Origin of the sequence: Gracilibacillus lacisalsi DSM 19029 (genome assembly GCF_000377765.1) — a bacterium.
GTDB lineage: Bacteria > Bacillota > Bacilli > Bacillales > Amphibacillaceae > Gracilibacillus > Gracilibacillus lacisalsi.
In genome coordinates this window covers 230,686-288,356 of the sequence record NZ_KB898667.1, presented here as the reverse complement: position 1 = coordinate 288,356, position 57,671 = coordinate 230,686, and the positions used below count along the sequence as shown (strand labels likewise).

The following is a 57,671-nucleotide window of genomic DNA, read 5'->3' as shown; positions in this document are numbered from 1 at the left end:
TCGCGCCTACACCGGTCGTGAGAAAGTTATTAAATTTGCTGGGTGCTATCATGGCCATTTTGATACCGTATTAGTACAGGCAGGTTCTGGTCCTTCTACGTTAGGAAACCCTGACTCTGCTGGTGTAACAAAAGCGACTGCAAAAGAAGTGATCACCGTACCTTTTAATGATATAGAAGCATTTAAAGAAGCTCTGAATCACTGGGGAGATCAGATAGCAGCAGTCCTAGTTGAACCTATTGTCGGCAACTTCGGGATTGTCGAGCCTGAAGAAGGATTTCTACAACAAGTAAATGACCTTACACATGATGCTGGTGCTTTAGTTATTTATGATGAAGTAATTACCGCATTCCGTTTTACGTATGGATCAGCCCAAAAACTTGTTGGTGTTGAACCAGATATGACCGCGATGGGTAAAATCATTGGTGGCGGACTGCCAATTGGGGCATATGGTGGTAAAGCAGAAATCATGGAACAGGTCGCACCACTTGGACCAGCATACCAAGCAGGAACAATGGCTGGGAATCCAGCATCGATGTCAGCTGGGATTGCTTGTTTAGAAGTACTTGAAGAAAATGGTATCTACGACAAGCTTGATCGATTAGGCGCAATGTTAGAAAAAGGGATGCTTGAAGCCGCTAAGAAACACGGCATTGATATAACTATCAACCGCTTAAAAGGAGCACTAACTCTGTATTTTGGTTCAGAAAAGATAACCAATTATGCTCAAGCGGAGGCTACAGATGGCGATAAATTTGGGCAATTTTTTAAATTAATGTTGAATCAAGGCATCAATCTCGCCCCCTCTAAATATGAGGCATGGTTCTTAACGATTGCTCATACCGAAGAAGATATTCAAGAAACAATTAAATGTATTGATCACGCATTTGGTGAGATGGCCTAAGCTATTTGATTTTAAATGAAGGACAAAATTTGCGAATTTCGCATCTTTTGTCCTTCGTTTTGTTTATTATGGAGAGAGTTGATAGTAAATCATGAAAGTTGATAATAAAATACCTAGACTAGCTTTTAGCTTCTTACCCTATTCTACATGAAGAAAAACGGAGCAAAACCCGCTCGAATAAGTGGAGCTACAGGTCAAACACAGGAGAGAAAGTGGGTCACCGTTGCTGATTCTATACTTTCTTTCTATATAAGAGAGGTGTAGTGGAAACTACACCTCCTATTTATTTAAGCTGGAGCTTTATCAACATTTCCAGAACGGATTAAGAATCGGTGTAGCAAGTACTCACATACACCTAAAATGATTGATACGACTAGAGCTCCTCCGAATGAAACATAGGCGCCTGCAAATATATTGGAAATAAAATAGAGGATTAAAAACGCTGTGATTAGATCGAGGACAACACTTGTCCACAAAGTTCCACTATTCAACAGTGCATATTCTAAGGCCAAACCACTTCCTATTAATAGTAAAATAATCAAAAACGGTTGCCACATTGCCCCGTAATTAACATGATCCGACATAAACATAGCTAGCAGCAACACAATTGGTACTGTTACTATTTTGACAATTAAGCTTATCACTCTTATCACCTCCTCTATATTGTTTGTTATCTAAATGCTTTTATTCACACGCATAGTTTTATACCAAGTACACAAAATAACTATGTATCAAAATACGAAAGGATGAACAAAACATGCCTCATCAACAACAAGTTCAGCAAGCACTACAACAAATTACACAAATCGCACAGCAACTAGAACAACAAGAACAGCAAAATGCTCAACAACTACAGGGACAAGCTCAACAACAAGCTGGAGCAAACATGGGTGCTGTTCAACAAGGAATGGCCCAAACAGAGCGTAATGCTGCTCAACAGCTGCAACAAATTCAGCAACTTTGTCAGCAATGCCAACAACAGTTAAATCAATAAAGGAGGGAAATCATGGGCATTTTATCAGGTGATCCCAAAAAACAACCATTACATTATGGTGAAATTGCAAGCATTTGGGCATATTTATTAGCTACAAAAAGTAACTATGCCACATACCAAACATTTCAGAATCATTGTGGAGATCAAGATCTAAAGAAACAATTGGATGATGGTATTTCCTTAATCAAACAAGAAAGTGAACGAATTGAGGAAATATTAAAAGTAAATGGTATTGCCTTACCACCTTCTCCACCGGAACGCTCATATGCAACATTAGAAGATATCCCGGTCGGAGCTAGATTTAATGACGCGGAGATCAGTGCAGCAATCTCAGCAAATATCGCCAAATGTCTTGTAGCTTGCAGTACCATTATTGGACAATCTACACGTGAAGATATTGCCATGCTTTTTGGTCAATTCCATATGAATCAGGCTCAAGCTGGAGCGAAAATGCTGCGATTAAATAAAGAAAAAGGCTGGTTAATCACGCCACCATTACACACTAATATCCCTACCAAACAATAAACATAACACCCCCGTTTCAATCAAATGAAACGGGGGTGCTTTATGATTGACTGCTTTCCTCTGCACTTGGTTTAATTGCAAAAAAGGTAATCAAAATCGCAATTGCACTCAGCCCTGCTAAAAAGTAATACATCCAGTCAGGATTTTTTTCAATAAAAATAGCGATTATCGGTGGTCCAGCAGCAACACCTAAAAAACGCATGCTGCTGTATAATGACGTTACCGTTCCTCGAACATCTTTTTTTACACCTTCTGTAATCAAGGCATCTAATGTTGGTAAGGAGATTCCGATCCCTATTCCTGCTATTGACAACATGATCGAAATATACATCATCGTAACATCAGGTTTAATAAATAGCAGGGGAACTCCCCCTATTAGATTTCCAATCAAAATTACCCATTTCATCACGATTTTACTTTTGCCAATTTTCTTTCCTGCTACATAGGATGCAATACATAAGAATAACAATGGTATAGCAAGGATGGAACCTTTGATGATTCCTTCCATCTGATAATCCTTTTCTAACAATGTAGAAAAATGAAATAAAAATCCAAATAGGACAAACATGTTGATACAGCCAATAATAAAAGTACTGATCAGCCATTTTCCATTGTCATGAAATACTTTCTTGATCAATTGTAAAAAGTTCTTAAAGGTTTGTTTCTCCTCTTCGTCACCCTCTTTCGGTGGTTTAACCAACAACATCACCAACAGAACCGAAATCGCTGAAAAGATCGGGATAAATAAAAACGGTAAATACCAAATGAAAATAGCAAGTGCTGCACCAATGATTGGACTTAAGACTTTACCGAATGTATTTGATGTTTCAATGATCCCTAATCCAGCACTTACATCCTTTTCATCGTCAAACATGTCTCCAACAGTGGGAATGACAACTGGAAAGGCACCGGAAGCACCGATACCTTGTAAAAAACGACCTATTAAAATAACCATAAAAGGGTCTGCCATTTTCCATGCTGCAAAAGCAGAAATAAGTCCACCTATGCCGGTAATAATAAGGCTCGGTATCATGACTTTTTTCCGCCCGATTTTATCAGATAAATAACCGGCTAAAGGAATCAGAAGAATGGCCACAATCGAATATACAGTTATAATCAGGCTTGATTGAAAAGATGTAATACCTATTTTCTTTTCGATAATCGGAAGAATTGGGATTAACATAGAATTGCCCAATGTCATCACTAGTGGTATTGATGCTAATGCAATGAGATCTAATTTTTTATCTTTCACGTTTTTCCCTTCCATCCTACGGTTATATTGTACTATGTCTATTGTTCACTTCCACTCATTTTTCATACTTGGATTTTTCCGGTACTTTATGACGTGTTAACCATTAGAGGATGAAGTCTCACTTTATTTCACCGAAAATGGGGAAACTGTTATACTGAAGATGACAAATTTTAGAAGGAGGGTTTTTATGAAGCTTGGTGCTCGGATCCTGAAAACTGGTTTTGCAATCACTGTTGCACTATATATTGCTGATTTAATTGGAATTGAAGCTGCTACATATGCTGGTATTGCTGCCGCTTTTGCGATCCAGCCGAATATATATCGTTCGTTTCAAACCATGCTCGAACAGATTTATGCTAATATTTTTGGTGTCGGTATTGGAGCTATGGTTGTATTCGGACTAGGCAATGACCCTGTTGTAATTGGTTTTGCCATTATTATTGTTATTGCTCTTTGTATGTATTTTAAAATGAATGAAAACACGATTGCCTTAGCCATTATTGCTGTTCTTGCGGTAATGGAAACAACCGAAATGTTGTTATTACACTTTGCCGGTGTTCGTTTTTCTGCATTAACATTAGGAATCCTCTCAGCATTTATGGTGAATATGTTATTTTTACCACCAAAATATGAATTGCGTTTATTCAAGTCGATCGATCAGATCACCTCTGATATTTTACAATGGTTACGGATTTCTACCAGACATTTATCAGATGATCCTGCTTTACGTACCGAGATTGACCGGATTGAAACAGAAATCCGTCATATTGATCATACATACTTATTGTTTAGTGAAGAAAGAATTTATTTCAGAAAAACTAGAATGCCGAAAATGCGCAAATTAATTATTTTTAGGCAAATGATTAATACATCGAAAAAGTCATTAGCTACTTTATACGCTTTCCATCAATACGACGATAAAGTCGAAAATATTCCGAAAGAATTCCAAAATGTTTTAGTGGATGAATTAGATAAAATCATCTACTCCCATGAGCGCTTGTTGCTAAGTGCGATGGGTAAAATCAAAAAGAATCCTACGAAATCAATAGAAGAAATTACCGATCCTGATATTCCACATCTTGTCGAAACACTTATCCATGTGTATGAACAAGATGATAAAGATAGGCTCTCGCTATTACCGCTTGCATCGCGACTGATGGAATATCATAAAGAAATCCTCCATCTCCAGCGAATATTAAATAGTTATCAAACATTTCACGAGCACCTCGACTTCAACTTTAAGAGAAAAAACAGAAAAATCCTTCCTTATCCATAGAAAAAACCATCCGCTAGCTACGGATGGTTCTAGTCATTATCTAATTCTTGCACTTGATATAAATTATAATAATGGCCCTGCTCTTGCATTAACTGCTGGTGTGTTCCTTCTTCAGCGATTTCACCATTTTCAATTAATACGATTCGATCAGCATGGGTAATCGTCGATAATCGATGGGCAACGATAAAAGTAGTTCGGTCTGACGCTAGTTTTTCCAATGCTTCCTGAATTAAGTGCTCACTTTCTAAATCAAGTGCTGACGTTGCTTCATCTAAAATCAATAATGGCGGATTTTTTAAGAATACACGGGCAATAGCAATTCGCTGCTTTTGTCCGCCTGACAGTTTTACCCCTCGTTCCCCGACTAACGTATCATAACCATTCGCTAAGTCGGTAATAAACTGGTGGGCATTGGCAGCTTTAGCAGCCGCTATTACTTCCTCATCAGTTGCATCAGGTTTACCCATTCGAATGTTCATCGCAATCGACTCACTAAACAAAATATTATCCTGTAACACCATACCAATTTTATCTCTTAGTGAGCGTGCTTGCACATAACGAATATCATGACCATCGATAAGAATCCGTCCACCTGTTACATCATAAAAACGTGGAATCAAACTGATAATCGTTGACTTTCCACCGCCACTCATACCAACTAAAGCGACTGTCTCTCCCTGCTTAACATCTAGCGAAATATCCCGTAAGACCATTTCTTCCTCTTCTTCATAGCGGAAAGATACATGGTCAAACTCGACTTTTCCATCGACTCTATTCAATGGTTTTGCATTCGGTTTATCTTTAATATCATACTTTTCATCAATAAATTCAAAAACACGATCCATGGACGCGATCGATTGAACTAGTACGGTTGATGAACTGATTAATCTCCGCAATGGACTATAAACACGATCCATATAACCAACGAATGCCGCGATTGTACCTACTGATAAATCAGATGTAATCGCAAAATATCCGGCAAATCCAATGACTAATAATGGTGCCAAGTCTGTAATAGTATTCATAACTGCAAAAGTTTTCGCATTCCATGCCGTATGATCAATTGCACGGTCTAAGAAATTCTGGTTTTGTTTGTCGAATTCTTTTTCTTCATAGTCTTCCAATGCAAAACTACGTGTGACAGGTATTCCTTGGACACGCTCATGGAGGTGACCTTGTACTTGAGCTAATGCTTGGGACCTTTGTTTCGTCAGACTCCGTAATTTTCCATAAAAAATCTTCACGGATATGGCATAGAGCGGGAATAACGCTATTGCTACAATCGTTAACCATACATCCATGAATAGCATAATTCCGATCGCAATCAAGATCGTAATCATATCAAGCCAAATATTCATTAAACCTGTCATGACAAAATTCTTGGTTTGCTCGACATCGTGTATTACCCTGGAAATAATTTCGCCAGTTTTCGTGCGTGAATAAAACTGCAAGCTTAAACGTTGAATATGATCAAATAATTTTTCTCGGATATCATATAAAATTTTGTTCCCTGTCCATTGTGCTAAATACTGACGATAATATTCAATTGGCGGACGAAGAACGATAAATAAAATTGCAGCGATTCCCATTAACCAAAATAATTGCGATAATTTTTGATCAGGCGTTAACCCGTCAGCACCGATAATATCATCGATTACATACTTCACAATTAAAGGCATTAAAAGAGGGATACCGAATTTCACGATCCCTATCAATACCGTAACTAAGATCTTCCACTTATAGGGGAAGACAAATTGCATATATCTTTTTATACTGTCCAAACCTGTTTCACCTCTTTCGATGTTGCGATTAGCGATAGGTTAAATATAATTCATACCATTGGTCCACAAACTCTGGTGAAAATGGTCCCTTTCGCTGTCTTACCCAGTGTAGGAGATGATCGACATTGTTCCATAATATTTTATCCAAAACTTTTGGATAATTCATTTGACTTTTATGCAACTCATATTCATCCTCATCCAATAGCGTATATGTCATATCTGGAAATACTTTTACGTCTAAATCATAATCTATATATTTCACCGCCTGGTCTTCGAAGACAAATGGCGAGCTAATGTTACAGTAATAATATATGCCATCATCGCGTAACATTCCGATTACATTGAACCAATACTTCGCATGAAAAAAACAAATCGCCGGCTCTCTCGTTATCCACGTGCGACCATCACTTTCCGTAACTAATGTTTTATCATTTGCTCCAATCACGCGATTACTTGTTCCTTTCAATACCGTTGTTGTATCCCAGACACGATGGAGCTGACCATTATGTTTATAGCTCTGTATTTGAATTGATTTTCCTGGTTCTAGGCCATCCATTCGTATCTTCCTTTCTTTTATTTAGTAATACTAATTATAACGATAAATATTTACAATTGAAAATAATACAATTGGAATGGTCTATTTAATAGGGGAGGAAAGGTTATCGGTAGTAGGGCGTTCGCAAAAAGTCTGCTAGTTTTGGGCAGTCGGGCGAGCAAGCCTTTCTCTACTAATGAGAAAGGCTTGGCTTATCTCTTCATGTTTTAGCAGAGGGCACTTCCTTCGTTTTAATTATTCTGGTAAGAGTTTCTCGAAGACACTTTTTTGCTGGTTTCCCCTCTTTTTGTACTCGAGGGCGCTTCTCGAAGACACTTCTTGCTGATTTCCCCTCTTTTTGTCCTCGAGGGCGCTTCTCGAAGACACTTCTTGCTGATTTCCCCTCTTTTTGTCCTCGAGAGCGCTTCTCGAAGACACTTCTTGCTGATTTCCCCTCTTTTTGTCCTCGAGAGCGCTTCTCGAAGACACTTTTTGCAATTTTCCTCTCCTTTTGTCCTCGAGAGTGCTTCTCGAAGACACTTTTTGCTGGTTTCCCCTCTTTTTGTCCTCGAGAAAGCTTCTTGAATCTTCTGTGCTGAGAGGCAGTGGTATATGTATTTCGTAAACAGTTATTTTAGACACAAAAAACTTGACTCTCCACATGGAAGAGCCAAGTTTTTTAAAGACTGTATCATTATTTTTTGTTTTGTTGAGACTTTTGGTTTTGCTGGCGAACCTCTTGTGCATCAGTTTCGCTAGCAAACTCAGTACCGAATTGTCCTTGACCTTGTGCAGCTTGTTGATTTTGGCGTTTTACTTCAGCAGCATTTGTTTTGCTTGGGTTTGCTTGGTTATTGTTACGTTTAGCCATCAATATCACCTCCACGAACATTAATTTACCCATGATGATTTATTTTATCCAAAAAACATCAATTTTTTTGTGGAGGTTAAGAACGACTATTCTATTATGAAGTTTCCTTTACAATCAGCATATTTTGCTATAATTGTTTATAAATATTTTGATGAGATACTGGTAATGGATATTGTTTAATTTCCTCTTTCGTTAAATATTCCATATGTCCAGGTAATGACATTTCACCTTTTACAGTTATATACTTCACATTCAAAAACCATGTTAAATGAGAAAAAACATGCTTCACCGGCTCAAGATCATTCATCTCTACTACTTCTACTTGAAATTTCTCTTGTATATATGCTGATAGATGTTTTTCATCCACTTCATCCGCTTTCACCATTGGAAATTGCCATAATTGAGCCAATAACCCTTGATCTGGTCGTTGTTCCAAAAGATAATTGCCTGTATCATTTTGAATAACTAGTACAAAATAAGTATGTGATGATTGTTTTATTTTATTCTTCTTAATTGGTAATGACTGTTCCACACCTTCACGAAATGCGATACAATGTTCTTGCACCGGGCATAATAAACAACTCGGATTTTTCGGTGTACAAACTAATGCACCCAGTTCCATTAAACCTTGGTTAAAGGCAGACGGGTTTTCTTCTGAAATCAATTCCCGAACCGCTGCTTCAAATGTTTTTCTTGTTTTAGGCTTGGCTATATCTTCTTCAATACGTAAAACACGTGATAGAACTCGCATGACATTACCATCAACTGCTGGTTCTGGCTTATTAAACGCAATACTTAATATCGCACCTTTTGTGTACGGACCAACACCTTTTAAGTCACCTAATTGTTTTGGATTATCCGGTACTTTAGCATCATATTGTGCTACTACTTCTTTCACGGCAGTTTGTAAATTACGAGCACGAGAGTAATAGCCAAGGCCTTCCCATGCTTTTAATACCTTTTGCTCATCGGCTTCCGCTAAAGCTGTTAAAGTCGGAAAATGCTCCATGAAGTTTTGAAAGTATGGGATAACCGTATCAACTTTTGTTTGTTGTAACATAATCTCTGACACCCATACTCGATACGGGTCTTGATTCTCTCTCCATGGTAATTGTCGTTGTTCTTTCTCGAACCATGTGATTAAATCCTCTTGAAATTGGGGTATATTGATAGTAGACGTATATTTCACAGTTATTCATCCTTCGTGATACAATATTTAAATAAGACAAGAAAGGGGCAGCTATGATGGACACTGGTACTCATATTACAATGGGTATAGCCTTAGGGGGCATTGCAACATTAGATCCAGTTGTACAACAAGATACGACCCTTTTTACCGCAGTAATGGTTGGAACGATAATAGGGTCACACGCACCAGACTTTGATACCGTACTAAAACTGCGTGATAATGCCACATATATCCGGCATCACCGGGGTATTACCCACTCCATCCCGGCTGTTATTTTCTGGGGTATCCTTATTTCCGCGATCATTCATTCGTTTGTCCCAGAAGTTAGTTTTATTCATTTATGGCTATGGACATTTCTTGCCGTCTTCCTACATGTTTTTGTTGATATATTCAATGCTTACGGTACACAAGCGTATCGGCCCTTTACAAAAAAATGGGTAGCGCATGGCTTTATCAGCACCTTTGATCCGTACATTTTCAGTCTACACGTCATCGGGATCATTGCATGGTTGCTTGGCGCTAATCCTGGCTACACCTGGTTAATGATTTATTTTATTATTGTATTGTATTACATTAAACGGTATATCGACAAGCGGGAAATTGTAAAGATGATTCACGAAAATTTTGACCATGTCGAACAGATTGCTACTTCTCCGACTATCAAGCAAAATGTCTGGAGAATTGCCTTAACAACTGATCAACACTTTTTTGTTGGAAAAGTGAAAGATGGTCATATCGAAATTGATGATAAATTTTATCGGGTACCACTACCTGATGATCCGATTATGAAATTCGCAATGAAAGATAAAAACATCTCTGCGTTTCTATCTTTTTCACCGATTTACCGTTGGGAAATCAATATGTATGATGACTTTACCGAGGTACGATTCATTGATTTACGTTACCGTTCAGAAGGGCATTATCCCTTTGTTGCGGTCGTTCAAATTGATGACAATATGAGAATTATGAATTCCTATACAGGTTGGGTATTCTCCGAGAAAAAATTACAGGATAAATTAAATTTAGATGGTAATACAGTGTGAGAAATTTCTTCACCGACAAGTACAAAATTTATGAAGATTTTAATTAAATCACTGAAAAGGAAGAAGAATATCTGATATATTTAGTCGTCAGCTTGCTATGAAGGACACTTTTTAGGATTTTTACTTTTTCTGTCCTTCATCGCCTTTATGATGGACACTTTTTTCTGATTTTACTTTTTATTGTCCTTCATCAAGTTGTTAAAGTCCTACTGTACAAGGAAAAGAAGGACTCCTCCAATTAAAGAAAACTTGGCGATTAGCCAAGCTTTCTTTAATGTAAGGTTGTATTTTCACCATTGATTAATTTCTGATATCTTGGGTATCTTGTCGCGAAGTCATCTAATTTATCGCCATATTGTGCGATCCAGTGGCGTACAATCTTCTTTGTTACTTCGACTCCTTCGTATTTCCTGCCTGCTTTCGCTCTTGTCGATTCAAAATCTTCCCAAAGTAATTCCACCCAACTTCTTGCCTCAAGCAAGGTTAAAGATGGATTTTTTTGATGTAATTCCTCTGCTAGTCTTTGAATCTCTTCTTGCATCTCTACTTCCCCCACTTATATTAAGATTGTTTATCCCCTAATATTGATAATGGCACTGCTTCTTCTGTCTCGAATTTTTGACCTAATAAATTGACACGATGTCCCCAAGCAAACACACCATTAATATAGGTAATTTCAAAAGTTTGCCCTGGATCTCCGGCTAGCTCATAGCGCTCACCTTTCTCAAAATCAGCCGGGTTCACGAGATAAGCGGCTGCCATTTGCATTTTTCGTTGGAGGATTTCATATTCACTAATATTTCCCCATTGTTCTGCTTTTTGTAATTTTTCCTTTAATACTGCTACTTCTGCTCGTAACTCCTCAACCGTATATGTGCTATATCTGCGCTCCATTACTACACCACCATGTTAGTTTCTACTTTCATTTTACCATTACTTTGGCTAATGTTAAAATATCGTAAACCGGTGCTATATTATTTCGTACACAGCCTGTTCCCCTGTATAATGAGGGTAATCTAACAAAAAAGGATGGTCCAGCTTGATAAAATTATTTGCGACAGATTTAGATGGAACACTATTAAAACCTGGCAATATCATCAAACAAGAAGATATAGATGCTATTCATCGTTTAAAAGAACACGGCATTGATTTCGCCGTTGCTACTGGAAGAATGGAACGAGATATCGTGAAAATCTGTTCAGAAATAAATCATGATGCACACCGCATCAGTCAAAATGGTGCGTTTGTTGACACGAAAGATAATCAAAAAATTTTTACCAAAACGTTTGATGCTGCAACAAGCCGTGCTCTACATCACGCAGTCAGTGCTTTTCCGAATCCATTCTGCATTACAACGGCAGATGAATCATATATTTCTTTTAAAACACCAGAAATTAAAGCTATGGAAGACATTCTTTATTTCCCACTTGTGGAAGGTGTAGACTTTGCAGATGACTATAATGAAGCATTCTTACCTAGTAAATACATGCTGCTTGGCGACGAAAAGGATATTGTTGGTTTCCAGCAAGAGATAGACGAAGCATTTTCTGAGGTGAGTGAAACGTATTTATCTGATCCACACTGTGTGGATATCGTACCAAAAGGTGTAAGTAAAGCGCGAGGGTTAACAGCATTAGCAGAACACTTAAATATTAATCCAGAAGAAATTGCTGTAATAGGAGATTCATTCAATGATATTCCGATGTTTGAAATGTCGGCTAACAGCTTTGCAATGGTTACAGCACCAGAGGCTGTTAAACAAAAAGCAACACACGTTGTTGATGACGTATTTGAGGCAATTGAATTTATCCAAGGTAAAGTGAGCACAAGTTAATCAGTGCTCACTTAGATATTCATCTATAAAACGGTCAATTAGATCAGCTGTAAATCCTTTGCGATATAAAGCTGCTTTCACCTTTTGTTTCAATCCATATCCACTATCTTTTTTCTGGTATTTAGTCACCAATTTCTCACCTTGAAATACGACAGCTTCGTACTCCTCATCATCGTCTCGCTCCAATTCAATATTATTTAAAACTTCTGTAATAACATCGAATGAAAACCCTTTTTGTAATAGCGACTGTTTGATACTGTCGATTTGTTGCTGGCGAGATTTTTTACTGGAGGCTTGTAATTTCTTTTTTGCCCATTTTTCTACCTTTTGAAATTGTTTCTCAAATGTATAGAGGGATAATGCCTGTTCAATATTAGGAGCTTGTATACCTTTTTCGACTAATTCCTTCTTTATCATTAAAGGTCCTTTAGTGGATGTTTGCATTTTCGTTCTGACTAATGCCTCACTAAAAGCAACATCATCCACCAAACCTTCCTGTTTCAGGCGAGAGATCACTTCGCCGATATAAGTATCGTCAACTTCTTTACGTTGTAAGTAGTCAATTAATTCCTGCTCAGAACGCATTCGATAACTTAAATACTTAACAGAAAGGGTATAGGCTTTATAGGACTCATCTTTTTCTTGAATTTGCTCGATCATTTCAGGAGTAAGGAACAACCCTTTTCGAAGATAATATTCGATCAAAATATCTTCATTAACACTAAAACCATAGTATTCTTGCTCATTTTCTTTTAAAAAAATATTATAACGGTGCTTCGATTTCTTTTGCGTCGTTATTTTAGCTATTTCGGGCAAGATTATCACCTCACTATTATTTTAACACACAAACATTTGTTCTACAAACAAAATGGAGGGGCTTATTATGAACATCGCAATAGCTGGCGGAACTGGGTTTGTCGGAAAACATGTAACAAAAGCATTAACCGAACGCGGTGATTCCGTCTATATTTTGACTCGTTCTCCCAACAAATATAAAAGTAATCAACAAGTATCTTATATTGGATGGCTACATGACGACTTTCATCCTGAACAACATTTACCAAAACTTGACGCCATCATTAATTTGGCAGGGGATTCCCTATTTGGTTATTGGACCAAAGCAAAGAAAGACAAAATCTATCAAAGTAGAATTAATGCGACTTATGCGATTATCGACTTAATTCGCAAACTGTCAGAAAAGCCTGAAGTACTTATTAATGCTTCAGCTATCGGCTACTTTGGCACGTCAGACACAAAAACCTTTACGGAACAATCAGAAGAGCAAGGCAATGACTTTCTTGCTGAAGTGACGGAAGCATGGGAAGAAACAGCATTACAAGCAAGATCATTTGGTGTCCGAACGGTTGTGGCAAGACTTGGTGTCGTCTTGGGAGAAGAAGGTGCCTTACCACTAATGGCAATCCCGTTTCGACTATTCGCCGGAGGGAAAATTGGTTCCGGTAAACAGTGGGTATCATGGATCCATATTAAGGATGTCGTCGGTCTCTTGTTATATGCAATCGATCATAAACATGTTGAACGCACCTTACATCTCACTGCCCCAAGCCCTGTTCAAAATAAAGAATTAGCACAAGCTCTTGCTAAAACCCTAAACAGACCGAGCTGGTTTCCCACACCAAGCTTTCTTTTAAGAACACTTCTAGGTGAAATGAGTATACTAGTTGTGGATGGACAAAAAGTTTTACCCGAAAAAGCAATCGAATCAGGCTATCATTTTCACCACGCTACCATCGAGCAAGCATTAGCCGAAATTTACAATTAATCGCCTTAATAGGTTATTTACGATCGTTTATGACGTTTATATTAATTTAAAGTAAATTTTCTTAATATTCCTTCATTTTACTTAAATTTTTTCGCATTTTTTTGTGATTTCCTATTTACAACTATCTTGTTTATTGTGTAAGATAAGGGTATCGAGCAGTTGATATAAGGGAAGGCAAATGGTGCGCCACCAGCGGAAGTAAACTGGTTCTAGTGGGTTCGATTCCCACCCCGAATTTTTGTTTAAACTTTGATAAAAATTCGAGGGTGGTAAGGACACAGCTACGCCATGTTTCTGTCTTCTTTTCACCCTCCAAAGCCTAAGGAGGGATTTTTTATGCTTAAAAAAAGAGACGTCCAGGATGCGCCTATGTTATTTGATCTCATGTCTGATCCAGAAGTATTTCCATACGTAAGACATAAAGCTTATTCTAGTGACGAATTTTACTTTTTAACGAAACAGACAATGGAAGCCGAAGAACACGGTGAATTGATCTCCCGCACCATTGTCGATGAATATTTTAATCCAATCGGGACGATCAATTTATTTGATATAGAAAATAAGGCTGGATTTTTGGCGACATGGATTGGCAAACCATACTTTGGCAAAGGCTATAATAAATTAGCAAAAGACGCTTTTTTCGAAGAGCTGTTTTACCATCATGACATCGACGCAATTTTTATTAAAATCAGACGTACGAATGTACGCTCTTTAAAAGCTATTTTAAAAATCCCTTTCGTCATGTATGGTAATGAAAGCTATCCTGAAGTTTTTGAAAAAATTAACCCACAGGAAGAACCTGTTTATGATTTATATGTAATTACGAAAGAAAATTATTTCTCACATGTAGAAACTGTTACAGAGGACGAAGAGGCCATGTGATTATCCACAACAGTTATCCACAAATCTGTGCATAATGTGCATAAGGTTTGTGGATCTTGTTTTAATAAGGACAGTTATTCAGTGCCTAGATAGGTTGCTTGAATGGGGATAGCGTGGATAAATAGACTTAAAGCTGCCATAGCTGTTTTTGACTGTTGATAACCTTGTGAATATGTTAATCTATAGCTGGCGGGTGATGAATCACTAATGTAAAGAAATATTATCAAGATTATGGCACCATCTATTGTAAGGAATGCTTGCAAAAAGAACTAGGTGAATAATTTAACTTGCGCACATGTTTCTGTAAGACGTATGATAAAATAAGACTTTTTATCAGTGAGGGATTTATTGCACTGATCATTAGCGAAACGTATCAAGGGGATTACAGACGATTAGCAACGTGATGAGAGTGGAGGTCTTATTGTGAAATATCTAAAAATCATCTTACAGATTAGTGTGCTATTTTTGTTTTATTACATTGGGGAAGCGATCCAGTCTGCCTTTTCTTTATTTATACCGGGTAGCATTATTGGCATGTTGCTCTTTTTTGCGTTGTTAACTTTTAAACTGATCCGGGTTGAATGGGTTGCTGATGGAATCGATTTATTGATCAAAGATATGCCGATATTCTTTGTTCCCGTTACAGTCGGCGTTGTACAATATTTAGAGTTCTTTTATGGAAAAGGGAGTTTAATGATTCCGCTTGTGATACTTAGCACTTTTTTAACGGTTGGTATTAGCAGCTGTATAACCTCATTGTTGTTGAAGAAAGAAGTAGATGCTCATGATTAACGTCTGGATTGGAATTATCTTTTTAATCATGACAATAGCTGTTTACAGGGTAGCAAAAAGGATCTATCGTAAATACCCTAATCCATTTACCTTGCCGATTTTCTTAACCTCTGGATTTTTAATCATATTATTAGGATTCAGCGACCTTTCCTATCGATCGTATATGCTTGGTGGACAATGGATTGATCTGTTTCTTGGGCCAATCGTGGTCGCCTTGGCATTACCGCTCTATCGCCAGCTTGACTTAATCAAAAAATATGCCCAAACTATTTTTCTTGGCATATTTGCTGGTTCTATCATCGGTATCGTTACAGGAATTGCCGGTGCAAAAACGCTCGGATTTGAAGATTGGATTATTAAGTCTGTTGCAGCAAAGTCAGTTACTACACCTGTAGCATTAAGTATTACCGACACAGCGGGCGGCAATTTATCCTTTGCTGCTGTCTTTGTTATGATTGCTGGAATTAGTGGTGCTATGTTCGGGCCGGTCATTGTCCGATTACTTCGAATTCAACATCCTGTTGCCAGAGGTCTTGGAATTGGAACGGCATCACATGCAATCGGCACTTCCAAGGCATTGGAATTAGGTGAACTAGATGGTGCGGTCAGTGCACTATCGATGACAATCAGTGCAGTTGTAGTATCCTTTTTGGTGCCGCTCTTTTTAGCTCTGCTGTAGAGTGCTTGTGCTCTACAGCTTTATTTTTCTACGACATATTTACATGCAGTGCCACCTTTTGCGATGCATTCGACACGCATTACTTTCTCCGTTCCAAGAACAGATTTAAACAAATTCAATTCACAGTCACATGGTTTATCATATTTGTCTGCTATTGCAGCTATCGGACAATTATATTGAGCAAAGGATAGCTGATCCTTATCTTCTTCATGAAATTCTGACATATAGCCATTGTCACTTTGTACCTTCACTAATGCTTTTACCCTTTCTGCAATGGGATCTTCAATAAAAATTCGTCTGCGATATTTTTGACGTAAACGCTCTTCTCTTTTTTCAAATAGCTGATCGATTGCTTCCATACCTATTGTGTCTTCCATGTCCCGTAAAAACTCCATTGTTAGCAGGTCATAACTTTTAGGAAAAACATTTTCTCCAGCTGTCGTCAATGAATAATAGATAACAGGGCGACCCATCGGCTGTCGAACAGTACGGGAGGTTATTAATTTTTCACTTTCCAGTTTTATCAGATGTTTGCGGATCGCCATTTCGGTAATATTTAAGAAGTTGCTAATTCCATTAACAGACAGTGATTGGTTCTTTTTTAATAATTCTAGAATCATAGCCCTGGTAGATTGTACCTTTACCATTTGCTTCACCTCTTCTTTCAAAACTTTTATGTTGACAAAGTAGATATGATAGAGTTAGTTTATAAAATGATTCTCTAAATGTCTGTGATAAAAATCATACAGGCGCAGATGGAAGGTGATTGGATGGGAATCGTCGTAGTAGAAATATGTGACAGTAATTTAATGAACACATTTGATATAGAAAACATCATTGAAACGGAATATCCAGAGGTAGCAGTGCTGATTAACGATTGCTTGAATTTCTGCGGGTTGTGTAGACTAAAGCCGTATGCGTTAGTAAATAATCGTCGAATCCACGGGAAGACTCCAGAGCAAACGTTGGAGAAAATTAAAAAGGCGATTGAAGAAGAATTGGCTTTATTCCATTAAAAAAGTGGCCCCTACTACTATGGGGCCACTTTGTTTCTATTCAAAAATGGAGTCGATATCGATATACCTTTTATCATGTGCCTTTGCAACGGCTTCATGGACGACTTTTCCTTGGTACGTGTTAATACCTTTCGCAAAAGCTTTATCTGATTTAGCATAATCTTTTAAGCCTTTGTTGGCAAGATTTAAAACATATGGTGTCGTTACATTTGTTAGTGCATATGTGGCGGTTTTTGACACCGCACCAGGAATATTAGCTACTGCATAATGAATAACTCCATGTTTAACATAAACCGGATCCTGATGTGTTGTTACCCGGTCAATCGTTTCAATCGAACCACCTTGATCGACGGCTACGTCCACAATGACAGATCCTTGCTCCATTGTTTTTACCATTTCCTCTGTTACCAATTTCGGCGCTTTTGCACCAGGAATCAGGACGGCACCTACTAGTAAATCTGCCTTTTCTACTTGTTCAGCAATATTATATGGATTGGATGCTAAGGTCCGAATTTTGCCTTGGAATAGGTCCTCTAATTGACGTAAACGGTCAATATTGATGTCTAATAGCGTAACATTGGCTCCTAATCCAACCGCCATTTTCGCTGCATTGGTACCTACTATACCGCCGCCAATAATGACAACATTGGCTGGTGAAACCCCCGGTACACCACTAGGAAGAACACCTTTTCCGCCATGTATTTTCTCTAAAAATCGAACACCAGCTTGCACTGACATCCGTCCAGCGATTTCACTCATTGGTGTAAGCAGAGGTAAGGCACCATTTGCTAGTTGAATCGTTTCATAAGCAATACCTGTCGTTTTATTTTCCAATAAGGCTTCTGCTACTTCTTTTTCAGCAGCTAAGTGTAGATAAGTAAACAGCAGTAGATCTTTACGGAAAAAAGAGAATTCTGATGGTTGAGGCTCCTTTACTTTGACGACTAATTCTTGCGCCCAAACTTGGTCTGGTGAAGATACAATATCCGCTCCTACGTTTTTGTATACTTGATCATCAAAACCACTGCCAAGTCCAGCGCCGCTTTCAATTTTCACTTGATGACCTGCTTCTGTCAGCATCATTACCCCCGCAGGTGTGATCGCCACTCGATTTTCATTGCTTTTAATTTCTTTAGGTACACCGATTTTCATCATTTCACCTACCTTCTCTTTGCTAGTATGATATGAAAACTTCTTATTATTCGTTTTCCCTTTTTTAGTAAAAAATAATAATAATCGTGAAAAGTTCATGTGTTTTTTCAGTACAAGTCAGAAATCTTGGTTGCTGCAAGTCTTGCTTTCATGTCGCTTTCTGCTTGGGAAAGAACCTGTTCGATTTTGCCTCCTACTAGTTGTGATTTGTCATCCTTTAAAGTGGAAGGAAGTGAAAATTTGAATAAAGGGCGATCAAGCTCCATTGCACTGAATACATCCAAAACTGTGATCTTTTCCGGCGCCTTTGCCAATCTGATTCCACCTCTTGCCCCCTCTTTCGTTGTTATAAGACCAAATCGATTTAATGATTGGAGAATTTTGACTACTGTTGGGTTTGGTATTTCCATATTTTCTGATAGTTGTCTGGCTGAAACATAATCGGTATATCCTTCTTCGATTTTCACCGCAGTATATACAACAATTGATAACGCTTGAGAAAAAGCGGTTGAATAACTCATTTTTATATCTCCTCTTTCGCTAACTGCAAACTTCTGATTTCATAATTTTACTATATCAGTAGCACCATAATTGTCAAACAACAAATAACAAGTGTTGACATATTTATAAACTGAATATATATTATATATAGTTTATAAATAAGGAGTGATAAAAATGAAAGTGTTTGTTACAGGAGGCACTGGTTTTTTAGGCAATCATTTGGTCAAATGTTTAGTAAGAAATGGTTATGAAGTGAAAACATTAGTACGTTCTGAGAAGAAAGCTGAGAAGCTCTTAGGATCAACTGATGCAACCTTTGTGAAAGGAGATATGAATGATGTCGATACCTTTGCAGAAGAACTGAAAGGATGTGAGGTGCTTTTTCATACTGCTGCATATTTTAGAGAAACATTTTCGTTCGGAAAGCATTGGCCCGAGTTAGAAAGAATAAACATTACCAATACGCTTCGATTGTTTGAATTAGCAAAAGAATACGGTGTCAAATTAATCATACACACAAGCAGCAGTAACACTATTAAAAAGAGGCTTGACAATACTCCTAGTAATGAAGAGGATATTAGAGATTCAGAAGATGCGATGACTTTATATGCAAAAAGTAAGATTATCAGCGATAGGAAAATCGCTGAATTCAGCGCTCGTCATTCGCTTCCAATTATCACTTTTCTACCTGGTTGGATGATGGGACCAGTTGATGCAGCGCCAACAAGCGGTGGTAAATATATATTGGATTATTTGCATAAACGTCTTCCAGGAAACATTAATGTCAGTATTGATATTGTTGACGTTAGGGATGTGGCGGAGGCGATGGTTGCAGCAATTACGAAAGTAAATAAAAGTGAACGTTTTTTAGTTGCTGGACGCCATGTACATTTGAAAGATTTGTCCAAGGAATTGGAAATAGTAACGGGTATCCCTTCTCCCAAGCGAAATATTCCTGTTCCCATTGCATTTACGCTTGGCTGGATAGTCGATCGAGTTTCAGTCATTACGAAAAAAGAAATGGCCATTTCCGTAAATGGTATTTATGAAATATGCGAATGTAAAAGACACTCATCCGATAAGGCAAAGAAAGAATTAGGTATCACTTTTAGACCACTACATGATACGCTTCAAGATGCAACGGATTGGTTTACGGAAAATAGTAATGCACTTCTTACCCAACCAGATTAACGAATAGTATATTAATTGTACACAACTTTACCGAGCGGACATTCGTTCCGTTATATAGCAGAAAAAAGGGGATTTATGACTTGTAACGGACATCTATTCCTTTATTCACCGTAATTATGCTTCTATTAAACGCTTTTTCCAAAAATAACGGAACAGATGTCCACTTCACCTTAAAATCTAGGTGTTTTTATAGAAATAGCGGAATAAATGTCCGCACATAAATGATGGAGCATAGCGGGCTCGAACCGCTGACCCTCGCGCTGCCAGCACGATGCTCTCCCAGCTGAGCTAATGCCCCGTATCTCATGATTCTATTATAATAAAAAAAGAGCCCGAATGCACGAACTCTAATCTGCCATTTCTTTCGTTTTTAAAATAAAATTGGATGCGACCAATAAGATGACCGATAACCCTAATGTAATGCCAGCCGCTCCCCATAATTCATTCGGGATTGCTCCTTCTGCCAGCATAGTGGTGATGTGCTCACTAATACTATTAGGAAACCATGGCATCCGGAAAGAAAAAATCTGATTAATCGCTGACATTGCCATAATCGTTATAATCGACAGTGTTAATACAAGACCAGGTATTTTAACTACCGTATTATAAAGAAAAGTTAATGTTACTACAAAAATCAACCAAATAAAATAGAACAAAAACAGCCCAATAAATTGTGACGCACTTAGATCACCAAATAAAAGACTCACATAGTACCAGCTTGTTAACATACCTATTAAATAAGCTGTAAAAACTAATAGTAATTTCGCTGCCCATTTTGCTGAAATATAAGTGAAATAACTTACTGGTTTAACCAACACTAATTCCGCTACACCACTTTTTCGTTCACCTGCAATTACCGCCATCGAAATCGCCACAATGACGAGTACACCAAGCATACTAATTTCTGTTAAACTGAACATAATCGCCTCTGTTGGTCCCAGCTCTGGACCTTCAATCACAGTTCCTTCTGGCACACCACCAACCGCATCTAATATTTGCGGCAAATAATAAGTTGACAATGGATCCATAATACAAATGATGATGAACACGAGTGGTACCCAAACCCATTTGAAATTGCGCCAGTCTTCTACTAACTCCTTTTTAAAAATTGTGATCCATTGCATTATTTTTTCACCACTTTCATAAATAAATCTTCCAGTGTTGTCTTACTTAGCGCTAACTTCTCAAGCGGCCAATCCTCTTCTAATACTTTCGTTAATATTTCTTTTCTAGCTAACTCAATATCTTCTACGACAACATGAACTTCTCCTTTTTCTTGAAAAACATCTTGTACTGATGAAAGAGCGTGGAGCGTTTCCAAATATGTAGCAGAATCACCTCGCAATGCGATTTCAAACTTAGCGGATTGATGCCTTTGTCGTAATGCATCAATCGATCCTGATTCGAGTATTTCTCCTTGATGCATCAATAATAAATCATCACAAATTTCTTCTGCGTCTCCTAATATATGTGTGGAGAAAAGGACCGTTGTTTGTGTTTTTAATTCTTCCATTAATGTTAATACTTCGCGACGTCCAATCGGATCTAGTGAGGAAACTGGCTCATCCAGCATAAGAAGTTGTGGACTATGAATCATCGCTTGAGCTATCCCTAGTCGTTGCTTCATCCCTCCTGAATATTTACCGATTCGTTGATTACGAGATCCATAGATTGCTACTTTTTTGAGAAGTTGATCTGCTTTTTCTGCTGCTTCTTGTTTCGTTAAGTGTGCGAGTTGACCAACATAAACAAGAAATTCCTTCCCTGTCATCCAAGGGTGGAAAACCGGATATTGTGGAAGATAGCCGATATATTTGCGAATATCTTCTCCTTTTTGTGAGCCAGAAAAGGTAATGATGCCTGAAGTCGGCTTCAACAAGCCAGAGAGCATTCTTAATGTTGTTGTTTTTCCCGCACCGTTCGGACCGAGCAGTGCAACACACCTGCCTTTTTCTAACTGAAAATCAAGTCCTTTCACAATTGGTTTGCCTTTAAACGCCTTTGTCAGTTTTTCGACTTCAATTACTGTCATTTAATATTGTCTCCTTCCAACAATAAAGAATAAAATCGGACCAATAAAACCAATTAGAATAATAATTGCTGCCCACATTGGCTTGGGGCCATTTGTTTGTTCTGTTTTTAAGAGGGCTATAATTGCGACAATCATTAATAAAAATTGAATAATAATTAACGGAGCAAGCATCATGATGACGTCCATATTGGTCACCTCCTTAAAGATACATACGTTTTATATATAGAGAGAGTTTCATAATTTTATTAATTCATTGTAAGTGGAAAATTGTTGGTTAGATACCTAATCTTATCTTGTGAACATAATCCCAAAAGCCCATAAATAAGCGTATCTATAACGGTAACTAACTCTGTTTCCATGGAGATGTCAAAAAACAGATGAACTAACATACAAAAAGATAGTTTGTTTAGCACCATAAATAAACAGTACAAATAGCAAACAAAAACGGTTGGATATTATGATACCCAATCGTTTTTGTTTTTTATATTGTTTTGTTCAACTAAAGCTACCCTTTACTTTAAGTACATTATTCCACAAAATTAGTACGAATAATTGTTGGTTAATACACAGTATCATACATAGGAAGCTTTTAAAATCATACCTTCTTCAGTTAGTGTCTTCTATAATTAATAATTAGAACAATGTGATAAATGATAAATCCTATCGTTAGACCTAGTAATAAAGAAAGTATAGGTAGAATTACTGGACCCAATATGACACCCATTATTTTTAGTTTTGTTGAAAAAATCAACCCAATTGTTATAAAAAAAGCACCAAATACAAAGGGGATATACGAATATGGATTTATTTCTCCTTCTGCATCCCTATATGCATCCCACATGGAAAACATATACAAACAAGGATAAAACATAAGCCATTGAAAATTTGTAACATAAATGGCTTTTTGTATTTCTCCTGTAAATGAATATAAAATGGCTAAGTTGAAGTTACTTTGTACATTTACAAGAAATTCTAAAAGAATTAGTATACTCCCTTTAATTAACCTTCTATTTAAGAACTGACCAAACCCTGGAAATGCTATGCTCCATAGTAAAGCCTCATGTTTTTTAGGTTTCTTATAACCGCTCACCCAATATCACTCAATTCATCTTTTGTTTACGGTCCTCCATTTGAGGTGGCTCTTCCATCCAACCATTTTTAATCATGATTTTCGCACCCTTATGAGCATATTCAAAAATATCTTTCATGAAAATCGTATTTTTTGTTGGCAAATCATTTCGTAAACTAAAAGCAGTTCCGAGTGAATTGCTTCCCATAGAAAAGCTACAAAAAAGACTTGTACAATACATCATTAACTTATCAGAAAATGGTGCTACCGTTGAACGAGTTGGATTCCCTCCTGGAGTTTGAGGAATTGGAAGGTTTGTTTGAAGCATTACTTCACTCAATTCTTTTATAATGCCTTTAGCAAGCTCTGCACCCTCATTAAAGTATTTTTTTACCTCAACATCATTTGCACACTGTCCAAAACCTAAAATCAATTGTAAACCTGTAAGATTTGATTCAATAGCTTTATGAATGTGAGAGACTTCTACCGTGTTCAATGTTCTTTTTTGACTAAAAGGATTGAGAGCTAATCCACCTAAATAACTATTATCTTTAACAAACTCAACTGATTTTGGCATTGAAACGTAAGGTGTTCTAATCAGTAACCCCTTTTCAAGCAAATATTGAGAGCAAATCCTGAAATACTTTTGGGTAAGAGCAGTAAGGTCTTCAAAAAACATATTTATATCTTCTCGAAACGTCATTGTCAGATTTAATGAATGTAATCCTATACTGATCTCTTTTAAAAGGCGGACAAACATAATGTCAAACCCATTATCATATAGCTTTGGGACATCCTTATTTACATCCTGTGCTGTATATGCAACTGGTATAACAGCACCTTCCTCTTCAAATATCTGAACTATTTTACCAACATATATTTCAAGTTCTTCATGCAAATTTGTCATAATATCCTTGGCTTTTTCATCATCTGCTTTTGCTATCAAATACTCTAACACTCGTAAAATCATTGTTTTTTCTTGATATGTAAGCCATAATGTTCCTAATTCTGATGACGTAATTGATGCTTTTTCTGGCATAATTAACCCTCCCTAAAATAATTAATTTTAGGTTGTGTAATTTATAGAGATTCATACTATCCGTTATTAGCTTTTCACTTGTAAAACCACCAAAAATAAAAATTAGAATTATCATGTTAAAACAATGAAAAAAAGGAGTGTGAAAAACCATCGATTTGCACTCCTTTTTGCTTTCTCCCTATAACTAATCCGTTACGACAACGGCATATTTTTAATTATTTTTGTCGTTGTATTGGCAGTGTACAACAGCGGAAAGAACCTCCAGATTTAATGATTTCAGAAAAAGGTACTTCAACTACTTCAAACCCTTTTTCCGTTAACTGCTTATTCACCTGTTTATTTTCGGGCAATGAAATGATTTTACCATCTCCGATAGAAAAAACATTGGTACCAAGCGTAAACTGTTCATCATCGGTGACTTCAATCAAATCATATTCATTGTGAAGCATGTTACATTCCTTCTCATTAAAGGCATCATTATAAATAAGTCCTACCTCATCACTTACAATATTAAAACAACAGTCCAAATGCAAAATATCTTCACGAATCTCTACAGCAACGACTTCTTTATCTGCTAACTGTCTTTGCAAATCTTCAATCGCTTTTGTTGTGGTGCGAAGGCTTCTCCCTATATAAACTTTTTCATTGCCAACAACCACATCCCCACCTTCAATGGAACGTGTCGTCAATGGAGTATAAGGCAAATTCTCATGGTCAAGGAATAGTTGTAAAACATCTATTTCAGGCTTTCTTATATTACGTCCCATCTCGCAAGTAAATAATGTGTCCCCAGCCGCAAACCCAATATCTCTCGTAAAGACTTGTTCGTTCAGCTTAGAATCTGTCATTAGTTCGATCACTTCAATATCGAACTGTTTCAAGGTTTGAACAAAACATTCATGCTGCTCCATTGCGATTTTTACATTAATATTTTCATCTTCATAAAATTTTTGCGTTTCATTGATAACATTTTTGATTTCCATGTATTTAGGTGGACAGACAATCACTTTTTTTAAGCGATCATATTCATTTTGTTGAAAAATCATGGAGAAAAGCGCTCCCTTTTTTTATTTATTATTATGCCTAATTTAGATTCATTCATTCTTAAGAAAAAGTCTGTTACATGTTCTTACAGGTTCGTTTTACTGTAAATTGGACCGTGTTAGTCTTAATACAACAAAAAGATACGGGAGGGTATTACATTGAATAGTAAAAGAATGCAAAACCCTAATATTTTTACTTGTGTTATCTTGACATTTAAGCTTATGTTTCAATAAATACTTATTAAGGAGGATCTTTTCATGAATCGCCCCAAAAGAAAAAATCCAAACCTGTTCACATGCATCATTTTAACATTTAAAGTCATGTTTCAGTAATCAAATGATTCATTCTTTCATACAGATAAAGTAATATCCTGATAATAAGCACGGTTGGTTCGTCAATAGACTGCCAATCGTGCTTTTTCGTTATAGATTAATTGAGCGGTATTGCCACTTTCTGCTCTATCCAATTTGGATAGCCACTTAATTTAATATCGATAATTCGTTCATCGGTTTGGATTGCTTTGTTAAAGGTAGTTGTTTTTTGGTTTGATTGATGACTGGAACTTGATCTAATTTGCTCCATTACGTTTCCATCCAAGTCCAAGATCTCACCAAAAGGATCCATATAATAGTTTTCCATTTTATCCATTGAGATCGACAGCCACCCACTTTCATATGTCAGATCATAAAACTTATCATATGGGTCATGAAGAATTTGTTCCTTTTCCAAATCAAAGCGGAAATAATCCTCATCTCTGTTAACAGCCTGTACTTTAGAAAAAGTAAGTGATAATGATTCTGGCTGTTCAAAATAATTACTTTGCAAATAGACTTCATAATTCTCATCCTCGATGGTTCCGCTTGCTGTCATACCATTTTGGATGCTTGACCATTCTTCTCCATTTTCATCAACTAATGCAATATCATCAATGGAAAGTATTCGCATTTCATTTTCAGGATCTGCATAGAGATTAACCGTTGTTCGGAGTGGTTGAATTGTTACAGAATCGATATGGATCTTCTGACCTTCTATCTTGACTGTTTCGTCCACCTGATACTGAATCGATTCTTTGGTATTTTCCGCATGAAAATCAATCGAAATAGTTTCCCTTAATTGATTGCCGACACCATTATCTAATGTTTCGACTCCAACTACTTCTGTTGTAAAGGTAAATTCATCAAATCGGATAGGGTCATCCGTATAATATTCCACAGTTCCTCGGTTTTCATCTTGAGGACTGTAACCCTTAGATTGGTATGCGAGTTCTCTGCCATTAACATTAGTAATCAGACTTTCCTCGAGTCGAACTCTATCTAGCTCTTTTTCACTTGAAACTGTATAGAACAGAACAAGCCCATTTTTATCTCTAATCACTCCATCTACTGTTAGTGTAAGATCACCTTGGGTTACGGACTTATCGATCACTTGAAAATAGTCATTCTCGATCGCTGCTTTCTGTCCTTTATCAAATTGAACGAGCTCGATCAATTTATCCATTCCGGGGTATTTCGCTACTTGTGCGGCAAACGTAGGAGATGCATTAATGATCGTTATAAATGATAGTAAGATAATCGCTACTGTTACAACTGGTGTAATCCCCCACCTTTTCCAAAATTGTTGCTTTACTGCTTTTTGCATACCTGCCTCAATTGCTTGGTCCAACTCATGATCTCTTACTTCTAAAACATCATATTGCTTTTTCCACTCGTCCAGTTTCTTTTTCATCATAGCTCCCCTCCTTCGTCTGCCAATTGACGTTTTAACTTTTCTAACGCACTGTAAATTCTAGTTTTTACAGTACTTTCTGGTATCTTTAATTGCTCAGCCAATTCTGGAAATGTCATACCATGGAAATATTTTAAATAAATCAGTTCTTGATCTGCCTTTTTCAAATGATGAATCGCATCTTCAAGCCAAATACTCTTAGAATTGTCTACGGAGGATTTGTGTTCAAGCATGCGGTCATCTGTTAGTCGCTTGGATTTTTTCAAGACATCATTACAGTAATTAATCATGATCCGAATCAACCATGTTTTGACATAACGAATGTCTCTTAGCTGCTTACGTTTCTTATAAGCACGGAAAGTTACTTCCTGTATCGCTTCTAATGCTTCTTCTTTATTTTTCAAAAAGGCCATCGCAGTGCGAAACAAATCTGCACGGTATGTAGTGATGATGTACACGAACGCATCATTGTTTTTGCGAAAATCCTTTTTGGTGACATCAGTCATTACACTGCCCCCTTTTCTTTCTCTATCTTATCTATTAGACGCAGAGAAGTACAAAAAGTTTGGATGGATTAGATTTTTATGGCCACTTTTGGGAGTTTTATGGTCACTTTTCGTGATTATATGGCCACTTTTGAGCACTTTATGGCCACTTTTCATGGTTTTATGGTCACTTCTAAACTTTTTATGGCCACTTTCCGATTATGTAAACAAAAAAATCACCCCACATTTATGCGAGATGATTTTTTTTCTTAGTGGTGAAGCTAATATAGATTGTTAAGATAATACAAAGCAATAACAGTGAATGAAAGATAACATGAAGTGTATTCGGAACAATTCCATTGATTTCCGGTAAAAATGAGTGTGTATCTCCAAACATTTGCTGGTATCTATCCACTCTTTCTTCTGCTCCATAACCAAAAAAGTATGGAATCCACCAATCTAAAAGTGCTCCAACAAAAATAAAAGATTGATGAATAATTAACCAGAGCCTAATCCAAATTGGGTACCTCTTGCCGATAAATATTAGTACAATACTTAGTAAGATTAAAATTTGCACAGCACCTATTAAGGTAACAGTCAATATTTCATTGAAACTACGATCGGCTGAGATAGCATCAATATCATTAAGTGGACCAAGCGGAACTAAATCTTGAACTATCATAAAAATAAGAATTAAACTCAAGCCTAATACTAGCAACTTTTCTGCAGTTCGAATCTCTCTTTTCAACTCTTTCCCCCCACACGTGTAACTTTAGGCCTAGTATGAATCTTTTGTAAAAGAGAAGCAATACATTTTAAATAATTTCATCAAAACTTTACGTAAGAAAAACGGGAACCCCGTCTGTCCATAATTACTTTGATAGTAATTATGAAATATTTGAACAACTTGACCACCACTCCGGCTGCCCACTTCCCTTTCCGTGGGGTTTGCCCTTCAGCTAACTTTTTCGAGCCAATGCTCGAAAAAGTGGATCTTCAGGTCAAACAATTCCCACAGGAGTGGAAGTGGGCGGCCTTCGCTAAGTTCTGCTCTACAACTCTAGCATGAAATAACATTGCTGCTTTTATATTTATGGATAGCAATTCTCATCTATTTTATAAAAGGCAACCTATTACTTCTGACAAGAATTGCTGCACCGCCTCATAGCGGAAGACTAATTACATAGACTCCTGCGGGAACAGCGCGAGCCGAAAATCCACTTTGCAAAGTGTTTTTCTTTGCAAAGTTAGTTGAGGCCGTGCCCGCGGAAAGCGAAGTAATTAGTCGGAGCGTTGTCAACCACAAATAAAATATGTCAAAATAACTACTTCGTTAAACACGGTCATTGAGCTGATTATATACTTTCTTATTTTAAAGAAAAAGCACTAGCTAAATACTAGCTAGCGCTTTTCTTCACAACGATATCTTCGTTTTCAAACACGATCTCTATTTGTTTTACATCCTCTTCTTCCAAGACAAGATCTGTGATGCCGTCTTCTACTTTATCTTGGATGACACGACGTAGTGGACGTGCACCGAATCGAGGATCATAACCTTTATCAGCTAGGAATTTTTTCGCATCGTCGCTGACTGTTATCTCAAGGTCAGATTCTTTCAATTGTTCACTTAACTCTGCGATCATAAGGTCTACAATCTGTAGTAGATCTTCTTGTTCTAATTCATTGAACGGAATGATCGCATCAAAACGGTTCAAGAATTCTGGCTTGAAATAGCTGCTTAAGTTTTCTAGTGTTGAAACAGCTTCATTGTTGTCACTGTTGAAGCCAACCGTAATTTTCTTCACCCCGGTACCAGCGTTACTTGTCATAATAATTACGGTATCTTTAAAACTTACCGTTCTGCCATGACTATCAGTTAGCTGACCATCTTCCATGATTTGCAGGAACATGTTCTGTACATCTGGGTGTGCTTTTTCGATTTCGTCTAATAGAATCAAGCTGTACGGATTGTGACGAACTTTTTCTGTTAATTGCCCTGCTTCTTCATGTCCTACATAGCCTGGTGGTGAACCGATAATTTTTGATACGGTGTGTTTTTCCATATATTCACTCATATCAAGGCGAATCATCGCATCTTTGGTACCAAACAGTTCTTCAGCTAGTGCTTTTGTTAATTCTGTTTTACCAACACCAGTTGGTCCAACAAAAAGGAAAGAACCAATTGGACGATGTTTAGATTTCAAACCAGCCCGACTGCGGCGAACCGCTTTGGCTACTTTATCAACTGCAACTTGTTGGCCAATTACTTTTTGACTTAAGTTGTCCGCTAAGTTTTTCATTTTGGATTGTTCGTCTGCTTGGATTTTGCGGACTGGAATTCCAGTTTTCTCTTCAATAATTAATTGAATATCTTCGACTGTTACGTCTGCTTTTGGCGCTTCTTTTGTTTCTGCTAATTTTTTCTCTAGTTTGATCTCTTGATGTCTTAAGTTAGCTGCACGTTCATAGTCTTCTTTTTCGGCTGCTTCCATTTTTTCTTTGCCGATTTCATCAAGACGTTTCTGCAATGCTTCATGATCTGACTCACTTACATCAAGGTTGAGACGTGCACCTGCTTCATCAATTAAATCAATGGCTTTATCTGGTAAGAAGCGGTCTTGGATATAACGCTTAGACAACGTAACGGCAGCACGTAATACTTCATCAGAATAACTTACTTGATGATATTTTTCATAACGTTCTTTCAAGCCTTGCAAAATTTGCTCCGCTTCATCTAATGATGGCTCTTTGACCATAATTGGCTGGAAACGACGCTCTAATGCTGCATCTTTTTCAATTTGACGGTACTCTTTTAATGTTGTTGCACCGATTAATTGTAATTCGCCTCGTGCCAATGCTGGTTTTAAGATGTTTCCGGCATCCATTTGAGAACCTTCTGTCGTTCCTGCACCTACAAGTAAGTGAATTTCATCAACAAAAAGGATGACATTTTGACGTTCTTGAAGTTCGGATACTAATTGTTTCATACGCTCTTCGAATTGACCACGAATTCCGGTATTAGCGACTAATGACGCTACATCCAGAATATAAATTTCTTTGTCCAATAGTTTTGTTGGCACGTTTCCTTCTGTTACTTTTAGGGCTAACCCTTCTGCGATTGCCGTTTTACCAACACCAGGTTCCCCGATTAATACTGGGTTGTTTTTGTTACGACGGTTTAAGGTTTCAATTACACGTTTAACCTCTTGGTCACGTCCAATTACTGGGTCAATTAGTCCTGCTCTTGCGGCATCTGTCAGGTTTTTACCTAATTGATCTAAAAGACCATTACCTTTTCCGCCTTGTCTTGTATGTGTTTTGGCATGTGCTTGGTTGGAATCATTTGTTCCTCCAGCAAAGAAGTTTTCAAAGTCTTGTCCCCCAAACATACCAGATGGATTTTTCATTTGATTTTTTATATCTTGAAAGCATGATTCACAAACATGTAAAGATTCGGTTTGATCATTAAATCGAAGGTTTACATTTATCGTTGCTTGATGAATACCACATTGTTGGCATTTCATATGTTATTCCTCCTTCAATTTTTAATTAAGGTCAGTTTTGACTTTGACTATATTTGACCTTTCTTGTCTATTATTATAATCTGACCTTCTTTGACTTTCAAGATCTTTGCTCAAAAAATTTTTATCCATAAAAAAACAACCCACCAAAGTAGATTGCACGCTTACTCTATATTTTTTATATCACAGAACCGAAAGGAATAAACACAAGTAATATGGCTAAGAGTATCGACCATAAAATTTCTTTTATCACAGAGATCCTCCTAGTGTGCTTTTCGTTTATCATATCATATAACGAGACAACTGCTTATACTTTGCAAGAAATCATTACAAAGAATTTACATTCACAACATTCTTTTGCCATCAGATGATTTATGCTACACTAGAATTAATCTGTAATAAAAAGGAGTTGTTTCATTGATGACAACTATCGAGCTAATGCATAATAAAAAGACAATGCGTTTTGATGTAGTACAATTGACCATATATAAACAAGCAAAGATTGTAGAAGCTACCGGTCAAAAAAATCAATCTTATTATTTATTATTTTACAAAGACCGCTATATTAACGCAAAAAAAACGACTTCTATACGATTGCAATCCTTTCTAAAAAATGCTCTCCAACACGGTCATACATTTTCTGCTGATCACCCATTAACCAAAGCACTGCTTAATGAAGACCAAGCATATCGCCTTACTTCCAATAATCAAATGGTACAAAAACTAACAAACAAATACAACGAAATAGAAATGCTCTATGTACTGGCGATGTTCGATAACTATGTCAATGAAAAGAAGATCCAGGCTCTCTGCAAGAAGACATTTTACAACTACCGAAGGAACGGCCAGCTAAAGAAAGCATTCCGAATTCTTGTCAACTATGGGCAAGTACGTCCACGCGACACGTTCGCCAAAGATATGCTGCATCATTTTGACTTCCAAAAATATAAAGACCAATACCAAAACATTGATCAACTTACAATCGAATGGTCAGACCCTCTCTATTTAGAATCTGTTTATTTCGAGCAAAATTTCCCTAACACTGTCATAAATTCTATGATCCAACAATATCATATAGATAATCGAAAATTTGATCAACTCTGCCTCCTCTACACGAATTGTTCATCCTTAAAGGCTATAGAAAAAATCGATGAGTTAGCCCAAGAGCTGCTTACTAAACAAGACCAAATTAGCTTATGGGAACAACTATTAGTTGAATATCCTGAACCAAAAGAAATCATCGAAAAGCTCGTAAAACTGGATGGTTATCAAGCCATTTTACGGTATTACATTCACCATGACGAAGCAATTGAAGATCGAAAACTGTTCGAGAAGGCTCTTGACGCTGTTTCTACCGAGCAATTAGCAAAGGATTATCAACCCTTATTAGAAACTTTACTGACCTTATACAAAGAGGATGCTGCACAGCTAGAAAGAGTTCTCCATTTAACGATCAAAAAGTTATTACAGCATCTGCCATTGAATGAAATCATCACATCACTACAAGATACCGAGCTACCAATCATACAGAAGTTAAGGAAAATGGAAAAATTAACAGATAATCCAGACCAGCAATTTGCCTTAGGTGAAATCTACTTTGATCTGGAACAGTATGACCAAGCAATTGCTTGTTTTGAATGGGAAATGGAATTAGCGCCCGAAGATCCCGCTCCGATTCAATACCTTTACAAAAGCTATTTAGCAAAGGGAGACAAAGAACAAGCAAACACGTATAAACAATTAATGGTCAACATACCTTCTTAACCTTCTTCAATACTGCGCCATAACGTCATGGCCGCATAAGACCGATAAGGTTTCCATGCTTGATTCCATTCGTCAAGTTTGGCTGCAGTTGGTTTAGTTTCCAGACCAAAATGAAGTTTTAATGCGTTTTGAATGCCGATATCACTCGATGGAAAAAGGTCTTGTCTACCCAGTGAGAACATCAACCAATTTTGGACGGTCCATGCGCCAATTCCGCGAATTTTAGTTAATTGTTGCATCACTTCTTGATCACTTTTGTCATAAAATGAAGTTAGATTGAGCTCTTCTGCAACAATTTTCTTCGCGGTATCAATAACATATTCTGCTTTTCGTCTACTAAATTGCATATCTTGCAGTTCCTGATAAGGAATAGTTGCTACCTTATCAGCTGTCGGATAAAACCAGACACCGTCTATTTGTTCACCATAGGTTGTCACAAATCTTGCGGTTAACGTTTGGGCAAACGCCATATTTAGTTGCTGATGAATAATCGTTTTAACCAAATTACTAAACGGATCGAATTCTCGAATCAATGGTGTTGCTGGATAGGCTTCGAACAAGCCCGCTAAATCAGTTTCGGCGAAAAACTGCTGAATCAATCGTAAATCCTGATCCCAAGCAAATATATCAGCTATTTGGACAAGTAGCTCTTTCTTTCGTGCTGTATCTTGTCCTTCTATTAAAAAACTGGGGTTTGCTGTTGTACCAGTTGCTGTCACGGTTACGACATGTTTTTCCTGACCACTTCTTAATGGTACTAACACGGATCGCTTCTTGAAATCGACATAATTCAACTTATCCATCTCTAACCGAAATAGTAGATAATCAAAATCATAAGGCATTCCAAGTTCTATTTTTTCTTGCCACACTAGCATAACTCCTTCCAATATTTCAGAGTTTTCACTCTATTATGGTACAATATAGAAAAATTCACAACAATAATAGGGTGATTACATGCAAAAACAATATTACGCCATCATCGACATAGGTTCGAACACAATGCGACTAGTAATCTATTTAAGAGAAAAAGGCGGCAGATTAAAAGAAGTAGAAAACGTCAAAGCAGTTGCCAGACTACGTACATTTTTAGAATCAGATAATACGTTAAATTCGACTGGTATCAAACGATTAATTGCAACACTTCAGAGCTTTCAAGATGTATTAGCAACATATGAATTGCAGGAGGTCGTTTGTGTCGCGACTGCGACAATCAGACAGGCAGAGAATCAAGAGGAAATTTTGATCCAAGTAGAAAATCAAACAAGCCTGACAATCAGGATCTTATCAGAAGAAGAGGAAGCCTATTACGGCTATTTGGCAGTTGTCAATTCTACCTCTATTGAAACAGGCATCACCGTTGATATTGGTGGTGGCAGTACAGAGGTTACCTATTTTGAAAATCGAGAACTAATTGAGTCACATAGTTTTCCTTTTGGTGCTTTAACCTTAAAAGAATTTTTTGCTAAAGAAATCCCTACTAACCAGGAATTGCAAGCATTGCGAAATTATTTAACAGAACAATTTGCCACATTACCTTGGTTACGTAATCGCGAGGTCCCGTTGATTGCGATCGGGGGAAGTGCCCGGAACCTTGTGCAAATTGATCAAAACCTGAAAGAGTATCCGCTGGCTGGGCTCCATCAATATAAAATGTATGATACGGACATTATCCAAGTTAGTAACTATTTAACATCGCTTAAGCCGGATAAATTACCAAAAGTGGAAGGATTATCAAAAGATCGAGCTGATATTATTATACCTGCCATTGAAGTGTTCCACAGTTTATATAAAATGATGCAGGCAGACTGTTTTATATTAAGTCGAAAAGGGCTTCGTGACGGTGTCTTTTATGAACAACTATCAAAGGAGATGGGATCTATCCTTTTTCCAAATGTGTTAGAGGATAGCATTCAAGAGCTGATCAATGATTTTGACCTAAATCCAAAACAAATTTTGCATGTCCAATATCTGACACGTATACTTTTTGATTATTTAAAAGAAAATGGTCTTCTGCATTTAACAAAAAAAGATTGGACATTATTAAAAAGAGCAAGCTATTTATGCCATCTCGGGGATTATATCGATGCTGAATCAAGTGCACAGCACACCTTTTACTTACTAGCTAATCGAACCATTGATGGCTTAATGCACAAGGATCGCCTGCAACTGGCATTAATTGCTTCTTACAAAAACAAAACGGTATTTAAACAATTTATCAAACCTTATAAAAAGTGGTTTCTAAAAGAAGAACAAAAAAAGCTGCGTCATTTAGGAGCACTATTAAAATTTAGTTATTGTTTAGATGCTACCAAGCGTCAGGTAGTTAAACAAATAACTTGTGACAACGATAATGATACCTTGACGATAACATTACATTGTGATGGTGATGCCAAGCCCGAAGAGTATCAATCTGAGAAACAAAAGAAACATGTCGAGAAGGCGATAAAAAAAGATGTTGAGTTGAAATTTGTATTGTAAAGGATGAATTTACAAAAGATTTACATTTTATTAACAAAATAATGGTTGTGAAACGTTATGATAATGGTAGAGATTGTCGAAAAAGGATGATGATTGATGTCAACTGTCAAACAAGAAAGGGATTTAGAACTACCAGCTTATTACAACAATCGTGAGTTAAGTTGGCTCTCCTTTAATAAACGAGTACTTGAAGAGGCGGATGATGAAACGAATCCTTTATTAGAGAGGTTACGTTTCCTTGCCATCTTTTCTTCTAATTTAGATGAATTTTTCATGGTACGAGTCGCAGGTTTAAAAGACCAAGTGAAAGCCGGGTTCAACCGGCCAGATAATAAATCTGGATTAACGCCGAAACAACAATTATCAAGAATTTCTAGCTTTAACCATGAACTTGTTGAACAACAATATGATTTATATAAAGAGCTATTACCACAGCTAAAAAAGGAACAGATTTACATTGTAGATATGGAGGACTTAAACCCTCAAGAAATCAATAAATTGGAGAATTACTTTGAAGAAGAAATATTCCCAGTGCTAACTCCAATGGCGATTGATGCATATCGAGCTTTCCCGATGTTATTAAATAAATCGATAAATCTCGCCGTACAACTTGAAGATGTTTACGATTTGGAACATCAGCAAGTAAAAACAGCGATTGTACAAGTTCCCGCTTTACTAGATCGATTCATTGCAATTGGTGATAATCAACAGTATATATTGTTGGAAGATTTGATTCGTTATTTCATCCATAAATTTTTTACTGGTTACCATGTGCTATCTACCACCACGTTTCGAATCACACGAAATGCTGATATGACCATTCATGAAGAGGGTGCACGTGACCTTTTGAAAGAAATTGAGAAAGAATTAAAGAAAAGAAAATGGGGAGCCGCTGTCCGTCTGGAGGTAGATGCGCGCGAAAATAACCCCGATATGGTTGAATTTCTACTCCATGTGCTTGAAATTCATAAAAAAGATTTATACATTACCAATGGACCGCTTGATCTGACGTTTTTACAGGATTTTTATGGTCATGTAAAAAAAGAGCACGAGCATTTAATATACGAAACATTAATCCCTCAACCTCCTCAGGATATTCATGAGGATGAAGATGTCTTTGAGGCAGTGAGAAAAAGGGATTTATTTTTACACCATCCATATGAATCGTTTGAACCAATCGTAGACTTAATTCGTGATGCCGCGGATGACCCAGAAGTATTAGCGATTAAGCAAACCTTATATCGTGTCAGTGGCGGTTCCCCGATCATAGCAGGATTAAAGCGAGCGGCGGAAAACGGTAAACAAGTTACCGTTCTAGTCGAATTAAAGGCACGGTTTGATGAAGAAAATAATGTCCAGTGGGCAAAGGAATTAGAAAAAGCAGGCTGTCATGTTATTTATGGTATGATTTCATTAAAAACACACAGCAAAATCACACTTATTGTCCGTAAGACGGCTCGAGGAATTGAACGCGTCGTTCATCTAGGAACAGGTAATTACAATGACCAAACAGCAAAGTTTTATACTGATATGTCCTATCTCACGACTAAACGAAAATTCGGTGTAGATGCGACTAATTTTTTCAATTATTTAAGTGGTTATACTGAAAAACCGACTTACCATCATTTATCGATGTCACCATTCGATATCCGCAGCGACATCATGAATTATATTGACAAGGAAATTGAATTTCATAAACGTCATGGAAATGGTCGGATTATTGCGAAGATGAATTCATTAACGGATAAACCTTTAATTCAAAAATTTTATCAAGCGTCACAGGCTGGAGTAAAAATCAATCTGATCATACGAGGAATTTGCTGTTTACGTCCGGGTATCTCTGGTGTCAGCGATAATATCGAGGTTCAAAGTATTGTCGGCAGGTTTTTAGAACATAGTCGTATTTACTATTTCCATCATAATGGAGAAGAGAAGATATTCTTATCTTCTGCTGATTTAATGACAAGGAACATGGTTAAGCGTGTAGAATTAATGTTCCCGATTTTTGAAGGGAGAATCAAATCAAGAATTCTTTCCATTCTTGACATTACTCTTAAAGATACTGCCAAAACAAGAGTCCAGGCACAAGACGGTAGCTATTCACGAGTCAGATATCAAACAAACGGTACTTTATTGGATAGCCAACTCATGTTATTCGATATGGCCTATAATGTATTAGAAGATGAGGAATAAACGAAACCCCGTTTGGATAATTCAAACGGGGTTTTCGTTTTAATCGGGCACTTTTTGATTGTTATCGGGCGCTTTTTTTGATATATCGGGCACTTTTTCCCTTTTATCGGGTACTTTTAGTGAATCCGATGAGTTCCTCAGGAAGCATCTGTTTTAACATGAGATCATCTAAGCTTTTGAATTGATAGCCTTTTTCCCTTAAATCTTCAATCAAATGTTCCAAGGCATCAGCATTATCCTTTGAAACAGTATGCATTAAGATGATTGCACCAGGATGAATCTGATTCATCACTTGTTCATAAGCATGTTTCCAGCCTTTTTCTGACCCTTTATTCCAATCCACAAATGCTAATGACCAAAAAATATGGGTATAGCCTAGTTCATTTGCCCAGCTTAGAGAATCTTCATTAAAAGTCCCACTAGGAGGGCGGATATATTGAACAACTGCTGAATCATCTAATTTCTTTATTTTATTTGTTAAGTCGGTGACATCTTTCGTAAATCTTTCCTTTGATATTTCGGTAAAATCGAGATGACCGTCCGAGTGATTTCCAACGATATGGCCATCCGCCAACATACGCCGAACTAATTCCGGTTGATCATTGACATAATGACCAGTTAAGAAAAAGGTTGCCGGCACTTCTTTTTCTTGTAATACATCTAAAATTTGCTCGGTGAAACCAGCTTCATAACCATTATCAAAAGTTAGATAAACATGTTTGTCACCAGATGGATCCATGTAATAGCTTTGATGCTTTTCTAATATTTGCTTGTACATCCCTACGTCCGGGGGCTGTTGATTCGAACCTTTCTTATATCCCCAACCATAGCTGACTGCTCCAGCCTCCATAGGGATAACCAGCAAGCATAACATCACCATTACGACTATTTTCTTCATATGATCACCTTTTTTATTTTTAGTCTAAGTAAAAATGGTGTTCATATCCTATGATTTTATAAAATAATGCTGGCAATCCATCCAAATAAAAACAATGGAATATTAAAGTGTAAAAAGGTTGGTACACATGTATCCCAGATATGATGGTGTTTCCCATCAGCACTTAATCCGGATGTCGGACCTAATGTACTATCACTCGCAGGGCTACCAGCATCCCCTAGTGCACCTGCAGTACCAATCAATACCGCTATAGCCATTGGCGAGAATCCTGCTGCCATACAAATCGGAACATAGAGTGCTGCGATAATCGGTATCGTACCAAAGGAAGAACCTATTCCTAATGTAATGACTAAACCAACTAACAATAAAATAAAGGCGATAATTGCCTGATTACCTGCTAACATATCAGATGATGAAGTTACTAACGAATCTACCGCACCTGTTTCCTGCAAAATATGACCGAAACCAGATGAAACAAGCATAACAAAGGCGATCGTCCCCATGATACCGACACCTTGTTGAACAAATGCGTCTCCCTCTCGTAATGGTACGGCAAAGAATAACACCATTAAAATCACACCTGTCAACGCACCAATTACAAGACTCTCGGTAAAAATTTGTACAACTAAGGCAGCTAAAATGGCTAAAATTGTTAAACCGTGCGTATAATTAAAGGTTATATTTTCCTGCGCATCCCTGCTTATCCCATCAGTTGGCAACCATTGCTTCGCTTCACGAGGTTTACGGTAGCTAATAAATACCGCTATTAGTAAACCTATGATCATACCGATACCTGGTAATAACAACGATAAAGCAATTTCTCTTACTGTAATATCTATTCCATTATTGCTCATTCCACTCTGAATTGTTTCATGGAAAATAAGACCATACCCTAAAGGAATCATAACGTAAGGTGCTTTAAGACCGAATGTCAAAGCAGTCGCTACTGCACGTCGATCCAATTGCATTTGATCAAATAATTTTAATAATGGTGGTATTAAAATTGGAATAAATGCAATATGTACCGGTACAGCATTTTGGGAAAATGAAGCAATACCTGCAATTGCTAATACTAGCATCGTTTTTTTGCCAGTGAGTACTTTAATTAAAGATCGAACTAATATTGAAGTAATTCCAGTATAACTGATCATAGCTGCAAATACACCGAGTAAAATATAACTTAAAGCTGTACTCGCCTGACCACCCATCCCCTCAATTAACAGATTAACTGTATCCTGAATATTCATACCCGCCATCAGTCCAGCTACTATCGCAGCAATAATAATTGCAAAAATAACATGAACTCTTAACAAACTTAGGGCAAGCATGACAATAACTGAAACGACAACTATCCATTCCATACTGTATCCCTCTCCCTCTTTTCTTTAACCAAGATCTTTTTCTATTTTTTCGATCATCTGAATTAGCTGATCAACATCTTCAATGGACGTCTGTTCCGGATCCAAATGATCTAAACGTTCCATAAACTGCTCGAGCTGCATGCGAAGTTCTTTTATTTTCTCTCCGTTGCTCACAACAACACCCCTTTCCAACTTCCCCTACTCATCCTAATTGAAAAAAACAAACATGTCTAGCACTTTCTTAATAAGAAAAGCGTAGGGCACTCGGAGCTAGACAAACACCCGAATTTTTTACTTCCTCTCCCCTAAGTAGACTAAATCCTAAGTAGTACACACAAGGTACTATCTTTTAGTCCGAGCAATCATTCTGAAAGTTTGTGACTGCTAGGAGAAGCTCCAGAAAAATGTTTCGCTTTAGATTTGTTCTACAGCGCTTTTTACAGTTAGTATGATGTTTTTTTGTCTGATTTAACAATGCAATAATGATTGATATAAATAAAAAGCCCGCATGTTACTTGATACTGAAGTTGTAGAGTGAATATCTAACGGAGGCCGCCCACTTCAACTCCTGTGGGACCGTTTTTCCTGAAGATCCACTTTTTCGAGCGGTTATTGCTCGAAAAAGTTAGCTGAAGGGAAAAAACCACGGAAAGGGAGTGGGCAGCCGGAGTGGTGGTATTTACTAAATCAGCATTTCAAAATTACCACTTCAAAGTTAGTGCACATTTTACGATAATGGCTAGGGATATATATTTTTTACCTTATTGCAAATAGAAATGCATGCACTCCTCTTTTTATTATGAGAAATGCATGCATCATAGTTATTTCGTCTCAAATGTAAAAGTGAGATGATTGGCAATCGGGATATATGCCCCTATTTCCTGTTTGGTAACATTTTTAATGACGAGATTCTTTTTTGAACCTTTTAATTCTAGGTATACTTCACCAAGTATGACTTGCCCTTGATCCTTGACCACTGGCATATTGGCTTTTAAAATCCCGATTTTTGAAGTTGGGACAGTATATGTCTTACTAAGCTTTGTTTCTTTTCCAACCACCGCATGAAAGGTTAGAGGAAGGTCATGCTGATCTCTTGCTTTTTGTAAAATCATTTGTTTAATCTGATCGGTTTGGTCCACTTTTGCTGTCAGTGCACCTTCCACGTGTTTTTCTTCTATTTGATAATAAAAAATCTCCTCATTCTTCTCACCATTGACATTATTTACCTCATTCGTATTAACCGTTTGAAAGTCCCAATTGATCTCAGAGGATTCAGACTGATACGATAAGGGCCAATGTCCGAGATATACATTGGCACGATAGCCAAAAGCAATTGGTGACGGATTAATGGTCGATTCATTCAACGATTTGATTAACAGTGGATTATCTATCTCCACATTTACATCCTCTAAGAGTTCCTTTACTAATTTACTCGGTTCGATCGACGTATCTTCTTCCGACATCTGTTTATAGGTGTTTTCATTTTCGATTGATACGAGATCATCTTGCTTGTCCTCTTTGGACTCTGCGATTAGCGGGATAGTTAGCATCATTAAACATAAAATGACAGAAAGACCGAGTTTCTCCATTATTTGTTTTCGCTCCTTTTTTTCCTTAGTGTTACAAAAGAAACGAAAACTATGCTTACTAATTACTTAAATTCACGATTTCAAGTGTTTCTGTAATTTTCACACTATCTTCTATCGTTCGAATCATCGAACAATTCTTTCGTGCAATTTCTAAACTTTTTTCGATTTGATCTTTTTTCAAACCCACACCTTTTACAACAAACCGAAGATGAATTGATGTAATCTTGTTTGCTTCATCTGATGATCTTTCGGTCTCTGCTGATATCATTAAATCATCAATCGTAATTCTTTTTTTATCCAGTACTTTGCGAAATACCGAAGCACTGCACCCTGCAACAGAAGCGACCATTAATTGGAACGGGCGGTACCCCAATTCTTCATTTCCTGATATGTCTAATTCTCCGAATGGTAAATTGGTCCGAACGCCACCTTCTGATAAATAAAAGTCCATTTCAATTCCTCCTTTAGTGTAGTATTCATTTTTTGTAATCTTTAAATACCATATACTTGATCATAAAGAAACTAGCTAAAGAGGATAAACCCATTGCTAAGGCTTTGGAAAGATTATATCGCCACCAATTTGGTATTTCCAGTATAGCAAATAAGGAATTAGCCCCCAAGAAAACGAGGTTACTAATTCCTAAACTAATCAAAGCTTGGACAAAAAAAGCAATACGTTGATAAGAACTCCCCTTTGAAGTGCGGTTAAAGGTAATGGAAGCATTCCAGATGTAACTATTTAAAATTGCCAGGCAATAGGAGATACTATTGTATAAAAGAAGCATAGCAGACTTTTCCGTATGGAATAGCAATAACAGTAAGTTAAGCACACCTATGTCTATCAGTGCGTTACTGACACCAATAATACTGAATTGAAAAAATTGAAAACGACTACTTTTTCGTTTCATGAACATTCCTTCTTATCGAAGACTTTGTAGTGTGAATCGATCACTTGCTGATAAAAGGCTAACGCTTGTTTGGACTGATCATCCCATCCCATTTCATGAATGTCCTGCCAAGCTTTTTCCGCAAGTTTATTACGCAATGCCTCATCTTCTAATCGTAATACAGTGTCTTTAAAGCTCTCTAGACGTTCAGAGTTATATAATAAGCCGTGTTTTTCATGTTCGATTTGTTCACGTGTTGGTCCGCTGTCAGCCGCAACAATTGGTAAACCTGATGCCATTGCTTCCATTAGTACTAAACCTAATGTTTCGGTTGTAGATGGAAATACAAACACATCACTAGAAGCATAGGCTTGCGCTAACTCTTCCCCATGCATAAATCCGGTAAATACCGTATTTGTCCCTTGAAAATGTTGTTCCAATTCTGCTCTGTGAGGTCCATCACCTACAATCGCCAATACGAATTGGTCGGATTGTTCTAAAACTGTTCGGATCTTTTCTATTTCTTTTTCTGGCGCAAGTCTGCCAACATATAATAAGAGCTTTTTATCATCGATTCCATTTGTTAATCGAGTTCGCATCTCCGAGTCCGCCTTATTTGGATGAAAAAGGCTCGTATCTACACCTCGTTTCCATACATGTACATTATGGAACTGCTGTTGGTCTAATTCTTGTTTTACCACATTTGATGTACAGAGGTTAATCGTAGCCTTATTATGTAATTTACGAAAATACCACCAGAGAATCCCTTTAAATATCGATAAATGATAATACTCAGCATACTTGGGGACCTGTGTGTGATACGACGCTATTAACGGATAGCCAAGTTTTTTGGCAAAGTGAACACCTGTGGCGCCAAGTAGCGCCGGATTAACTACGTGAACAACATCTGGATCACATTGCATGATTAGCTTTTTCACGCGATGGCTTGGTAAGGCAAAAGCTTTCGAGCGATAAAACGGTAATTTACGAGCTGATAACCCGATTACTTTTGCCCCTTCGAATTCATTTACTCCTAAATCCGGCGCAATTACTGTCACCTGATGTCCGTTTTTTAAAAAATAGCGAATACTGTTAGTTAACCTTGTTACCACACCATCTGTAGAAGGTAGAAACGTTTCCGTGATGATAAGTATGTGCATTGCTAGATCACCCTTATTCTTCTAGTTCAATTATTTCCATTTCACTTGTGGTAAGATATTATTTTCTATAACTCGATCTTTATATGTTATTACCGTTCGTAGAATTTCTCTTATTACATTTTCGTCAAGAAGATAAGGTTCTAATCCAAGATCCTTTAATTTTGTATTAGCTGCTTCAAAAAAATGTTCTTCAAGCTCAACTCGTGGGTTTTCTAAATGTGCTATGTTTGTTTCAAAGCCTTCTTCTTGAGCAACTTTTTGTACTTTTTCTGCTAGATCTCCTACCGAGAACTGTTCAGTAAATTGATTGAATACACGGAATTCACCATGGTCTGCCGGGTTTTCCGCTGCTATCTCAATACAGCGAACGGTATCCTTAATGTTTAAAAATCCTCTCGTTTGCCCACCTTTTCCATACACTGTTAAATCTTGTCCAACAGTTGCTTGGATAATAAAACGATTTAAAGCAGTACCGAAAACACCGTCATAATCTAAACGATTAGTAAGAACTGGATCTAATTTCGTTTCGTCCGTTTCTAACCCGTACACAATACCTTGATTCAAATCAGTTGCTCGAATACCCCAGATTTTGCAAGCAAACATAATGTTATGACTATCATGCACTTTAGATAAATGATAGAAAGAACCTGGCTGTTTCGGAAATGGTAGGGTATCCTTTCTACCTTTATGTTCTATTTCAAGGTAACCTTCTTCAATTGGAATATTTGGTGTTCCATATTCCCCTAGTGTACCTAATTTAATTAAATGACAATCCGGAACGATTTCTTTTATACCAAACAGTACATTTAATGTCCCCGTCACATTATTTTCCTGCGTATAGACCGCATGTTCTCTGTCAATCATCGAATAGGGAGCAGAGCGTTGTTCAGCAAAATGAACAAATGCATCTGGTAGTTCTTGTTTTAACACTTCTTTTAAAAAGTCGTAATGTGTTAAATCACCTTCATATAAATTAATTTGTTTACCAGTTAATTCTTTCCACTTTGCTACTCGCTCTTCTAATGAAGCAATAGGTGTTAATGAATTAGAGTGTAGCTCATTGTCAATTTTTCTTCTTACATAGTTATCAATAATAGAAACTTCATGTCCTTGTTTGGATAAATAGAGAGCAGTTGGCCATCCACAGAAGCCATCTCCTCCTGCCACAATAATCTTCATTCTTCTCCCACCTTCTCTTCTATTACATTTAAAATAAAAATCCTATAATATTCATATTAACATTGTCTTATAATAATGTTTAAGGTTATTCAGAATTTTTACATGATTTTTACTATTTTTACGTTATAAGAAGGTAACTTAGCATCTCTTTCATTTCTAGCTAAAGTCAATTTTTGTGGGCGTGGCACTCGAAGACATATATTGCATTGTTCCAATTACCGAGGTGTTCACTGAATATATTTCATGGACAATTATAAGAAAAGAGCAGAGCGCCCGCTTAGAAACGTAGCGACTGGAACGAATTAACTGAGATAAAGGAATCACGGTGAGTTTACGAACCGATGATGACTTATCGTAGGGCAATTCGTGAAGTCGCCTAGTTTTTGGGCGCTCGGAGCTAGACATCTGCGCAAAATTTATACTTTCGTATCTTACAAGAAAAACTAGGAAAGCCCAAAGTAGTTATTTTGACATGAATAATAGGCGTAACAACCGCTCCGGCTGCCCCCTTCCCTTTCCGTGGGGTTTGTCCTTCAGCTAACTTTTTTGAGCAAAACCCGCTCAAAAAAGTGGATCTTCAGGTCAAACGATTCCCACAGGAGTGGAAGGGGGCGGCCTACGCTATTATCAGGCTCTACAACGCTAGCATGAAGTAACAGCTGCTTTTATAATCACGGATAGCGGTCCATTGTTAAAAAAGTCAACCTACTACTTATGACAAGAATTGTTGCACTTTCTCATAGCGGAGACTATTACGTAGACTCCTGCGGGAATAGCGCGAGCCGAAAATCCACTTTGCAAAGTTAGTTGAGGCCGTGCCCGCGGAAAGCGAAGTAATTAGTCGGAGCGTTGGCAAACACACATAAAACATATCAAAATACCTACTTCGTTAAACACGGTCATTGCGCTGATTATATACTTTCTTACCTTTCCAGAAAAAAAATCCGTAGAGAATAAGCTTCTCTACGGATTTGACTTCATAAATTTGCTGAATTTGTTTTCTAACCGTTCTTGAAAAACCGAGATTAGGATACAAACCGGCCAATAAATAAGTGCGACCAACACATACATGGTCAATGAATCGAAGGAGCGACTACCAGCAATTTGCGCCTTTTGGAAAAGCTCTGGCACGGTGATGACTGCCGCTAAAGATGTTGCCTTCACTAAATCTAAAAAGACATTTGTTAACGGTGGTAACGCAATTCTTGTGCTTTGAGGCAAGATAATTTTCATTAGGGCTTGCCAATAGCCAAAACCTAATGCCTTAGCAGATTCCCATTGTCCTTTGGGCACACTATTAATAGATGATCGAATAACTTCCGCAATGTAGGCGGCACTGTTCAAACCAAAACCTAAAATTGCAGCCATGATTGCAGGCATTTTTATGTCAATCATTGGTAAGCCATAATATAAAATAAATAAAAAAACTAAAATTGGTGTCCCACGCATGAACGATATATACACTCTGGCAGGATAACGTAAAAGTACCAAATCTGAACTTCGTCCCAAGGATACAAATAATCCTAACACGAGCCCTAATCCCATACTTGCAAACGATACAACCAATGTCATCGGTAAACCACTTAAAATTAGTGGTAAATTCTCTATCGCTAATTTCACATCAAAAAAATCACCCATGATATCACACCTTATAGATCAAGACCCTCTATTTCTTCAATCTCTCCCTCTGGTTTTTGTGAAGCATCTTCTTGATAAAACTCTATCGCTAATTCAGTTAAAGTTCCGTCTTCTCTCATTTCTGCTAATGTTTCATTAATTTTTTGCTGCAATGTTTCTGCGTCTAAATCCATCACTACAGCTTGTTCTGTTGGGTGGAACTTTAAATCAGGATGCAGATGAATATCTAGTTCAGGAAAGCCACCTACACCAAATTTAGATAAATAATAATCATTGACAATCACGTCTGTATTGCCATTATCCACATCGCGTAAATAGGCTTCATTTGGTGCATTTCCATAAGTAACCACTTCTGCACCAAAATGTTCAGCGATCTGACTGTAAATCGTTGTCGCTCCACCACCAGCACGTTTACCTTCTAAGTCTTCCAGGCTCTCTATTCCTGAATTATCTTCTTCTCGTACTACCATAGTCGAATAAGAATATTTATATGGTTCTGAAAAAGCAAACTGTTTTTTTCGATTATCTGTAGCCTCAATATCATTAACAGCTACATCAATTCTACCACTTTCCACTGCTGGTAACATACTGTCAATTCCCATTATTTCAAAACTAACCTCTAAGTCGAGACGCTCTGCTATTTCTCTCATAACCTCGACATCATAACCTGTCAAGTTATCATTTTCGTCATATGTAGAAGCACCAATTAAAGTACCTGATGTGCCTGCTACAATCTCACCTTTCTCCTGAATCTCATCCCATTTTTCTGACTTGAGTTCTTCTGTAGCGTTCGTGTCATCTGAAGCTGTCTGATTCTCGTCACCTTCTCCACACGCTACAAACAAACTAATAAAAGCGAGTAAACTGAATAACAGCAATAACTTCCTCATCGTAAAACGCACCCCTTTGTATTTGTTATATTATTTTTCTCTATTAAAAGATAACAGTTTATTTTTATTATTTCAATGTTTTTACTATCTGTTTCATATATTTTTATATTACTGTTATATTCCATTTTTTTCTTGAACACTATTCAGAAAAAAATAAATAGGACTGTCACACTGTCAGTTCACGTTTCAAACAATTGAAATCAATAAACGAACTCGTGTGAAACAGTCCCATTTTTCAACAATGGATATTTCATTTTGCTTTATCTGTTCCTTGCCCTCTTTTCAATTTGGGCGTTGATTTCGCCTCCAACGATGATAATCATTCCTGATAAGTAGAACCAGATCATCAGAATAATAACTCCCCCAAGGCTACCATATGTAGCTGAATAGTTGCCCATCGATGTTACGTAGTAAGAAAACGCGAGTGATGTCAGTTGCCAACAAATAGTAGCAAATATGGCTCCGATGTAGACATGTTTAAAATAGACACGCTTACTAGGCGCCATTCGGTATAACATCGTTAAAACTATAAAGAAGATAATGGAGGAAATGACCCATCTTAAGGTGTTCCACATATCCAAGAAACCTTGTGATAATCCGAAAAATGAAAAGAGATACACTCCAATCATTTTTCCGAAGATCGGTAATAGAAAGGCGACAACTATGACAAGTAACATCGCGATTGTTAAGATAATCGATATCCCTCTCATTACTATAAAAGAACGTTCTTCCTCAATATTATAAGCCTTGTTAAACGAGCGCACTAATGCGTTAATCCCATTGGAAGCAGACCAAAGCGTACCAATTATCCCGATTGATAATAAGCCACCATTACGGTTGTTCATGATTTGTCCGAGATTATCATTTAACATGGTTACAATTTCCTCTGGTGCATACGTGGCAACAAAATTCATGACATTAATTTCATCAAATGGTAAGTAACCAACTAATGTTATCAAGAAAATCATAAAAGGAAATAACGATAGCAGAAAAAAATAAGACAATTGCGCCGCTAAACCCGGTACATCGTCTCTCGTTATTCGCTCTATCAATTGCTTGATAAAACGAACTAAACGATTATTTACAAATGGATTCTTAACCATTGTCATCTCGTTTGTCTATTTTTTCAGTCAGTTCTTGTAATTGATGAAGCATATTTAATGCAGAGGTTAGTCCTGTAGCAAGCTGTTCGGAACATCTGGCATAATTTGAGTTTAATTGATGGATGGCATCTGCTGGATTTTTAGCATAATAGGTTGCCTTGTTGCCACAAACCTGTAGTTTCCTTGTCACATATGATCGTGTTTCGCGATCACTTAATGTAATAAGTCCTCCAACAATTGCTCCTGCAAGTATACCTTTAAGTAATCTTTCTTTTCCCATGACCTCTCAACCCTTCTGATCTTAGTTTTTCATCGCTTACTACTATGGAAGCCTCACTTGATGTCTAAATTATGTTTATTGGTGATGTAGGCAAATAATTGCTCACAGCCTTCTTTCACTAACTCATACGTGTAATCAAAGTTTTTTGTAAAATATGGATCAGGTACATTTTGTTCTTTGGGCTGATCCACAAAGTCCATCAATTTTTTCACAGTCACACCAGATGCTTGATACGAAAATTGTGATAAATCATCCATGTTTTGCTGATCCATTGCAATGACATAATCAAAGTCTTCTATATCATTTGCTTGCATTTGTCTCGCTTTTTGTCCGTGATACGAAATATTTAATTCATCTAGTTTTGCTCTTGTTCCTTGATGTGGAGGATTCCCTATATGCCAATCACCTAACCCTGCTGAATCAATTACAAACTGGTCTTCTACTCCCTTTTCCTTGACGATATGACGAAATACCGCTTCGGCCATTGGAGATCTGCAAATATTTCCTAAACAAATAAACAATACTTTAATCATATAATACCACCTCAACAATATCTTAATCCTGTTTTCTTCAAGAAGTCCTATGAAAATGCTAATAATTTCTCTTCAATTAAATCCGCCTCAAGCGGTTTACTATAAAAATACCCTTGATAATAATCACATTTCTGATTTCTAATAAATGAAAGAATTTGTTCGCCTTCCACACCTTCTGCTACTACCTTCAAACCAAACGTATGCCCCAATTGAATCATTGCTTTTATAATTTCCGCACTTCCGGATTCTTCAAACAATTCCTTAATAAAAGATTGATCTATTTTCAAATAATTAATCGGAAACTTTTGCAAATATCCCATCGAAGAGTACCCTGTCCCAAAGTCATCGATCGATAAGGAGACACCCATAGAACGTAGCTCATTCATCATTTCGATACATTCTTCGGTATTTTGCATCACACTGTTTTCCGTAATCTCTATTTCTAAATAATTGGGATCCATGCCGGTTTCCTTTATAACTTGTTTGACTCGCGACAGAAAATCTGGGTTCTGTAATTCAACAGCAGAAATATTAACTGCAACCATTACTGGATTCGCCCCGCTCTTCTGCCATCTTACAAATTGCTTACACGCTTCACGTAACACCCATTCCCCAATTTGATCGATCATCCCAATTTCTTCAGCAATTGGGATGAAAAGAGATGGCGGTATTTTGCCTTTCTTCCCATGTTCCCAGCGAATCAATGCTTCTACTCCAACAATCTCATTAGTATGTACGTCCACTTTAGGCTGATAGGATAGCGTAAATTCGTTAAATTTGAATGCTTTACGAATATCTGATTCTAATAATATCAGTTCATTATATTGTTTACTCATTTCATCCGTATATTCACTAATACGATTGCCACCTTGGACTTTACCATAATGAACAGCTACACTTGCTCGATTGATATAGTCCTCTGTTTTGCAAGCTTTTTCGTTCATACAACATATCCCAATTGTCGCTGTCATATAAAAATCATGCTTAGAGATAATAATTGGTTGTCTGACCACCTGTAAAATCTGTTCTGCAAATGCTTTTACATCCGCTACTTCTTGGTCAATAACGATAACAAACTCATCTCCACCCAAACGATAGACTGAACACGTTTCCCGGATAGCTTCCTTTAAACGGTCTGCTATTAATGTGATTACCTGATCACCAGCAAATTGTCCTAACGTATCATTGACATTCTTTAACCGATCCAAATCACAAATCATGATTGCTTTCGGTTTTTCATTTTGTTTATTATGTATCATTCTATCTAAATCATCAAGTAACTTTTGTCGATTAGGAAGCTTGGTAAGGATGTCGTGGGTTGCCATAAATTCTAACTGTTGTTCAGATTTTTCAAATGACGTAATGTCAATAGTAGTCCCTACTACCTCTATCACTTCGCCATCTTTTATAACTGGGGATAACATGGTGTATAAATAATGGTTATGAAAATGGTGTCTATACGTGATTTCTTTACCTGTAAATGCCTGGGTGAGCTTACTATTCTGTAACGATAAAAATTCCGAGTTGAATTCCTGATTAGTAGACGGCATTATATCAGGCAATTCCAATTGTTCTTTCAACTTCCCCGATAGAAATGAACAATAGAATTGCCCTTTTCGCTTCCGAATTACGAACATAAGGTTCATGTTATGATGTAATATTCTTAATAAATCGTTCGCACTTGAATATAGATTGTTTTCGCGTGGCATAATAGTCACCTTTATTTTTTATTTTCTTCTAGTATACGTGAAAAGGTTACATGAAAAAAGTACTATATCCTAACTTTTCTACATTTTTCCTTAAAATAACCGATTAATTTTACTGCTATATCTTTTGTATGCGGAAGATTGTTTCATATTTCTTTTGTCTAGGAGCATTTGAAATTGTAATTCTTTTTCAGATATTCGTTTCTCGAGACGTTGTTTGTCCAGATCGTCTGTACAATATTTCAGCAAATCTCGTAATGACGCTAACTCTTTGTTTATTTGTACTTCTTCAGGCAAATATCCACTATTCTTCATGATCCGATAACTCATTCGTAGTTCTGCTGGCACATGTTCTAGCGGGTCTTTCTTTAGTGGTTTTCCCTTTCCTTCTATCTGATCAAACTCACCATCTTTCATTGCTTGTTTAATTCGTTCTTCTGCAAGTTGTGAAAATACGTCCATCTTGTATCATCCTAACTTTTCAATTCGTTTCGTTAAACTTCTTTTGACATTGGCTGCTAAAGCATCTAATTGAAGGTATTGTTCCATTCTTTCTTTGTTTTTTCGGTCCTGAAATAAGCAATCAAATACGTCCACTGGTGTTACCTTTTGCGGATCTTCTTTCACTTTGATTAATCGGTCTGTAGGCTTTACTACCCCTTCTTTGAGCACACGGAAGTAATAACCGCTATAACCTGTTTTCGTTACGACAGCTGGCATATCCGGAATACCGTGTACTTTGGCTATTTTATAGCACGGCTGTCTTGGCTGTGAAACTTGAATCTCTGCTTCCCCAAGCTGAAAAATGTCTCCGATATATAAATCCTGCTCTGTTAAACCATTTATTGTTATATTCTCACCAAAGGACGGATATGCAAAACTTCGCTGATACTTTTCTTCCCAATACTGATAATGACTGCTCGGATACATTAATAACGCTTTTTCTTCTCCACCATGGTTTTTAAGATCCGCTTGTCCATCATCCTCAAATCCTGTGACTGTTAAATAGTTGGGGTGATGTGTAGGTGTTTTTTTAAAGCCAGTTTTAATCTCCTGACCGTCCAAATGATGGACTGTAGGTTTTCCTACGTTTAAGGATGCAATTACATATGACACGTCCAAAACTCCCTTTTCAACATACTTATTATCATTATACTAAAAATTTCTAGAAAGAATTAATAATAAACTCTTTTCAATTCATTTTACAGATGATAAAATGGCTCCTGCAATATTAATGGTAAGGGGTGTTGAGCGATGCATGTAGGAAGCAAAGGCTGGTACGTAGAAAAATTGAAGGAAAAAGGTGTGCGCTATATTGAAGGTAGAAAAATTGAAAAATATAAAGCACATATCCTTGCAAATTTATTAGATGAAAAAGAAAATAATTAATATATTAACAGGTCGAGCGATCGACCTGTTTTTTGTTGTGTTACATACAGAAACGATTGGTCTTACAAAAGTGAACGCGGACATTCGTTCCGTTATTTGTAACAAAAATGCTCTTTTTAAGCACAATCGGACATCCATTCCGCTATTCATGGATAATTGTACTAATTCAGGCCAAAATGAAGCAAATAAAGGATTCAATGTCCGCTAACATTAAAAAATGAATGTTATTCCATCAAATAACGCACCAAATGTCCGTTCAACAAACACTAGCAACAAGACAGCTTTTCCCTTGTAACGAAATTGTTAAAATCCTCCATGTCATCTACGGTCATAATTCCTTACGAAAAACAGAATAACTATAGAAAGAGATTATACTTAATTGGAGGTAACACCATGTTTTCAAATACAGAAATTGGAATAGATTTAGGAACAGCAAATATCCTTATATATACAAAAAATAAAGGGATCATCTTAAATGAACCATCCGTCGTTGCGGTCGATACCAGAACAAATCAAGTAGTAGCAGTCGGTAATGAAGCCAAAAACATGATCGGGAAAACTCCGAGAAACATTGTCCCAATCCGTCCATTAAAAGACGGAGTCATTGCCGATTTTGATATGACAACTCAAATGCTTAAGGCTTTCTTGAAGAAAGTCAGTAAGAAGGCTGGTGTATCTACACGTAAACCGAGCGTTGTTGTGTGTACACCATCAGGAAGTACCGCTGTGGAACGAAGAGCAATTGATAATGCAGTCAAAAGCTTTGGTGCTAAAGAAGTACATCTAATTGAAGAACCGGTAGCAGCTGCAATTGGTGCTGATTTACCAGTAGCAGAGCCACAAGCTAGTATGATTGTTGATATTGGTGGTGGTACGAGTGAAGTAGGTATTATTTCATTTGGTGGTGTTGTTGCTAGTAGGTCTGTTCGTGTAGGTGGTGACCATATGGATGAAGAAATTATCCAATATATTAAGCGTCAGCACAATGTTCTAATCGGGGAAAGTACGGCTGAAAAAGTAAAAATGGAAATTGGTTATGCACATCAGGATCATCCTGAAGAAGAAATAGATGTCAGAGGCCGGGATCTCGTAACAGGTTTACCAAAAGTAATTACGTTACGTTCCTCTGAAGTACACGATGCGTTTAAAGAAGTATTAGAATCGATTTTACATGCGATTACGGAAACACTTGAAAGCTGCCCACCAGAATTAAGTGGTGATATTGTTGACCAAGGTATTACGATTACTGGTGGTGGTGCGTTATTAAAAGGTATGCAGCAATGGCTATCTAACGAAATCAATGATGTACCTGTACATCTTGCAGATAATCCATTGGAATCTGTTGCAGTTGGCACAGGTCGTTCCTTACAAATGATTCAGAAATTGCAAAAAGCAGTTAAATAGTCTGGTATAATGGGGAAAAACGAAAGGAGTTTTTCCATGCAGACACCTTTTTCCTTACCTAAAGAGAAACGGGATGAAATGATTATTGCGATCCAGGATTATTTTGCCGCTGAACGACAGGAAGAATTGGGCAATTTAGAGGCCGAATTTATACTTGATTTTTTCATGGTAGAGTTGGCACCTTTCTTTTATAACCAAGGAGTGAAAGACGCACATCAGTTTTTAAGTGAGAAATTAGAAGATGTGTTTGAGATTGAGAAAGTCGAAAAGTAGTTAGCTTCTGTTCACGAGAATCATATCCCGTGAACAGACTTACTTTTCAATATCTACATAGAATGTTTCAGGTCCAGTTGGTCGATGGCTACCTCCCGGTGGTTCGACGCTTCCTTTCATAATACGGAAATCAGACAAGTCTTCTACTCGATATAACACCCTTGCTGATCCATTTTCAACTATAATGAGATCACCATTTATGTTTCCATTCTTATCAATTATCCAAATCTGATAATCATTATTATAAATATTAGTTAACCCCTCCATCTCCAATAAAATTTCTTGTGTTTGTGGATTAATCCAGACCATCCCTTCCATTTCATCAAAATCTTCATAAGGCTTAATCGGTTGGCTGTCGACGACCGGGTTATTCATAAACACTTGATCACTCATGATATCTTGATTTTGGTATACTTCATAATCAGGTTCCACTGTCTGCTGTACTTTCAAAATGTCTGTCAAACTAAAGCATAGAATCACTATAACTATTACACCAGCTAATCCGAACAAAGGCATTTTCCATTTGATCAGACGTTGTTTAAGAGATCGCTCCACAAGTAGTGATTGATCAATTTTTTCTTTTAGCTTGGCTGAAGGTTGAAGATCTTCATCCATTTCTAATGTTTCCTGCCAAAAAGCTAATGTTTGTTGACACTTCACACAATCCTCTACATGACGTTGAATGCCTTGAGCTTCTGATTCTGATAGCTGACCTTGTAGATAATCAACTAATTTTTCTTCTGATATATGGTTATCCTTCACCATTACTTGTCACCTCCACCAGAACCGATCCAACGCAATAATGATTTTTGTTTTTTTAAACTTTGTAAACCATAACGAATCGATGATTTCACTGAACCTAGTGGACGATTGGTTGTTAGGGCAATCTCTTTTTGAGTGAATTGGTCATAATACATATGATAAATAGCCTGCTGCTGTGATAAAGGAAGCTGAAGAAGTGCTGCCCGCAGGATATCTTTCTCCATTTTCTCTATTACAAATTGATCTGCTGCCGGACTGGCATTGGTAATGATATCTTCCAGTTTATCGGCTAACACCTCAGGTTTTTTCCGTAACCTGTCGATCGCTCTCGACCTAGTTTTCACCGCAACCCAGGCTTTAATACTGCCTCTAGATGCTTGATATTGATCAGACCTTTGATAGATTTCAATAAATACTTCCTGTGTAATATCTTCTGCTTCTGGGCGATTCGCTAACACTTTATAGGCAATTTGAAAAATATATTGATGATATCGTTGATAGAATTCGTCGAACGCTTCTTGATTACCTGCACGCATTTGTTCCAACAACAAATAATCATCCACTTACACCGCCCCCTTCCCTTTTTAATTTCTATTTTACAAATTTTTTTGAAAATGACAAATCCAAAATCTTTTTTCCTCCGTATCACTTGATGAATAACCAATAAACATAAGGGGGAATTCAAAATGCTTCGCAAGAAATTAGCGATCTCGTTAACTATTTTATTAGGCTTATCACTTTTTGCTCCGCTTAGCAGTGTGTTTGCTGCTGGTGGTCTAACGTTGTACACACCTTACACAGGATTATCTGTTACACCTGGTGAAACATTAACGTATGATGTCACAGTTATTAATGACAATTCTTCGATTCAGAATGTGTCTTTTGACGTGAATGGTCTGCCGGAGGGATGGGATTCTGCAATCACAGCCGGTGGAAATGATATTAGTCAACTATCGATTCGTGGAAATAATGAGCAGGAAATTTCTCTAGAAGTGACGGTTCCGCTTGAAGTTGAAAAAGATGATTACTCATTCGAACTCGTTGCTGATGGGGAAGATGATGCGTATGCAGAATTACCATTTGTCACAAAGGTTACAGAGGAAGGAACGTTTAATTCCGAGTTTAGTTCTGATCAACCGAATATGGAAGGACATGCAGATGCTACTTTCTCTTATTCTGCCACATTACGTAACCGGACAGCAGATGAACAGACCTATGCTTTATCAGCAGGAGTAGGTGAAGGCTGGGGTGTTCAATTTCAAGCTGATGGTAACAATGTAACTTCTGTCACATTAGAACCGAACGGATCGAAGGATATCACAGTGGAAGTAACGCCACCAACTGATGTGAAAGCAGACACCTATGAAATACCAATCAGTGCCGCCAATAGTTCGACATCATCTGAACTGACACTGGAGGCCGTTATTACTGGTTCTTATGAAATAGCTGTATCGACACCTGATGGAAACTTAAGTGCAGATGTTACAGCTGGAAATGATCGAACCATTGATCTCGTGGTAGAGAATACCGGAACTGCAGCGTTAAATGATATTTCCCTTTCTGCCTCCACTCCGCCAAATTGGGAGTCTGAATTTGACGAGAGCTCCATTGCTACGTTAGAAGCGGGTGAATCGAAAACAGTGAAAGCTACGTTAACAGCACCAGATGATGCTATTGCCGGTGATTATATCACTACCTTTACAGCGAAAACGTCTGAAGCATCTTCTGACGCGGATTTCCGAGTATCTGTGGAAACATCGACGTTATGGGGAATTATAAGTGTATTAATCATCTTAGCAGTAGTAGGTGGGCTATACTTTATTATTAGAAAATACGGGAGGAGATAATCAATGGTTGAACCGATTATTCAACTCGATCACATCTCCAAAAAATATGATCAACAATACGCCGTAAATGAGCTGACATTATCGATTGAAAAAGGAGAAATCTTTGGTTTGTTGGGTCCTAACGGTGCAGGTAAATCTACTTCTATTCTAATGATGTTAGGATTAAGTGAGCCGACAAGTGGTAGAGTCCAAGTATGTGGCATGGACTCAACAACCAATCCACTCGCCGTTAAGAAAAGAGTTGGGTATTTACCAGATGATCTTGGTTTTTATGAACAAATGACAGGCTATGAGAATTTACTTTTCACTGCTAGTTTAAATGCTATTCCTCGTGCTATCGCAGAAGAGCGGGCAAGAGATTTATTAACAAAAGTCGGCCTAAAAGAATCAGGCGATAAAAAGGCAGGCAAATATTCACGTGGTATGCGTCAACGTTTAGGCTTGGCCGACGTTTTAATGAAAGACCCTGAAGTAATCATTCTAGATGAACCTACACTCGGGATTGACCCTGAAGGTGTTCGTGAATTACTTGCATTAATTAAACGGCTAAACCAAAAGGAAGGAATTACGGTACTTCTTTCCTCTCATCAACTCCATCAAGTACAACAAATTTGTGATCGTGTTGGTATTTTTGTTAAAGGAAAATTACTCGCGGAAGGTAATGTCGAAGGTTTAGCGAAACAATTATTTTTTGAAGATTCATTTGTCGTCTATGCCAAGGCTAATCCGGTTGATAACAATTTAAACGAACAATTACAGGATTTAGCCGGAGTAAATCGAGTTGTGGAAACCGATGAACATGTAGAAATCTATGCCGAAACAGATATCTCTTCTGCAGTAGCAAGAACCGTTATAGAAGCAGGCGCTGATTTATTTTACATCAGAAAAAAAAATTATGGTTTAGATGAAATCTATCACCGTTATTTTGAAGGGGGTGACGAAGGTGGTAAAGCTTCAAGCGCTTAAAAAGTGGATACCTGAGATAAACTTAGAAATGCGTTCAAATAATAATGACAATCTCCAAGCATTTAAAGCACTTGTTCGCAAGGAGTTCACAGACTATATGACAAGCTGGCGAATCATCATTATGTTAGCTTTAATTGTGCTAACTTGTGTTGGTTCCCTTTATACTGCGATTACTTCCATTCAGGATGCAATAGATGCCAATGAAGAAGCTAAAGAAATCGCCAAAAGCTCGTTTCTTTTCTTAAAATTATTTACG

The 57,671-nt window shown here is 37.2% G+C and carries 64 protein-coding genes and 1 tRNA gene (2 of these 65 only partly in view); 22 read left to right on the top strand and 43 right to left on the bottom strand.

The features are described from left to right. Positions 1-904 carry the 3' portion of a glutamate-1-semialdehyde 2,1-aminomutase gene (locus D569_RS0111620; RefSeq protein ID WP_018932593.1) on the top strand. It extends 386 nt beyond the left edge of the window, so the window shows 904 of its 1,290 coding nt (coding positions 387-1,290); the start codon falls outside the window, past its left edge; the stop codon is at positions 902-904. A 287-nt stretch (positions 905-1,191) separates the two neighbouring features. Here the strand turns inward: D569_RS0111620 and D569_RS0111615 are convergent, their stop codons facing one another. Continuing rightward, entirely contained in the window at positions 1,192-1,548 is a 357-nt protein-coding gene (locus D569_RS0111615) for a DUF2512 family protein (RefSeq protein ID WP_018932592.1), read from the bottom strand. Positions 1,549-1,661: 113 nt separating this feature from the next. On the opposite strand from D569_RS0111615, the gene D569_RS0111610 reads away from it, so the two are divergent. Together D569_RS0111610 and D569_RS0111605 are read left to right on the top strand one after the other, a co-directional pair. Then, positions 1,662-1,898 (top strand): hypothetical protein, encoded by a 237-nt coding sequence (locus D569_RS0111610; protein ID WP_018932591.1) that lies wholly within the window; start codon positions 1,662-1,664, stop codon positions 1,896-1,898. A gap of 12 nt (positions 1,899-1,910) precedes the next feature. Further along, the gene (locus D569_RS0111605; RefSeq protein ID WP_018932590.1) at positions 1,911-2,423 is read left to right on the top strand and encodes a DUF3231 family protein; all 513 of its coding nucleotides are present in this window, start codon (positions 1,911-1,913) and stop codon (positions 2,421-2,423) included. Between the two features lie 40 nt (positions 2,424-2,463). On the opposite strand, the gene bcbE is transcribed toward D569_RS0111605, so the two are convergent. Then, complete coding sequence (gene bcbE / locus D569_RS0111600) at positions 2,464-3,675, bottom strand: bacillibactin exporter BcbE (RefSeq protein ID WP_018932589.1); 1,212 nt, start codon at positions 3,673-3,675, stop codon at positions 2,464-2,466. A 187-nt stretch (positions 3,676-3,862) separates the two neighbouring features. Between bcbE and D569_RS0111595 the strand changes: the two genes are divergently transcribed. Next, on the top strand, positions 3,863-4,951 hold the full coding sequence (locus D569_RS0111595) for an FUSC family protein (protein ID WP_018932588.1): 1,089 nt from the start codon (positions 3,863-3,865) through the stop codon (positions 4,949-4,951). A 29-nt stretch (positions 4,952-4,980) separates the two neighbouring features. Here the strand turns inward: D569_RS0111595 and D569_RS0111590 are convergent, their stop codons facing one another. The 5 genes from D569_RS0111590 to mutY all read right to left on the bottom strand — a co-directional run bounded on the left by D569_RS0111590 (position 4,981) and on the right by mutY (position 9,327). Continuing rightward, positions 4,981-6,732 (bottom strand): ABC transporter ATP-binding protein, encoded by a 1,752-nt coding sequence (locus tag D569_RS0111590; RefSeq protein WP_018932587.1) that lies wholly within the window; start codon positions 6,730-6,732, stop codon positions 4,981-4,983. Between the two features lie 28 nt (positions 6,733-6,760). Continuing rightward, positions 6,761-7,288: a nucleoside tri-diphosphate phosphatase gene (ntdP, locus tag D569_RS0111585; protein WP_018932586.1), complete on the bottom strand. Its 528-nt coding sequence runs from the start codon at positions 7,286-7,288 to the stop codon at positions 6,761-6,763. A 234-nt stretch (positions 7,289-7,522) separates the two neighbouring features. After that, a complete protein-coding gene (locus D569_RS0111580; protein ID WP_018932585.1) occupies positions 7,523-7,909 on the bottom strand; it encodes a hypothetical protein in 387 nt (128 codons plus the stop codon). Positions 7,910-7,961: 52 nt separating this feature from the next. Further along, positions 7,962-8,138 (bottom strand): gamma-type small acid-soluble spore protein, encoded by a 177-nt coding sequence (locus D569_RS0111575; protein ID WP_018932584.1) that lies wholly within the window; start codon positions 8,136-8,138, stop codon positions 7,962-7,964. A 127-nt stretch (positions 8,139-8,265) separates the two neighbouring features. Further along, on the bottom strand, positions 8,266-9,327 hold the full coding sequence (gene mutY, locus D569_RS0111570; protein ID WP_018932583.1) for an A/G-specific adenine glycosylase: 1,062 nt from the start codon (positions 9,325-9,327) through the stop codon (positions 8,266-8,268). Between the two features lie 56 nt (positions 9,328-9,383). Here mutY and D569_RS0111565 point away from each other — a divergent pair, with 56 nt between their 5' ends. Next, a complete protein-coding gene (locus tag D569_RS0111565; RefSeq protein WP_018932582.1) occupies positions 9,384-10,370 on the top strand; it encodes a metal-dependent hydrolase in 987 nt (328 codons plus the stop codon). A gap of 271 nt (positions 10,371-10,641) precedes the next feature. Here the strand turns inward: D569_RS0111565 and D569_RS0111560 are convergent, their stop codons facing one another. Further along, positions 10,642-10,911: a YfhJ family protein gene (locus tag D569_RS0111560; protein WP_018932581.1), complete on the bottom strand. Its 270-nt coding sequence runs from the start codon at positions 10,909-10,911 to the stop codon at positions 10,642-10,644. 20 nt (positions 10,912-10,931) lie between these two features. Further along, a complete protein-coding gene (locus tag D569_RS0111555; protein ID WP_018932580.1) occupies positions 10,932-11,264 on the bottom strand; it encodes a YfhH family protein in 333 nt (110 codons plus the stop codon). 145 nt (positions 11,265-11,409) lie between these two features. Here D569_RS0111555 and D569_RS0111550 point away from each other — a divergent pair, with 145 nt between their 5' ends. Further along, a complete protein-coding gene (locus D569_RS0111550) occupies positions 11,410-12,204 on the top strand; it encodes a Cof-type HAD-IIB family hydrolase (RefSeq protein WP_018932579.1) in 795 nt (264 codons plus the stop codon). Here D569_RS0111550 and recX read toward each other — a convergent pair whose 3' ends face one another. Then, positions 12,205-13,029 (bottom strand): recombination regulator RecX, encoded by an 825-nt coding sequence (gene recX / locus D569_RS0111545; RefSeq protein WP_425401988.1) that lies wholly within the window; start codon positions 13,027-13,029, stop codon positions 12,205-12,207. A 58-nt stretch (positions 13,030-13,087) separates the two neighbouring features. Between recX and D569_RS0111540 the strand changes: the two genes are divergently transcribed. From D569_RS0111540 to D569_RS0111525, 4 genes are all read left to right on the top strand, one after another. Next, positions 13,088-13,987 (top strand): TIGR01777 family oxidoreductase, encoded by a 900-nt coding sequence (locus D569_RS0111540; protein ID WP_018932577.1) that lies wholly within the window; start codon positions 13,088-13,090, stop codon positions 13,985-13,987. Between the two features lie 336 nt (positions 13,988-14,323). Further along, positions 14,324-14,869 carry a GNAT family N-acetyltransferase gene (locus tag D569_RS0111535; protein ID WP_018932576.1) on the top strand — a complete coding sequence of 182 codons (546 nt, stop codon included), beginning with the start codon at positions 14,324-14,326 and terminating at the stop codon, positions 14,867-14,869. Between the two features lie 423 nt (positions 14,870-15,292). Then, entirely contained in the window at positions 15,293-15,661 is a 369-nt protein-coding gene (locus tag D569_RS0111530; RefSeq protein WP_018932575.1) for a CidA/LrgA family protein, read from the top strand. Further along, positions 15,654-16,340 carry an LrgB family protein gene (locus D569_RS0111525; RefSeq protein ID WP_018932574.1) on the top strand — a complete coding sequence of 229 codons (687 nt, stop codon included), beginning with the start codon at positions 15,654-15,656 and terminating at the stop codon, positions 16,338-16,340. The genes D569_RS0111530 and D569_RS0111525 overlap by 8 nt, the downstream gene beginning before the upstream one ends. A gap of 20 nt (positions 16,341-16,360) precedes the next feature. Here D569_RS0111525 and D569_RS0111520 read toward each other — a convergent pair whose 3' ends face one another. Then, the gene (locus D569_RS0111520; protein ID WP_018932573.1) at positions 16,361-16,987 is read right to left on the bottom strand and encodes a helix-turn-helix transcriptional regulator; all 627 of its coding nucleotides are present in this window, start codon (positions 16,985-16,987) and stop codon (positions 16,361-16,363) included. Positions 16,988-17,110: 123 nt separating this feature from the next. On the opposite strand from D569_RS0111520, the gene D569_RS0111515 reads away from it, so the two are divergent. Further along, entirely contained in the window at positions 17,111-17,356 is a 246-nt protein-coding gene (locus D569_RS0111515) for a YuzB family protein (protein WP_018932572.1), read from the top strand. Positions 17,357-17,392: 36 nt separating this feature from the next. Here the strand turns inward: D569_RS0111515 and ald are convergent, their stop codons facing one another. Next, the gene (ald, locus tag D569_RS0111510; RefSeq protein WP_026287307.1) at positions 17,393-18,508 is read right to left on the bottom strand and encodes an alanine dehydrogenase; all 1,116 of its coding nucleotides are present in this window, start codon (positions 18,506-18,508) and stop codon (positions 17,393-17,395) included. A 107-nt stretch (positions 18,509-18,615) separates the two neighbouring features. Then, positions 18,616-19,029, bottom strand: coding sequence for an RrF2 family transcriptional regulator (locus tag D569_RS0111505; RefSeq protein ID WP_018932570.1), 414 nt, complete (start codon positions 19,027-19,029; stop codon positions 18,616-18,618). Between the two features lie 154 nt (positions 19,030-19,183). Between D569_RS0111505 and D569_RS0111500 the strand changes: the two genes are divergently transcribed. Then, positions 19,184-20,200: an NAD-dependent epimerase/dehydratase family protein gene (locus D569_RS0111500; RefSeq protein ID WP_018932569.1), complete on the top strand. Its 1,017-nt coding sequence runs from the start codon at positions 19,184-19,186 to the stop codon at positions 20,198-20,200. Between the two features lie 225 nt (positions 20,201-20,425). Here D569_RS0111500 and D569_RS0111495 read toward each other — a convergent pair. The 11 genes from D569_RS0111495 to D569_RS0111445 form a co-directional block, all read right to left on the bottom strand. Next, a tRNA-Ala gene (locus D569_RS0111495) sits at positions 20,426-20,498 on the bottom strand. A 49-nt stretch (positions 20,499-20,547) separates the two neighbouring features. Then, positions 20,548-21,324, bottom strand: coding sequence for an ABC transporter permease (locus D569_RS0111490; RefSeq protein ID WP_018932568.1), 777 nt, complete (start codon positions 21,322-21,324; stop codon positions 20,548-20,550). After that, positions 21,324-22,232, bottom strand: a complete 909-nt coding sequence (locus D569_RS0111485) for an ABC transporter ATP-binding protein (protein ID WP_018932567.1) — start codon at positions 22,230-22,232, stop codon at positions 21,324-21,326. The genes D569_RS0111490 and D569_RS0111485 overlap by 1 nt, the downstream gene beginning before the upstream one ends. Next, the gene (locus D569_RS0111480) at positions 22,233-22,418 is read right to left on the bottom strand and encodes a PLDc N-terminal domain-containing protein (RefSeq protein ID WP_018932566.1); all 186 of its coding nucleotides are present in this window, start codon (positions 22,416-22,418) and stop codon (positions 22,233-22,235) included. A 424-nt stretch (positions 22,419-22,842) separates the two neighbouring features. Beyond that, complete coding sequence (locus D569_RS0111475; protein ID WP_018932565.1) at positions 22,843-23,322, bottom strand: hypothetical protein; 480 nt, start codon at positions 23,320-23,322, stop codon at positions 22,843-22,845. Positions 23,323-23,332: 10 nt separating this feature from the next. Next, a complete protein-coding gene (locus tag D569_RS0111470; RefSeq protein WP_018932564.1) occupies positions 23,333-24,340 on the bottom strand; it encodes a DUF3231 family protein in 1,008 nt (335 codons plus the stop codon). A 215-nt stretch (positions 24,341-24,555) separates the two neighbouring features. Further along, on the bottom strand, positions 24,556-25,386 hold the full coding sequence (locus tag D569_RS0111465; protein ID WP_018932563.1) for a dimethylarginine dimethylaminohydrolase family protein: 831 nt from the start codon (positions 25,384-25,386) through the stop codon (positions 24,556-24,558). A 427-nt stretch (positions 25,387-25,813) separates the two neighbouring features. After that, positions 25,814-27,112, bottom strand: a complete 1,299-nt coding sequence (locus tag D569_RS0111460) for a DUF4179 domain-containing protein (RefSeq protein WP_018932562.1) — start codon at positions 27,110-27,112, stop codon at positions 25,814-25,816. After that, a complete protein-coding gene (locus D569_RS0111455; protein ID WP_018932561.1) occupies positions 27,109-27,615 on the bottom strand; it encodes an RNA polymerase sigma factor in 507 nt (168 codons plus the stop codon). Before D569_RS0111455 ends, D569_RS0111460 begins: the two co-directional genes overlap by 4 nt. Positions 27,616-27,841: 226 nt before the next feature. Beyond that, positions 27,842-28,342 (bottom strand): hypothetical protein, encoded by a 501-nt coding sequence (locus tag D569_RS0111450; RefSeq protein ID WP_018932560.1) that lies wholly within the window; start codon positions 28,340-28,342, stop codon positions 27,842-27,844. 649 nt (positions 28,343-28,991) lie between these two features. Further along, on the bottom strand, positions 28,992-31,118 hold the full coding sequence (locus D569_RS0111445) for an ATP-dependent Clp protease ATP-binding subunit (protein WP_018932559.1): 2,127 nt from the start codon (positions 31,116-31,118) through the stop codon (positions 28,992-28,994). A 414-nt stretch (positions 31,119-31,532) separates the two neighbouring features. Here D569_RS0111445 and D569_RS0111440 point away from each other — a divergent pair, with 414 nt between their 5' ends. Next, positions 31,533-32,879, top strand: a complete 1,347-nt coding sequence (locus tag D569_RS0111440; protein ID WP_156822936.1) for a tetratricopeptide repeat protein — start codon at positions 31,533-31,535, stop codon at positions 32,877-32,879. Here the strand turns inward: D569_RS0111440 and D569_RS0111435 are convergent. Beyond that, positions 32,876-33,754, bottom strand: a complete 879-nt coding sequence (locus D569_RS0111435; protein WP_169336443.1) for a DNA-3-methyladenine glycosylase family protein — start codon at positions 33,752-33,754, stop codon at positions 32,876-32,878. The genes D569_RS0111440 and D569_RS0111435 overlap by 4 nt on opposite strands. A 79-nt stretch (positions 33,755-33,833) precedes the next feature. Here D569_RS0111435 and D569_RS0111430 point away from each other — a divergent pair, with 79 nt between their 5' ends. After that, complete coding sequence (locus D569_RS0111430; RefSeq protein ID WP_018932556.1) at positions 33,834-35,357, top strand: Ppx/GppA family phosphatase; 1,524 nt, start codon at positions 33,834-33,836, stop codon at positions 35,355-35,357. 96 nt (positions 35,358-35,453) lie between these two features. Beyond that, positions 35,454-37,550 carry an RNA degradosome polyphosphate kinase gene (locus tag D569_RS0111425; protein WP_018932555.1) on the top strand — a complete coding sequence of 699 codons (2,097 nt, stop codon included), beginning with the start codon at positions 35,454-35,456 and terminating at the stop codon, positions 37,548-37,550. 103 nt (positions 37,551-37,653) lie between these two features. Here the strand turns inward: D569_RS0111425 and pdaA are convergent, their stop codons facing one another. The 16 genes from pdaA to D569_RS0111345 form a co-directional block, all read right to left on the bottom strand. Continuing rightward, the gene (gene pdaA / locus D569_RS0111420) at positions 37,654-38,448 is read right to left on the bottom strand and encodes a delta-lactam-biosynthetic de-N-acetylase (RefSeq protein WP_018932554.1); all 795 of its coding nucleotides are present in this window, start codon (positions 38,446-38,448) and stop codon (positions 37,654-37,656) included. Between the two features lie 56 nt (positions 38,449-38,504). Then, entirely contained in the window at positions 38,505-39,809 is a 1,305-nt protein-coding gene (locus tag D569_RS0111415; protein ID WP_018932553.1) for a Na+/H+ antiporter family protein, read from the bottom strand. Between the two features lie 24 nt (positions 39,810-39,833). After that, positions 39,834-39,983: an SE1561 family protein gene (locus D569_RS24380; protein ID WP_018932552.1), complete on the bottom strand. Its 150-nt coding sequence runs from the start codon at positions 39,981-39,983 to the stop codon at positions 39,834-39,836. Between the two features lie 647 nt (positions 39,984-40,630). Continuing rightward, on the bottom strand, positions 40,631-41,398 hold the full coding sequence (locus D569_RS0111405; RefSeq protein WP_018932551.1) for a YfkD family protein: 768 nt from the start codon (positions 41,396-41,398) through the stop codon (positions 40,631-40,633). A gap of 58 nt (positions 41,399-41,456) precedes the next feature. Continuing rightward, on the bottom strand, positions 41,457-41,849 hold the full coding sequence (locus D569_RS0111400) for an OsmC family protein (RefSeq protein ID WP_018932550.1): 393 nt from the start codon (positions 41,847-41,849) through the stop codon (positions 41,457-41,459). 25 nt (positions 41,850-41,874) lie between these two features. Next, positions 41,875-42,306 carry a GtrA family protein gene (locus D569_RS0111395; RefSeq protein ID WP_018932549.1) on the bottom strand — a complete coding sequence of 144 codons (432 nt, stop codon included), beginning with the start codon at positions 42,304-42,306 and terminating at the stop codon, positions 41,875-41,877. Next, positions 42,303-43,445, bottom strand: a complete 1,143-nt coding sequence (locus D569_RS0111390; RefSeq protein ID WP_018932548.1) for a glycosyltransferase family 4 protein — start codon at positions 43,443-43,445, stop codon at positions 42,303-42,305. Before D569_RS0111390 ends, D569_RS0111395 begins: the two co-directional genes overlap by 4 nt. A gap of 30 nt (positions 43,446-43,475) precedes the next feature. Next, positions 43,476-44,624 carry an NAD-dependent epimerase/dehydratase family protein gene (locus D569_RS0111385; protein WP_018932547.1) on the bottom strand — a complete coding sequence of 383 codons (1,149 nt, stop codon included), beginning with the start codon at positions 44,622-44,624 and terminating at the stop codon, positions 43,476-43,478. A gap of 963 nt (positions 44,625-45,587) precedes the next feature. Continuing rightward, positions 45,588-46,262 (bottom strand): amino acid ABC transporter permease, encoded by a 675-nt coding sequence (locus D569_RS0111380; protein WP_018932546.1) that lies wholly within the window; start codon positions 46,260-46,262, stop codon positions 45,588-45,590. A gap of 11 nt (positions 46,263-46,273) precedes the next feature. Next, the gene (locus tag D569_RS0111375) at positions 46,274-47,152 is read right to left on the bottom strand and encodes a transporter substrate-binding domain-containing protein (protein ID WP_018932545.1); all 879 of its coding nucleotides are present in this window, start codon (positions 47,150-47,152) and stop codon (positions 46,274-46,276) included. 260 nt (positions 47,153-47,412) lie between these two features. Then, the gene (locus D569_RS0111370) at positions 47,413-48,255 is read right to left on the bottom strand and encodes a YihY/virulence factor BrkB family protein (RefSeq protein ID WP_018932544.1); all 843 of its coding nucleotides are present in this window, start codon (positions 48,253-48,255) and stop codon (positions 47,413-47,415) included. Continuing rightward, complete coding sequence (locus D569_RS0111365; RefSeq protein WP_018932543.1) at positions 48,248-48,535, bottom strand: YtxH domain-containing protein; 288 nt, start codon at positions 48,533-48,535, stop codon at positions 48,248-48,250. Before D569_RS0111365 ends, D569_RS0111370 begins: the two co-directional genes overlap by 8 nt. A gap of 53 nt (positions 48,536-48,588) precedes the next feature. Then, positions 48,589-49,068 carry a low molecular weight protein-tyrosine-phosphatase gene (locus D569_RS0111360; protein ID WP_018932542.1) on the bottom strand — a complete coding sequence of 160 codons (480 nt, stop codon included), beginning with the start codon at positions 49,066-49,068 and terminating at the stop codon, positions 48,589-48,591. A gap of 47 nt (positions 49,069-49,115) precedes the next feature. Beyond that, on the bottom strand, positions 49,116-50,777 hold the full coding sequence (locus tag D569_RS22815) for a putative bifunctional diguanylate cyclase/phosphodiesterase (RefSeq protein WP_018932541.1): 1,662 nt from the start codon (positions 50,775-50,777) through the stop codon (positions 49,116-49,118). Between the two features lie 90 nt (positions 50,778-50,867). After that, positions 50,868-51,236 (bottom strand): DnaJ family domain-containing protein, encoded by a 369-nt coding sequence (locus D569_RS0111350; RefSeq protein ID WP_018932540.1) that lies wholly within the window; start codon positions 51,234-51,236, stop codon positions 50,868-50,870. A 6-nt stretch (positions 51,237-51,242) separates the two neighbouring features. Further along, positions 51,243-51,890, bottom strand: coding sequence for an MOSC domain-containing protein (locus tag D569_RS0111345; RefSeq protein ID WP_018932539.1), 648 nt, complete (start codon positions 51,888-51,890; stop codon positions 51,243-51,245). 138 nt (positions 51,891-52,028) lie between these two features. Here D569_RS0111345 and D569_RS24000 point away from each other — a divergent pair, with 138 nt between their 5' ends. The 4 genes from D569_RS24000 (at position 52,029) to D569_RS0111330 (ending at position 53,840) form a co-directional block, all read left to right on the top strand. Beyond that, positions 52,029-52,163 carry a YflJ family protein gene (locus D569_RS24000; RefSeq protein WP_018932538.1) on the top strand — a complete coding sequence of 45 codons (135 nt, stop codon included), beginning with the start codon at positions 52,029-52,031 and terminating at the stop codon, positions 52,161-52,163. Continuing rightward, on the top strand, positions 52,144-52,371 hold the full coding sequence (locus tag D569_RS24635; RefSeq protein WP_169336442.1) for a hypothetical protein: 228 nt from the start codon (positions 52,144-52,146) through the stop codon (positions 52,369-52,371). Before D569_RS24000 ends, D569_RS24635 begins: the two co-directional genes overlap by 20 nt. 185 nt (positions 52,372-52,556) lie before the next feature. Further along, the gene (gene mreBH / locus D569_RS0111335) at positions 52,557-53,567 is read left to right on the top strand and encodes a rod-share determining protein MreBH (protein WP_018932537.1); all 1,011 of its coding nucleotides are present in this window, start codon (positions 52,557-52,559) and stop codon (positions 53,565-53,567) included. 36 nt (positions 53,568-53,603) lie between these two features. Continuing rightward, a complete protein-coding gene (locus D569_RS0111330) occupies positions 53,604-53,840 on the top strand; it encodes a DUF2164 domain-containing protein (RefSeq protein ID WP_018932536.1) in 237 nt (78 codons plus the stop codon). A 39-nt stretch (positions 53,841-53,879) separates the two neighbouring features. Here the strand turns inward: D569_RS0111330 and D569_RS0111325 are convergent, their stop codons facing one another. Together D569_RS0111325 and D569_RS0111320 are read right to left on the bottom strand one after the other, a co-directional pair. After that, entirely contained in the window at positions 53,880-54,605 is a 726-nt protein-coding gene (locus D569_RS0111325) for an anti-sigma factor (protein WP_018932535.1), read from the bottom strand. Next, complete coding sequence (locus tag D569_RS0111320) at positions 54,605-55,165, bottom strand: RNA polymerase sigma factor (RefSeq protein WP_018932534.1); 561 nt, start codon at positions 55,163-55,165, stop codon at positions 54,605-54,607. Before D569_RS0111320 ends, D569_RS0111325 begins: the two co-directional genes overlap by 1 nt. Before the next feature lie 123 nt (positions 55,166-55,288). Here D569_RS0111320 and D569_RS0111315 point away from each other — a divergent pair, with 123 nt between their 5' ends. The 3 genes in view from D569_RS0111315 to D569_RS0111305 are tightly spaced (at most 28 nt apart) and all read left to right on the top strand, a layout consistent with a single transcriptional unit that may run on beyond the window. Continuing rightward, positions 55,289-56,449, top strand: coding sequence for a COG1470 family protein (locus tag D569_RS0111315; RefSeq protein WP_018932533.1), 1,161 nt, complete (start codon positions 55,289-55,291; stop codon positions 56,447-56,449). A gap of 3 nt (positions 56,450-56,452) precedes the next feature. After that, positions 56,453-57,415, top strand: a complete 963-nt coding sequence (locus tag D569_RS0111310; protein WP_018932532.1) for an ABC transporter ATP-binding protein — start codon at positions 56,453-56,455, stop codon at positions 57,413-57,415. 28 nt (positions 57,416-57,443) lie between these two features. Next, positions 57,444-57,671, top strand: partial view of an ABC transporter permease gene (locus D569_RS0111305; RefSeq protein WP_051084517.1) — the 5' end (the start) only. 759 nt of this gene lie beyond the right edge of the window; only the first 228 of its 987 coding nucleotides appear in the window; it begins with the start codon at positions 57,444-57,446; its stop codon lies off the right edge, out of view.

Excerpts from the sequence above, each read along its gene's own strand:
- D569_RS0111435 (WP_169336443.1), bottom strand. The coding sequence starts at position 33,754 with ATGCTAGTGTGGCAAGAAAAAATAGAACTTGGAATGCCTTATGATTTT.
- D569_RS0111380 (WP_018932546.1), bottom strand. The coding sequence starts at position 46,262 with ATGGGTGATTTTTTTGATGTGAAATTAGCGATAGAGAATTTACCACTA.
- D569_RS0111465 (WP_018932563.1), bottom strand. The coding sequence starts at position 25,386 with ATGATTTTTCAACAAAATGAATATGATCGCTTAAAAAAAGTGATTGTC.
- D569_RS0111405 (WP_018932551.1), bottom strand. The coding sequence starts at position 41,398 with ATGGAGAAACTCGGTCTTTCTGTCATTTTATGTTTAATGATGCTAACT.
- D569_RS0111500 (WP_018932569.1), top strand. The coding sequence starts at position 19,184 with ATGAAAGTGTTTGTTACAGGAGGCACTGGTTTTTTAGGCAATCATTTG.
- D569_RS0111400 (WP_018932550.1), bottom strand. The coding sequence starts at position 41,849 with ATGGACTTTTATTTATCAGAAGGTGGCGTTCGGACCAATTTACCATTC.
- D569_RS24635 (WP_169336442.1), top strand. The coding sequence starts at position 52,144 with ATGAAAAAGAAAATAATTAATATATTAACAGGTCGAGCGATCGACCTG.
- D569_RS0111505 (WP_018932570.1), bottom strand. The coding sequence starts at position 19,029 with ATGAGTTATTCAACCGCTTTTTCTCAAGCGTTATCAATTGTTGTATAT.
- D569_RS0111560 (WP_018932581.1), bottom strand. The coding sequence starts at position 10,911 with ATGCAAGAAGAGATTCAAAGACTAGCAGAGGAATTACATCAAAAAAAT.
- D569_RS0111395 (WP_018932549.1), bottom strand. The coding sequence starts at position 42,306 with ATGAAACGAAAAAGTAGTCGTTTTCAATTTTTTCAATTCAGTATTATT.
- D569_RS0111565 (WP_018932582.1), top strand. The coding sequence starts at position 9,384 with ATGGACACTGGTACTCATATTACAATGGGTATAGCCTTAGGGGGCATT.
- D569_RS0111525 (WP_018932574.1), top strand. The coding sequence starts at position 15,654 with ATGATTAACGTCTGGATTGGAATTATCTTTTTAATCATGACAATAGCT.
- D569_RS0111375 (WP_018932545.1), bottom strand. The coding sequence starts at position 47,152 with ATGAGGAAGTTATTGCTGTTATTCAGTTTACTCGCTTTTATTAGTTTG.
- D569_RS24000 (WP_018932538.1), top strand. The coding sequence starts at position 52,029 with ATGCATGTAGGAAGCAAAGGCTGGTACGTAGAAAAATTGAAGGAAAAA.
- D569_RS0111595 (WP_018932588.1), top strand. The coding sequence starts at position 3,863 with ATGAAGCTTGGTGCTCGGATCCTGAAAACTGGTTTTGCAATCACTGTT.
- D569_RS0111390 (WP_018932548.1), bottom strand. The coding sequence starts at position 43,445 with ATGCACATACTTATCATCACGGAAACGTTTCTACCTTCTACAGATGGT.
- pdaA (WP_018932554.1), bottom strand. The coding sequence starts at position 38,448 with ATGAAGAAAATAGTCGTAATGGTGATGTTATGCTTGCTGGTTATCCCT.
- D569_RS0111315 (WP_018932533.1), top strand. The coding sequence starts at position 55,289 with ATGCTTCGCAAGAAATTAGCGATCTCGTTAACTATTTTATTAGGCTTA.
- D569_RS0111360 (WP_018932542.1), bottom strand. The coding sequence starts at position 49,068 with ATGATTAAAGTATTGTTTATTTGTTTAGGAAATATTTGCAGATCTCCA.
- D569_RS22815 (WP_018932541.1), bottom strand. The coding sequence starts at position 50,777 with ATGCCACGCGAAAACAATCTATATTCAAGTGCGAACGATTTATTAAGA.
- D569_RS0111310 (WP_018932532.1), top strand. The coding sequence starts at position 56,453 with ATGGTTGAACCGATTATTCAACTCGATCACATCTCCAAAAAATATGAT.
- D569_RS0111540 (WP_018932577.1), top strand. The coding sequence starts at position 13,088 with ATGAACATCGCAATAGCTGGCGGAACTGGGTTTGTCGGAAAACATGTA.
- D569_RS0111470 (WP_018932564.1), bottom strand. The coding sequence starts at position 24,340 with ATGCCAGAAAAAGCATCAATTACGTCATCAGAATTAGGAACATTATGG.
- D569_RS0111370 (WP_018932544.1), bottom strand. The coding sequence starts at position 48,255 with ATGGTTAAGAATCCATTTGTAAATAATCGTTTAGTTCGTTTTATCAAG.
- D569_RS0111535 (WP_018932576.1), top strand. The coding sequence starts at position 14,324 with ATGCTTAAAAAAAGAGACGTCCAGGATGCGCCTATGTTATTTGATCTC.
- D569_RS0111325 (WP_018932535.1), bottom strand. The coding sequence starts at position 54,605 with ATGGTGAAGGATAACCATATATCAGAAGAAAAATTAGTTGATTATCTA.
- D569_RS0111385 (WP_018932547.1), bottom strand. The coding sequence starts at position 44,624 with ATGAAGATTATTGTGGCAGGAGGAGATGGCTTCTGTGGATGGCCAACT.
- D569_RS0111515 (WP_018932572.1), top strand. The coding sequence starts at position 17,111 with ATGGGAATCGTCGTAGTAGAAATATGTGACAGTAATTTAATGAACACA.
- mreBH (WP_018932537.1), top strand. The coding sequence starts at position 52,557 with ATGTTTTCAAATACAGAAATTGGAATAGATTTAGGAACAGCAAATATC.
- D569_RS0111460 (WP_018932562.1), bottom strand. The coding sequence starts at position 27,112 with ATGATGAAAAAGAAACTGGACGAGTGGAAAAAGCAATATGATGTTTTA.
- D569_RS0111330 (WP_018932536.1), top strand. The coding sequence starts at position 53,604 with ATGCAGACACCTTTTTCCTTACCTAAAGAGAAACGGGATGAAATGATT.
- D569_RS0111430 (WP_018932556.1), top strand. The coding sequence starts at position 33,834 with ATGCAAAAACAATATTACGCCATCATCGACATAGGTTCGAACACAATG.
- D569_RS0111490 (WP_018932568.1), bottom strand. The coding sequence starts at position 21,324 with ATGCAATGGATCACAATTTTTAAAAAGGAGTTAGTAGAAGACTGGCGC.
- D569_RS0111350 (WP_018932540.1), bottom strand. The coding sequence starts at position 51,236 with ATGGACGTATTTTCACAACTTGCAGAAGAACGAATTAAACAAGCAATG.
- ntdP (WP_018932586.1), bottom strand. The coding sequence starts at position 7,288 with ATGGATGGCCTAGAACCAGGAAAATCAATTCAAATACAGAGCTATAAA.
- D569_RS0111445 (WP_018932559.1), bottom strand. The coding sequence starts at position 31,118 with ATGAAATGCCAACAATGTGGTATTCATCAAGCAACGATAAATGTAAAC.
- D569_RS0111610 (WP_018932591.1), top strand. The coding sequence starts at position 1,662 with ATGCCTCATCAACAACAAGTTCAGCAAGCACTACAACAAATTACACAA.
- D569_RS0111555 (WP_018932580.1), bottom strand. The coding sequence starts at position 11,264 with ATGGAGCGCAGATATAGCACATATACGGTTGAGGAGTTACGAGCAGAA.
- D569_RS0111455 (WP_018932561.1), bottom strand. The coding sequence starts at position 27,615 with ATGACTGATGTCACCAAAAAGGATTTTCGCAAAAACAATGATGCGTTC.
- D569_RS0111425 (WP_018932555.1), top strand. The coding sequence starts at position 35,454 with ATGTCAACTGTCAAACAAGAAAGGGATTTAGAACTACCAGCTTATTAC.
- D569_RS0111605 (WP_018932590.1), top strand. The coding sequence starts at position 1,911 with ATGGGCATTTTATCAGGTGATCCCAAAAAACAACCATTACATTATGGT.
- D569_RS0111575 (WP_018932584.1), bottom strand. The coding sequence starts at position 8,138 with ATGGCTAAACGTAACAATAACCAAGCAAACCCAAGCAAAACAAATGCT.
- ald (WP_026287307.1), bottom strand. The coding sequence starts at position 18,508 with ATGAAAATCGGTGTACCTAAAGAAATTAAAAGCAATGAAAATCGAGTG.
- D569_RS0111520 (WP_018932573.1), bottom strand. The coding sequence starts at position 16,987 with ATGGTAAAGGTACAATCTACCAGGGCTATGATTCTAGAATTATTAAAA.
- D569_RS0111365 (WP_018932543.1), bottom strand. The coding sequence starts at position 48,535 with ATGGGAAAAGAAAGATTACTTAAAGGTATACTTGCAGGAGCAATTGTT.
- D569_RS0111415 (WP_018932553.1), bottom strand. The coding sequence starts at position 39,809 with ATGGAATGGATAGTTGTCGTTTCAGTTATTGTCATGCTTGCCCTAAGT.
- D569_RS0111480 (WP_018932566.1), bottom strand. The coding sequence starts at position 22,418 with ATGGACGTCATCATGATGCTTGCTCCGTTAATTATTATTCAATTTTTA.
- D569_RS0111485 (WP_018932567.1), bottom strand. The coding sequence starts at position 22,232 with ATGACAGTAATTGAAGTCGAAAAACTGACAAAGGCGTTTAAAGGCAAA.